The sequence below is a fragment of the Stenotrophomonas sp. STEN022 genome, assembly GCF_056760155.1.
Genome location: NZ_JBRREG010000013.1, coordinates 1 through 57,359, shown reverse-complemented (window position 1 = coordinate 57,359; position 57,359 = coordinate 1). Strand labels below are relative to the sequence as shown.

General features: G+C 60.4%; 46 protein-coding genes and 3 pseudogenes. 31 read left to right on the top strand and 18 right to left on the bottom strand.

All coding sequences use genetic code 11. The features are described from left to right. Positions 1–18: 18 nt before the first annotated feature. On the top strand, positions 19–804 hold the full coding sequence (locus ACVOMF_RS04810) for a rhomboid family intramembrane serine protease (RefSeq protein WP_481508247.1): 786 nt from the start codon (positions 19–21) through the stop codon (positions 802–804). Positions 805–1,134: 330 nt separating this feature from the next. Here ACVOMF_RS04810 and ACVOMF_RS04805 read toward each other — a convergent pair whose 3' ends face one another. From ACVOMF_RS04805 to rpmH, 8 genes are all read right to left on the bottom strand, one after another. Then, positions 1,135–2,169 carry a glycerophosphodiester phosphodiesterase gene (locus ACVOMF_RS04805; protein ID WP_481508246.1) on the bottom strand — a complete coding sequence of 345 codons (1,035 nt, stop codon included), beginning with the start codon at positions 2,167–2,169 and terminating at the stop codon, positions 1,135–1,137. A gap of 127 nt (positions 2,170–2,296) precedes the next feature. Continuing rightward, positions 2,297–3,913, bottom strand: coding sequence for an ATP-binding cassette domain-containing protein (locus ACVOMF_RS04800; RefSeq protein ID WP_481508245.1), 1,617 nt, complete (start codon positions 3,911–3,913; stop codon positions 2,297–2,299). A gap of 213 nt (positions 3,914–4,126) precedes the next feature. After that, complete coding sequence (locus ACVOMF_RS04795) at positions 4,127–4,513, bottom strand: VOC family protein (protein WP_481508244.1); 387 nt, start codon at positions 4,511–4,513, stop codon at positions 4,127–4,129. Positions 4,514–4,573: 60 nt separating this feature from the next. After that, complete coding sequence (gene mnmE / locus ACVOMF_RS04790) at positions 4,574–5,923, bottom strand: tRNA uridine-5-carboxymethylaminomethyl(34) synthesis GTPase MnmE (protein WP_481508243.1); 1,350 nt, start codon at positions 5,921–5,923, stop codon at positions 4,574–4,576. Between the two features lie 3 nt (positions 5,924–5,926). Further along, on the bottom strand, positions 5,927–8,608 hold the full coding sequence (locus ACVOMF_RS04785; protein ID WP_481508242.1) for a polysaccharide deacetylase family protein: 2,682 nt from the start codon (positions 8,606–8,608) through the stop codon (positions 5,927–5,929). Positions 8,609–8,866: 258 nt separating this feature from the next. After that, positions 8,867–10,576 carry a membrane protein insertase YidC gene (gene yidC / locus ACVOMF_RS04780; RefSeq protein WP_481508241.1) on the bottom strand — a complete coding sequence of 570 codons (1,710 nt, stop codon included), beginning with the start codon at positions 10,574–10,576 and terminating at the stop codon, positions 8,867–8,869. Next, positions 10,576–11,079, bottom strand: coding sequence for a ribonuclease P protein component (gene rnpA / locus ACVOMF_RS04775; RefSeq protein WP_481508240.1), 504 nt, complete (start codon positions 11,077–11,079; stop codon positions 10,576–10,578). Before rnpA ends, yidC begins: the two co-directional genes overlap by 1 nt. Then, positions 11,076–11,216: a 50S ribosomal protein L34 gene (gene rpmH, locus ACVOMF_RS04770; RefSeq protein WP_006404565.1), complete on the bottom strand. Its 141-nt coding sequence runs from the start codon at positions 11,214–11,216 to the stop codon at positions 11,076–11,078. The genes rnpA and rpmH overlap by 4 nt, the downstream gene beginning before the upstream one ends. Before the next feature lie 252 nt (positions 11,217–11,468). Between rpmH and dnaA the strand changes: the two genes are divergently transcribed. From dnaA to ACVOMF_RS04715, 11 genes are all read left to right on the top strand, one after another. Then, positions 11,469–12,797: a chromosomal replication initiator protein DnaA gene (dnaA, locus tag ACVOMF_RS04765; protein ID WP_481508239.1), complete on the top strand. Its 1,329-nt coding sequence runs from the start codon at positions 11,469–11,471 to the stop codon at positions 12,795–12,797. A 367-nt stretch (positions 12,798–13,164) separates the two neighbouring features. Continuing rightward, the gene (dnaN, locus tag ACVOMF_RS04760; protein ID WP_057629944.1) at positions 13,165–14,265 is read left to right on the top strand and encodes a DNA polymerase III subunit beta; all 1,101 of its coding nucleotides are present in this window, start codon (positions 13,165–13,167) and stop codon (positions 14,263–14,265) included. Between the two features lie 1,230 nt (positions 14,266–15,495). Next, on the top strand, positions 15,496–16,596 hold the full coding sequence (gene recF / locus ACVOMF_RS04755) for a DNA replication/repair protein RecF (protein ID WP_481508238.1): 1,101 nt from the start codon (positions 15,496–15,498) through the stop codon (positions 16,594–16,596). A gap of 109 nt (positions 16,597–16,705) precedes the next feature. Continuing rightward, positions 16,706–19,165 (top strand): DNA topoisomerase (ATP-hydrolyzing) subunit B, encoded by a 2,460-nt coding sequence (gene gyrB / locus ACVOMF_RS04750; protein ID WP_481508237.1) that lies wholly within the window; start codon positions 16,706–16,708, stop codon positions 19,163–19,165. 71 nt (positions 19,166–19,236) lie between these two features. Beyond that, on the top strand, positions 19,237–20,070 hold the full coding sequence (locus ACVOMF_RS04745) for a CPBP family intramembrane glutamic endopeptidase (RefSeq protein ID WP_481508236.1): 834 nt from the start codon (positions 19,237–19,239) through the stop codon (positions 20,068–20,070). A gap of 71 nt (positions 20,071–20,141) precedes the next feature. After that, positions 20,142–20,948, top strand: coding sequence for a M48 family metallopeptidase (locus ACVOMF_RS04740; protein ID WP_481508249.1), 807 nt, complete (start codon positions 20,142–20,144; stop codon positions 20,946–20,948). A 131-nt stretch (positions 20,949–21,079) separates the two neighbouring features. Then, the gene (locus ACVOMF_RS04735) at positions 21,080–22,264 is read left to right on the top strand and encodes a tetratricopeptide repeat protein (RefSeq protein ID WP_481508235.1); all 1,185 of its coding nucleotides are present in this window, start codon (positions 21,080–21,082) and stop codon (positions 22,262–22,264) included. Between the two features lie 146 nt (positions 22,265–22,410). Beyond that, the gene (locus ACVOMF_RS04730) at positions 22,411–23,082 is read left to right on the top strand and encodes an energy transducer TonB (RefSeq protein ID WP_481508234.1); all 672 of its coding nucleotides are present in this window, start codon (positions 22,411–22,413) and stop codon (positions 23,080–23,082) included. An 86-nt stretch (positions 23,083–23,168) separates the two neighbouring features. Next, positions 23,169–23,912 carry a TonB-system energizer ExbB gene (exbB, locus tag ACVOMF_RS04725; RefSeq protein WP_057629874.1) on the top strand — a complete coding sequence of 248 codons (744 nt, stop codon included), beginning with the start codon at positions 23,169–23,171 and terminating at the stop codon, positions 23,910–23,912. Between the two features lie 47 nt (positions 23,913–23,959). Then, a complete protein-coding gene (locus ACVOMF_RS04720; protein ID WP_057629873.1) occupies positions 23,960–24,388 on the top strand; it encodes an ExbD/TolR family protein in 429 nt (142 codons plus the stop codon). Between the two features lie 3 nt (positions 24,389–24,391). Then, on the top strand, positions 24,392–24,802 hold the full coding sequence (locus ACVOMF_RS04715; protein WP_303748133.1) for an ExbD/TolR family protein: 411 nt from the start codon (positions 24,392–24,394) through the stop codon (positions 24,800–24,802). 1,150 nt (positions 24,803–25,952) lie between these two features. On the opposite strand, the gene ACVOMF_RS04710 is transcribed toward ACVOMF_RS04715, so the two are convergent. From ACVOMF_RS04710 to cls, 3 genes are all read right to left on the bottom strand, one after another. Continuing rightward, entirely contained in the window at positions 25,953–26,720 is a 768-nt protein-coding gene (locus ACVOMF_RS04710; RefSeq protein WP_481508233.1) for a pyridoxine 5'-phosphate synthase, read from the bottom strand. Next, positions 26,717–27,031 carry a hypothetical protein gene (locus tag ACVOMF_RS04705; protein ID WP_481508232.1) on the bottom strand — a complete coding sequence of 105 codons (315 nt, stop codon included), beginning with the start codon at positions 27,029–27,031 and terminating at the stop codon, positions 26,717–26,719. The genes ACVOMF_RS04710 and ACVOMF_RS04705 overlap by 4 nt, the downstream gene beginning before the upstream one ends. A 178-nt stretch (positions 27,032–27,209) precedes the next feature. Then, positions 27,210–28,670 (bottom strand): cardiolipin synthase, encoded by a 1,461-nt coding sequence (gene cls / locus ACVOMF_RS04700; RefSeq protein WP_481508231.1) that lies wholly within the window; start codon positions 28,668–28,670, stop codon positions 27,210–27,212. A gap of 257 nt (positions 28,671–28,927) precedes the next feature. Between cls and ACVOMF_RS04695 the strand changes: the two genes are divergently transcribed. From ACVOMF_RS04695 to ACVOMF_RS04675, 5 genes and pseudogenes are all read left to right on the top strand, one after another. Then, the gene (locus ACVOMF_RS04695) at positions 28,928–29,443 is read left to right on the top strand and encodes a MarR family winged helix-turn-helix transcriptional regulator (RefSeq protein WP_481508230.1); all 516 of its coding nucleotides are present in this window, start codon (positions 28,928–28,930) and stop codon (positions 29,441–29,443) included. Beyond that, positions 29,440–31,608, top strand: coding sequence for an FUSC family protein (locus ACVOMF_RS04690; RefSeq protein WP_481508229.1), 2,169 nt, complete (start codon positions 29,440–29,442; stop codon positions 31,606–31,608). Before ACVOMF_RS04695 ends, ACVOMF_RS04690 begins: the two co-directional genes overlap by 4 nt. Continuing rightward, complete coding sequence (locus tag ACVOMF_RS04685; RefSeq protein ID WP_481508228.1) at positions 31,598–31,807, top strand: DUF1656 domain-containing protein; 210 nt, start codon at positions 31,598–31,600, stop codon at positions 31,805–31,807. The genes ACVOMF_RS04690 and ACVOMF_RS04685 overlap by 11 nt, the downstream gene beginning before the upstream one ends. A gap of 14 nt (positions 31,808–31,821) precedes the next feature. Beyond that, a complete protein-coding gene (locus ACVOMF_RS04680) occupies positions 31,822–32,820 on the top strand; it encodes an HlyD family secretion protein (protein ID WP_481508227.1) in 999 nt (332 codons plus the stop codon). A 64-nt stretch (positions 32,821–32,884) separates the two neighbouring features. Further along, positions 32,885–33,121, top strand: a pseudogene (locus tag ACVOMF_RS04675) (PA0069 family radical SAM protein); the annotation flags it as partial. 157 nt (positions 33,122–33,278) lie between these two features. Here the strand turns inward: ACVOMF_RS04675 and ACVOMF_RS04670 are convergent. Continuing rightward, the gene (locus tag ACVOMF_RS04670; protein ID WP_481508226.1) at positions 33,279–33,503 is read right to left on the bottom strand and encodes a helix-turn-helix domain-containing protein; all 225 of its coding nucleotides are present in this window, start codon (positions 33,501–33,503) and stop codon (positions 33,279–33,281) included. Positions 33,504–33,583: 80 nt separating this feature from the next. Between ACVOMF_RS04670 and ACVOMF_RS04665 the strand changes: the two genes are divergently transcribed. Both ACVOMF_RS04665 and ACVOMF_RS04660 read left to right on the top strand, forming a co-directional pair. Beyond that, entirely contained in the window at positions 33,584–33,922 is a 339-nt protein-coding gene (locus ACVOMF_RS04665; RefSeq protein ID WP_350463322.1) for a hypothetical protein, read from the top strand. Between the two features lie 149 nt (positions 33,923–34,071). Next, complete coding sequence (locus ACVOMF_RS04660) at positions 34,072–35,163, top strand: PA0069 family radical SAM protein (RefSeq protein WP_481508225.1); 1,092 nt, start codon at positions 34,072–34,074, stop codon at positions 35,161–35,163. Between the two features lie 25 nt (positions 35,164–35,188). On the opposite strand, the gene ACVOMF_RS04655 is transcribed toward ACVOMF_RS04660, so the two are convergent. Further along, the gene (locus ACVOMF_RS04655) at positions 35,189–37,063 is read right to left on the bottom strand and encodes a DUF7380 domain-containing protein (protein ID WP_481508224.1); all 1,875 of its coding nucleotides are present in this window, start codon (positions 37,061–37,063) and stop codon (positions 35,189–35,191) included. Positions 37,064–37,192: 129 nt separating this feature from the next. Then, positions 37,193–37,936: a hypothetical protein gene (locus ACVOMF_RS04650; protein ID WP_481508223.1), complete on the bottom strand. Its 744-nt coding sequence runs from the start codon at positions 37,934–37,936 to the stop codon at positions 37,193–37,195. Between the two features lie 248 nt (positions 37,937–38,184). On the opposite strand from ACVOMF_RS04650, the gene ACVOMF_RS04645 reads away from it, so the two are divergent. The 5 genes from ACVOMF_RS04645 to ACVOMF_RS04625 all read left to right on the top strand — a co-directional run bounded on the left by ACVOMF_RS04645 (position 38,185) and on the right by ACVOMF_RS04625 (position 45,628). Next, the gene (locus ACVOMF_RS04645) at positions 38,185–39,075 is read left to right on the top strand and encodes a hypothetical protein (RefSeq protein WP_481508222.1); all 891 of its coding nucleotides are present in this window, start codon (positions 38,185–38,187) and stop codon (positions 39,073–39,075) included. 122 nt (positions 39,076–39,197) lie between these two features. Then, a complete protein-coding gene (locus ACVOMF_RS04640) occupies positions 39,198–39,674 on the top strand; it encodes an NIF family HAD-type phosphatase (protein WP_481508221.1) in 477 nt (158 codons plus the stop codon). A gap of 611 nt (positions 39,675–40,285) precedes the next feature. Then, on the top strand, positions 40,286–41,587 hold the full coding sequence (locus ACVOMF_RS04635; RefSeq protein ID WP_481508220.1) for a tyrosine-type recombinase/integrase: 1,302 nt from the start codon (positions 40,286–40,288) through the stop codon (positions 41,585–41,587). 99 nt (positions 41,588–41,686) lie between these two features. Further along, positions 41,687–43,516 carry a hypothetical protein gene (locus ACVOMF_RS04630; protein WP_481508219.1) on the top strand — a complete coding sequence of 610 codons (1,830 nt, stop codon included), beginning with the start codon at positions 41,687–41,689 and terminating at the stop codon, positions 43,514–43,516. 45 nt (positions 43,517–43,561) lie between these two features. Continuing rightward, positions 43,562–45,628: an integrase gene (locus ACVOMF_RS04625; protein ID WP_481508218.1), complete on the top strand. Its 2,067-nt coding sequence runs from the start codon at positions 43,562–43,564 to the stop codon at positions 45,626–45,628. Here ACVOMF_RS04625 and ACVOMF_RS04620 read toward each other — a convergent pair. Both ACVOMF_RS04620 and ACVOMF_RS04615 read right to left on the bottom strand, forming a co-directional pair. Beyond that, positions 45,591–46,016 carry a hypothetical protein gene (locus tag ACVOMF_RS04620; protein WP_481508217.1) on the bottom strand — a complete coding sequence of 142 codons (426 nt, stop codon included), beginning with the start codon at positions 46,014–46,016 and terminating at the stop codon, positions 45,591–45,593. The two genes, ACVOMF_RS04625 and ACVOMF_RS04620, sit on opposite strands and share 38 nt — an antisense overlap. Before the next feature lie 546 nt (positions 46,017–46,562). Further along, positions 46,563–47,312, bottom strand: a complete 750-nt coding sequence (locus ACVOMF_RS04615; RefSeq protein WP_481508216.1) for a cyclin-dependent kinase inhibitor 3 family protein — start codon at positions 47,310–47,312, stop codon at positions 46,563–46,565. 448 nt (positions 47,313–47,760) lie between these two features. On the opposite strand from ACVOMF_RS04615, the gene ACVOMF_RS04610 reads away from it, so the two are divergent. Continuing rightward, positions 47,761–48,342: an NIF family HAD-type phosphatase gene (locus ACVOMF_RS04610; RefSeq protein WP_481508215.1), complete on the top strand. Its 582-nt coding sequence runs from the start codon at positions 47,761–47,763 to the stop codon at positions 48,340–48,342. 66 nt (positions 48,343–48,408) lie between these two features. Here the strand turns inward: ACVOMF_RS04610 and ACVOMF_RS04605 are convergent. Then, positions 48,409–49,047 (bottom strand): annotated as a pseudogene (locus ACVOMF_RS04605) (IS3 family transposase); the annotation flags it as partial. A gap of 215 nt (positions 49,048–49,262) precedes the next feature. Further along, on the bottom strand, positions 49,263–50,393 hold the full coding sequence (locus ACVOMF_RS04600; protein ID WP_481508214.1) for a HEPN-associated N-terminal domain-containing protein: 1,131 nt from the start codon (positions 50,391–50,393) through the stop codon (positions 49,263–49,265). Positions 50,394–51,554: 1,161 nt separating this feature from the next. On the opposite strand from ACVOMF_RS04600, the gene ACVOMF_RS04595 reads away from it, so the two are divergent. The 6 genes and pseudogenes from ACVOMF_RS04595 to ACVOMF_RS04570 all read left to right on the top strand — a co-directional run. Beyond that, the gene (locus tag ACVOMF_RS04595; protein ID WP_481508213.1) at positions 51,555–51,773 is read left to right on the top strand and encodes a ribbon-helix-helix domain-containing protein; all 219 of its coding nucleotides are present in this window, start codon (positions 51,555–51,557) and stop codon (positions 51,771–51,773) included. A 23-nt stretch (positions 51,774–51,796) separates the two neighbouring features. Continuing rightward, on the top strand, positions 51,797–52,171 hold the full coding sequence (locus ACVOMF_RS04590; RefSeq protein WP_481508212.1) for a hypothetical protein: 375 nt from the start codon (positions 51,797–51,799) through the stop codon (positions 52,169–52,171). Then, positions 52,168–53,217, top strand: a complete 1,050-nt coding sequence (locus ACVOMF_RS04585) for a protein kinase domain-containing protein (RefSeq protein WP_481508211.1) — start codon at positions 52,168–52,170, stop codon at positions 53,215–53,217. The genes ACVOMF_RS04590 and ACVOMF_RS04585 overlap by 4 nt, the downstream gene beginning before the upstream one ends. After that, complete coding sequence (locus ACVOMF_RS04580) at positions 53,210–54,838, top strand: tetratricopeptide repeat protein (RefSeq protein ID WP_481508210.1); 1,629 nt, start codon at positions 53,210–53,212, stop codon at positions 54,836–54,838. Before ACVOMF_RS04585 ends, ACVOMF_RS04580 begins: the two co-directional genes overlap by 8 nt. Before the next feature lie 159 nt (positions 54,839–54,997). Then, positions 54,998–55,921 (top strand): HEPN domain-containing protein, encoded by a 924-nt coding sequence (locus ACVOMF_RS04575; protein WP_481508209.1) that lies wholly within the window; start codon positions 54,998–55,000, stop codon positions 55,919–55,921. Positions 55,922–56,361: 440 nt separating this feature from the next. Then, positions 56,362–57,216, top strand: a pseudogene (locus tag ACVOMF_RS04570) (PA0069 family radical SAM protein); the annotation flags it as partial. Between the last annotated feature and the right edge of the window lie 143 nt (positions 57,217–57,359).

Below are 57,359 nucleotides of genomic sequence, written 5' to 3'. Positions count from 1 at the left end.
CGCCGCAATCCCTTGATCATGGACACGCCAACCCTGCCTGACACCGGCGATACGCCGGCCACCACCGCCCGCAACGACCGCAGCCGCGTGCTGCGCGCGTTCAACATCAGCCTGGGCTTTGTCCTGCTGCTGGTGGCGATGTTCGCCCTGCAAAGCAGCGGCTGGGATTGGCGGCCCTGGGCGGTAGCGCCGCTTGAAGCCAGCGGTCTGGCCGGCCTGCTTGGCGCGCCCTTGCTGCATGGTTCGATTGAACACCTGGGCGCCAATGCGGTCGCCCTGCTTATTCTCGGCACGCTGGCCGGCAGTGTTTATCCCAAAGCCACCCTGCGTGCCCTGCCCCTGCTGTGGTTGGGTTCCGGTCTGGGCGCCTGGATGCTGGGCGAGGCCGGCAGCCGCCATCTCGGTGCCAGTGGCCTGACCCACGGCCTGATGTTCCTGGTCTTCGTGCTCGGCCTGCTGCGCCGCGACCGGCCGGCAATCGCCGCCAGCCTGATCGGCTTCCTGTTCTACGGCAGCATGCTGATCACCATCCTGCCGCACGAGCCGGGCGTTTCCTGGCAATCGCATATGGGCGGTGCCGCCGCCGGCGTGATCGCCGCGCTGCTGTTCCGCAACGTCGACCCGCGCGCTGCACGCAAACGCTATAGCTGGGAAGACGAAGAAGAAGAACAACTGGCCCAGGCCGACAACGAACTGGAACCGCCCGCACCGGGCCAGGTGCCGGTGCTGTGGCAGCCGCGCGAAGGACGTGACTATGAGGTGGTGGTGCCGTTGCGCAGGCGGGATTCAGACGAGCGGCCCTAAGCGCCGCACGGTAGCTCGGCAGAGGCTCTACCAGCGAACCAGCAACCTGCAGGAGCGGCATAAGCCGCGAAGCTGCCGATGCTTGAAAGGCCTAAAAGCTAACCCCTCCCCAGCCCTCCCCTTGGCTACGCCAAAGGGAGGGAGCCAAGCGGCTGCGCTGCGGGCTGTCAGATTGCCAAGAACTGCTCCCTTCCTTTGGCGCAGCCAAGGGGGTGAAGAAGGCCTGCTTGCGCGCCATTGGCGCGCGGCCTGATGAACGACCGAAGGCTGTGCCTTCGGGCCGGACGGGTTGGGGAAGGGTCGCTCTTCAGCTCTTCAGCTCTTCAGCACTTAAGAACCACCATCCACCGCCCGTCGCCCCAGCGCCGGATCATCGGTGAAGAACGCATCGATGCCTGCCTGCAGATAGGCGCGGATCTCGGCCACCGAGGCGTCCGGGTTGCGTGCATTCTCCGCGCCCTGGCGCAGTGCCGGCGGCAGGAACGGGTTTTCCGGGCGGAAGCTGTAGGCCACGACCTGCAGGCCGGCCGCATGCGCGTCGCCGATCAAGGCAGTGGGCGCAGCCAATTTGCCCTGCGCGTCCAGCGGCACCAGCGCGCGCCGTTCCACACCGATCGCATCGGCATAGCTGGCGATATCACGCAGGCCTGCTGGCGTCATCATCTGTGCATACGTCAGGCTGCCACCGGCCAGCGCTACGTCGGCCGGCTTTTCATCACCACTGCTCAACAGCTGCAGCAGGCGGATATTGCTGTCCTTGCCGAGCTTGCCGCGGATCTGCCGCAGGTTGGCGGTCTCGAAGGACTGCAGCAGGATCGGCGCGACCTTGGTGTAGCTGTTGCCCTGCAGGCTGGCGAGCAGCTTGTCCTCCATTGGCAGGCCGATGCTCTTGAAGTAGCTGCCGTGCTTGATCTCCGGCGCCAGGCCGATACCGCGGTTGGCGCGCCCAGCCTGCTGCACCAGGAAGCTGATGATCTCGTCCAGCGTAGCGATGCGGAACTGGCCATCAAAGGCGGTGCCGCGGATCTGCGGCAGGCGCTCGCGCGCGTACAGCGTCTTCAGCTCGGCGACGGTGAAGTCTTCGGTGAACCAACCTTCGACCTGCTGGCCGTCGATCAGCTTGCGGGTGCGGCGGCTGGCGAACTCGGGATGGCTGGCGATATCGGTGGTCGAGCCGATCTCGTTCTCGTGGCGGGCCAGCATCACCCCGTCCTTGCTCATCACCAGGTCCGGCTCGATGTAATCGGCGCCGTCGCTGATGGCCTGTGCATAAGCGGCCAGGGTGTGCTCGGGCAGCAGTGCGCTGGCACCGCGGTGCGCGTACACCGAAACCTGGGGATAAGTCTGCGCGGCTGAGCTGTCCATTGCCCAACAGCATGCCACGCCAACCCCCACCGCCATCAACCAGGCCCAGCTTCGCACCGTCACTACTCCAATCGAAAACAAGGTGCGCAGCATGACGGCCGCATGTGACGTGCGGAAGAACATCACGTCACTGATTGCGTTGCCACTCCCAGCCACCGGCACTGGCATGCAGGCGGGCGCTGATGCCGATGGCCTGCAGCAGCGCCTCGTCATGCGAAACCAGCAACAGACTGCCCTGGTATTGGCGCAACAGGTCTTCCAGAGCCGCCAGCGCATCCAGGTCCAGATGATTGCCGGGCTCGTCCAGCAACAGCAGCTGTGCCGGTGGATCGGCGTACAGCGCGCAGGCCAGGCCGGCTTTCAGCCGCTGCCCGCCACTGAGCAGGCCAGAAGGCATCTGTACCTGGTTTGCATCCAGACCAAGCAAGGCCAACCGGCTACGCAACTCGCTCTCGGCCATGGCCGGATTACGCAGGCGCAGGGCCTCCAGCACGCTGCTCTGCGCGGGTAGCAGCTGCAGCTGCTGATCCAGCAAAGCCGCTGGCACCTGCACGCTCACCTCGCCAGCCAGCGCTGGCAGCTGTCCGGCCAACACCTTCAACAACGTCGACTTACCCACACCGTTGGCACCGGTGATGGCAACGCGTTCGCCCCGGCGCAGATTGAAGTCCAGCGCGCGCAGCGCCGGTGCTACGTGTGGCAGCTGCAGCTCGGTGGAACGCACCACCCACTCCGGTCCGCTGGTTTGCACGTTTGGGAGCAGCAATACCGGGGCGGCAGCCTCGCTATCGGCCTGTGCCTCGCGCACCGCGTCGTGCAGCTGTGTCTGGCGCTGATCAAGCTGCGCGCGTGCTTTGCCGAGGCTGGCTTCGGCACGCTGCCGCTGCAGGCCAAGCAGGATCGGCGCTTGATTGGCGTTGGCGGCCTCGCGGTTGCCGCGCGCGCTGCGTTGTTCGAGCCGCTGACGTTGTTCCCGCAGTGCCTGCTCGCCCTTGCGGCGTTCGTGCCGACGTTGCTGCAGCAAGGCCTCGGCTGCAGCGCGTTCGCCAGCACGCGCCTGTGCATAAAACGCATGGTTGCCGCCGTAGCTGCGCAGCCCCTGCGGTGACAGTTCGACGATGCGTTCCACCTGTTGCAGCAACAGGCGATCGTGACTGACCAGGATCAGGCCCTGTTTCCTCGCCTGCAGTTGCTCGGCCAACCAGTGCCGGCCGGCGTGATCGAGATGATTGCTGGGTTCATCGAGGATCAGCCACTCCACCGGCTGCAGCAATGCACCCACCAAGGCGACCCGCATGCATTGCCCGCCACTGAGTTTATCCACAGGTGTATCGGCATCAACGCCGTGCAGGCCTGCATCAGCCAAGGCCTGCTGCAGGGTTTCACACAGGCTCCATTGCTCGCCAATCGTGTCGAAATCCGCTTGCAGCGTGCTTCCTGCTTCAATCCTGCGCAATGCATCCACACGCTTATCCACAGCTGCGAGTTCGGCTACGCGCTGTCCTGTTTGTGGCCGTACCTGTTGTGCAAGGTAGTAGGCCTCACCGATGCGACGGCAGTGCCCGGCACTGGGTTGGCGCAACCCGGCCACTATCTGCGCGAGCACGGATTTGCCCACGCCGTTGCGGCCGACCAGCCCGGTGGGCCGGTCATCGAACTGTGCGTTGAGGTTGGAGAACAGGCGGCGCCCATCGGGCGTGTGCCACGCGACGCCATCCAGCGTCACGGAATTTGAGTTTGTCATGCGGTATTCCATCGATGCCCGAAGCACCCGGCCGCCAGCGGCAGCAGGGACTGGTAGGGACCGTCATCAAGACGGTGGCATCAATGGCGCATTGGACTGACTCCGTTGGCGGGGGAATCCCGTAACAGGGCCTAGCCTAACGGTGGCAAACAGAACTGTCAGTAACTGGCGGCGCGCTCTTGGCCACGCCGCCGTAGTCGGGAAAGCCGATGCTCAGGCCTGCGCCGCACGGTGCGTGGCACACAGCTTGTTGCCGGCCGGATCACGCAGATACGCCAGATAGAGCGGACCGAACGGGCTTTGCCGCGGTCCCGGTGGGTCTTCCACGCTCATGCCGCCGTGGCCAACACCTGCCGCGTGCCAGGCTTCGACCACTTCAGGAGAGGCGCAACTGAAGCCGATGGTGCCGCCATTGGCATGGGTGGCCGGCTCGCCGTTGCGCGGATGGCCGACGATCAGCAAGGCACCGGCGTGGAGATACACCACATTGCCCTTGGGATCGACGAAGCCCGGCTTTGCGCCGAGCGTGGACAGCAGCGCGTCATAGAACGCCTTGGATGCCTCAATGTCATTTGCGCCAACCACGATGTGCGAAAACATCACCTACCTCCTGACTTTTGGGTTGTCTGGCCGCTGCCGGCCGGTGGCTCAACGCCGGCACTATTTGCCGATGCAGAAGCTCGAGAAAATCCTGCCGAGCAGGTCATCGGCGGTCATGCGGCCGGTGATTTCGCCGAGTGCGTCATGCGCGAGGCGCAGTTCCTCGGCGGCCAGTTCCAGCTGGTCGTAGTGCAGCTGGCCATCGGCGGCATCGAGGTGTTCGCTGGCCAGGGCAAGCGCTTCGACGTGGCGCAGGCGCGCGGAGAACTCACCCTGCATGCCCTCGCCGGCACCGTGGCTGGCGATCTCGCGCAGGCGTGCGTGCAGCAGTTCCAGGCCTTCGCCGTTAGCGGCAGACAGGGCAATGCTGTCTTCGCCCAACTCCTGCGGCCACTGCGGCAGCAGATCGGACTTGTTGTGTATCCAAAGTTGGCGGGCGGCCTGTGCGGCGGCATCGCCAATGGCTGCCCTGCCCGCTTCCGGGTCACGCGCGTCAAGCACGACGATGGCCAGGTCGGCCCGCTGCATCTCGGCGCGGGCGCGGCGCATGCCTTCGCGTTCGATGGCGTCGCCACCTTCGCGCAGGCCGGCGGTGTCGACCAGCTCCAGCTCCAGGCCGTCGATGCGGATGGTCTCGCGCAAGGTGTCGCGGGTGGTGCCGGCAATGTCGGTGACGATGGCCCGCTCGCTGCCGGCCAATGCATTGAGCAGCGAGCTCTTGCCGGCGTTCGGCGGCCCGATCAGCACCGCATGCAGGCCATCGCGCAGCTTGCGGCCGCGCTCGGCATCGATACGCAGCTGCGCAAGCAAGGCCTTGGTCTGCTCGATGCCTGCGCGCACCTGCGCGCCACCCAGCGTATCCAGCGGCTCGTCGGCGAAGTCGATGGCGGCTTCAACATGGATGCGCAGCCGCACCAGTTGCTCGCCCACCTCTTCCACGCGGCGTGAGAACACGCCGTCCAGCGAACGCCGCGCGGCACGCGCGGCGCGCACGTCGCCGGCGGCAATCAGGTCGGCGATGGCTTCGGCCTGGGCCAGGTCGAGCTTGCCGTTGAGGAAGGCCCGCTCGCTGAACTCACCGGCGCGGGCCTGGCGCGCACCCAGTTCGATGCAACGGGCCAGCAGCTGGCGCAGCACAACCGGGCTGCCGTGGCCCTGCAGTTCCACTACATCCTCGCCGGTAAAGCTGCGCGGACCGGGGAAGTACAGGGCGATGCCGTCGTCGATGACCTCGCCTGCGTCATCGCGGAACTTGGCGTAGTGGGCGTGACGCGGCTTGAGCTGTGGACAACCCAATGCAAGCGCAATCCGCAGTGACTGCGGACCGGAGACACGCAGCATGCCAACGCCGCCGGCAGCAGCGCCGCTGGCGATGGCAACAATGGTCTGGCCTGTGGACACGTCGCTCATGGCTTACAGCCTCTGCAGTTGTGCGCGGGCCTGGGCGGCGCCGCTGCCTTGCGGCTGCAGCTCCAGGTAGGTGCTGTAGGCCTGCTTGGCCTTCACCTTGTCACCGGCATTGAAGTAGGCATCACCTAGATTGAGATAGGCCACCGCGCGCGAAGGATCGATCTTCAAGGTGTTCTCCAACCAGCGCGCAGCTTCGGCATAGCGCTGCTGGCGGTAGTAGACGAAGCCGAGGTTGTTGGCTGCCTGGGCGAAGTCCGGACGCAGCTTCAGTGCTTCGGTGAACTGCGCCACCGCTTCGTCGTAGCGTTTCTCGCGGTAGAGCTGCAGGCCGCGGTCGTTGGCCTGCTGCGCGCGCTGACGGTCCGAAGTCGGTACGGCGGCCGGCACCACCAGGGTGCTCTTGCCGCCTTGCAGATCGGCGACCGTTACCGGCGCTTCGGTCTTGTCCGCAGGCTTGGCGTCCTGCGCGGCATCGACACGGCTGTTGAGGGCAATGGCGTCGGCCGAGAGCTGGCGGGTATCGGCGTTGAGGAATTCCTGGCTGTCCGGCACCTGGAACACGAACTCGCCGCCCTGCGAACCGGGCAGGCTGCCAAAGGCCGGGGTCTGCCGCGATACCGCCGACACCGCAGGCGCCACATACGCGGCCAACTCGGTGCCGGTGATCAGGCCATCGCCATTGAGGTCGCCCTTGCCGGCCAGCGCCTGCAACAGCACCCAGGTGAATACCGAATGCCCGTTCGGGCCGCTGTCGGCAACCTGCTGGTCGGCGCCGCCGGCAGTCAACATCTGCCGCGCGCTGCGGCGGGCGTTCTCACGCAGGAAGGACGACGAACTGCCGCCGCCGCGGGTCAACCCAAGTCCGCTGTAGCAGGCATCCATCACGAATAGCACGTGCTTGGCCTGCATGCTCTCGGCGATGTTCTGGATGTCGGTCATCGCGATGGCATCGGTGGCGAATTCGTTCGGGTCCGAGTCCACCGGAATGATGTAGCCGAGGTCACGGCCGGAGGCGAGCTGGCGGGTCGCACCATGACCGGCGAAGAACACGAACACGCGGTCGTTCTTGCCGGTGCGCTCATCGGCCAGGCGGTCGTGGAAGGCAGCGAGGATGTTGTTGCGGGTGGCCTGCTGGTTTTTCAGCACGATCACCTGCGAGGACGGGAAGCTGAACTGGCCGGTGAGCGTATCGGCGATGGACTGGGCGTCGCGGCCAGCGTATTCGAGCTTGGGCCACTTGGCGTAGTCATCGATGCCAATGACGATCGCCCAGGATTTTTCGTAGCCGGTGGTGACCGTGGTATCGGCGACCGCGCCCTTGCGCGCGCGGCTGACGCTGAAATCACGACCATTCCAACCGGCGAACTGGTAGCCATCGGCGATCAGCTTGTCGAGGATCTGCGGCAGTGCCTTCACCGCGCGGTCGTGGATGTCATGGAACAGGATGATGCCGCGCTGTTCCTTCTGCACCTGGTCGACCACGCGCTGCACGATGGACTCTGGCACCGGGTCAGCCCAGTCCATCGAGTCGATGTTCCACATGATGGATTTCAGGCCGGCTTCGTTGAGCAGCTGCAGGCCTTCGGCATTGCGCGCGCCATACGGGAAGCGGAACAGCGGTGCGCGCTTGGCATCCACACCCTTGAGCAAGGTATCGGTATCGAGCACCTGCTGGCGCAGCGCATCGCCAGTGGTGCGCGAAAGCTGCGCGTGGGTCAGGCTGTGGTTGCCGACCGCATAGCCGTGTTCCATCAAGCTCCGGCTGATGCCAGCCATCGGCCCGAGCTTGACCTTGCCATCGGCCTCGACCGCCCCGAGGTTGCGGCCCACTTCAAAGAACACACCCGGCACATCGTAGCGCTGCAGGATGGCGACGACTTCATCGGTGTACGCCTTGTGCGGGCCATCGTCGAAGGTCAGCACCACGGTTTTGGCCGGCAGGTCACGGCCGAAGATTTCGCGGTCGCTGTCCTGCATCGACATCGGGTAGGGCTCGATCACACCGAAGTCGCGCAGGATGGCGTCGCGCTTGTACAGCGTGTTGAGGTGGGCGACGTAGTCGTCCCATTTCTCGCGCTTGAGCTCGATGGCGCGGGTGCGCTCGAAGCGGCTGAAGATGCGGGTCAGTTCCTGGTTGTAGTTGCGCTCGATCTCGTCGAGTGCGTCCAGGTCTTCGCCGATGCGCTGGTGCAGCTTCACCGCCGGCAACGAGGAGTCCGCGCCGACGCGCTGATGCAGTTCGCGCAGTATTTCGCGGAAGGCCAGGCGATCGGCGTCGTAGAGCTCGGGCGAGGATTCGATGTAATCCAGCACCGTGCCCAGGGTAGCGAAGCGCTGCGGGTTGGGGTCACGCAGCAAGGCGTCGAACTGCGCGGCAATGGCCTGGCGTTGTTCCAGGCCGTCATGGAACAGCTGTTGGCCGATGCGACTGGAGGTCTGGCGGTCGGCTGGCGATTGCTGCGCTTCGTCGGCCAGCAATACGACGATGCGGCGGTGCCCGTCCAACTGTTTCTGCAATGCGGTCAACAGCGGTGCGGCCGCTGGATTGGCTGCGGCGGCAGCCTGCGCGCTGGCCTGGGTTGGCGTCGCGGTGCCGGTCTCGTCCTGCTTGGAACAGCCGGCAAGCGTCAAAGCGGCAAGCAACACGGCAGGCAGGATCAGGCGGCGCAACGACGAACGGGGCATAGCGGGCTCAGGGAAAGGGTGCAACAGATGTGGTGATTCTAACGCCACAGGCAAAAGCCAAGCTTGTGACGCCGGCTGGCTGTTTGTGGGAGCGGTGTAAGCCGCGAAGCAAGCACAGCATCAGATCGCATAGGTCCCGAAGGTTTCAGCAGAACCGGCTTCGCGGCTTACACCGCTCCCACAAACAGCCGATCAACCGAAGGCTCTGTCTTCGCCTGCCCCCACATGCGAAAAGCCCGCCTTGCGGCGGGCTTTTGCTTACTTGGCTTCGATCACCTTGCTCGGCGCGTCTTCGCCGTGCTTCTTGATCATCCACCACTGCTGCAGCAGGCTCAGGCCGCCGTTGACCACCCAGTACAGGACCAGGCCGGACGGCATGAAGGCCATCATCACGCCGAATACCAGCGGCATGAACTGCATCATCTTCTGCTGCATCGGGTCCATGCCCACAGCCGGGGTCAGCTTCTGGGTGAACCACATCACCGCGATGTTGATGATCGGCAGGATGAAGTACGGGTCACGTGCGGTCAGATCCTGGATCCAGCCCAGCCACGGTGCCTGACGCAGTTCCACCGATTCCACCAGCACCCAGTACAGGGCGAAGAAGATCGGCATCTGGATCAGCAGCGGCAGGCAGCCACCCAGCGGATTGATCTTCTCCTTCTTGTACAGCTCCATCATTGCGGTCTGGAACTTCTGCTTGTCGTCGCCGTAGCGCTCTTTCAGCTGCGCGATGCGCGGCTGGAACTTGCGCATCTTGGCCTGCGACTTGAACTGCGCATTGGCCAGCGGGAACAACGCCATCTTCAACAGGATCACCAGGCCGATGATGGCCCAGCCCCAGTTGCCGACCAGCTTGTGCACCTGGTTCATCACCCAGAACAAGCCCTGGCCGATGATGGCCATGATCGAGAAGCGGCTGTAATCGACCACGCGGTCCAGGCCCTTCACGTCTTCCTTGGCGATCTGGTTGACCAGCTTCGGGCCCACCCACAGGCGGGCCTCGGTGCTGACCTTCTGGCCCGGTGCCACGGTGAAGCCGGGGCCGCGGGTTTCGATCACGTTGCGCGGGCCGTTCTGTGACAGCAGGTACAGCGCGGACTGGTCAGCCTGCGGAATCCAGGCAGTGAAGAAATGGTGCTGCAGCATCGCCACCCAGCCACCACTGATGGTCTGGTTGATCGGGCCGTCTTCCATGTAGTCCTTGAACGCACGACGCTGGTAGCCATCAGCCGGGCTGAACCAGGTGGCGCCATTGAAGCTGAAGGAATCCGGATTGGTCATGCCCTTGCTGATCACCGGCGGCACGCGATCCAGCTTGCGGAACACATAGCCCTGCCACGGCGCGGTGCCGGTATTGACCACTTCGTCCTTCACGCTGATGGCGTAATCGCCGCGCTTGAAGGTGTAGGTGCGGTGGATGCTGACGCCATTCGGGCCATTCCACACGAACGGCACCTGCACTTCGTTTTGGCCGTCAGCCAGCGCCACGGTGGTGACACCCTGCACCGGCTGGAAGCCGTTGGCGCCGGGCACCGGCGAGTTGTTCTGGCTGGCCCAACCGGCGGTGGCGCTGTACGGGTGCGCCTTGTCTTCGGTCAGCAGCTGCACCGGCGGGCTGCCGGCAGCCTTGGTCTGCGGGAAGTGCAGCAGATCGGCGTCGAGCACGCTGCGGCCGTCGAGCACCAGCTTCAGAACGTCGGTGGTGACGGTCACGCGCTGGGCGCTGGCAGCAGCTTCCATGCCTTGAGCGGCGGCAGCAACCGGCGGTTGGCCCGGAACAGTGGCCTGCGGCACGTCGGCGGTGGCCGGCGCATGCAGATCGACGTCATTGGCGCTCGGCACAGCCGGTTGGGTGGCGGCCACGGTTGCCGGATCCGGTGCGGCCTTTTCGCGACCCCATTCCATCCACAGCAGCACGGCTACCATCAGCCAGGCAAAAATCAGGAATACACGGGTCTGGTTCATCAGCAGGCAGGCTCGGCTCGACCGGAGGAAGTGTCCGGTACGTTCAAAGGAAGAGGGGCGGGTGCGCCCTCGTGCGGCGGCATTGTGCCGCCCGCAGCCACAACGGGCAATGCGCCGGCACGGCGCAGCAGGCGCTCGAACGCCTCACGGATCTGTTGATTACTGGCTGTCTTGGCCGCGGATCGGGCGACGATGACGTAATCGCCACCGCTCAGGCACGACCGTAGATGGCGTGTTGCATCCCGCAACACACGCTTGATACGGTTACGACCGACCGCACGCGTATCCACCTTGCGTGACACAGCCAAGCCGAGTCGAGCAGGGGAATCCCCTTTCAACCAGTGGAGTGTCATCAAGGGTTCGGATACACGGCGGGCGCCGTTGAAGACCGTTGTATATTCGGCACGCGTACGAACCCGCGCAGAGCGAGGGAATCGCTTGCGCGGGCAAGTACTGATCACGATCGGTGTTGCGATTGCCGCTTCACGCGGCAACGCAATCAAGCGCTGAGGACTTTGCGGCCCTTGGCGCGGCGACGCGACAGGATCTTGCGGCCGTCGGCGGTCTTCATACGAGCACGGAAACCGTGATCGCGCTTGCGCTTGAGGTTGCTGGGCTGGAACGTGCGCTTGGTGGCCATTGGGGCACCTGTATGAAGTGGACGGAAAGAACCGGAAATTCTATAGACCCTACCGGGGTCGCGTCAAGTCTCGCTTGACAAAGCTATCCACAGCCCGGTGTACATCTTGTGGATGAGCCTGTGAATAAAACCGGGACAAGCATTCCCGCATCGGGCCTGCGGTGGTAGTCTGAGCCATCCACTTTCCCCCTTCCGGCCTGTGGCCCGGCGGCTTTCTGCGCCCGGCTGGCAAGCCTTTGACGACTATTGCTGATGGATGCCTGGACACGTTGTCTCGAACGTCTGGAGGCGGAATTTCCGCCCGAAGATGTCCACACCTGGTTGAAGCCGCTGCAGGCCGACCAACGCGCTGACAGCCTTGTGCTGTACGCGCCCAATGCCTTTATCGTCGACCAGGTGCGCGAACGCTACCTGCCGCGCATCGGCGAACTGCTGACCCATTTCGCCGGTTTCGGCGAGGTGATCCTGGAAATCGGCTCGCGTCCGCGGGCGCCGGAACCGGCCCCGCTGGTCACCCCGAGCGCCAGCCATGTGCCGGCCGCACCGGTAGTGCCGTTCAACGGCAACCTCGACGCCCACTACACCTTCACCAATTTCGTCGAAGGCCGCAGCAACCAGCTCGGTTTGGCGGCGGCATTCCAGGCGGCGCAAAAGCCGGGTGATCGTGCACATAACCCGCTGTTGCTGTACGGCGGCACCGGTCTGGGTAAAACCCACCTGATGCTGGCCGCTGGCAATGCCATGCGCCAGGCAAATCCGGCTGCAAAAGTGCTGTATCTGCGTTCGGAACAGTTCTTCAGCGCGATGATCCGTGCGCTGCAGGAAAAGTCCATGGACCAGTTCAAGCGCCAGTTCCAGCAAGTGGACGCGCTGCTGATCGATGACATCCAGTTCTTCGCCGGCAAAGACCGCACCCAGGAAGAGTTCTTCCACACCTTCAACGCCTTGTTTGACGGAAAGCAGCAGATCATCCTGACCTGCGACCGCTACCCGCGCGAAGTGGAAGGCCTGGAAGCCCGCCTGAAATCACGTCTGGCCTGGGGTTTGTCGGTGGCCATCGAGCCGCCGGACTTTGAAACCCGTGCTGCCATCGTGTTGGCCAAGGCCCGCGAACGCGGCGCCGAGATTCCGGACGACGTGGCGTTCCTGATTGCCAAGAAGATGCGCTCCAACGTGCGCGATCTGGAAGGTGCACTCAATACGTTGACCGCCCGCGCCAATTTCACCGGCCGCGCGATCACCACCGAGTTTGCCCAGGAAACCCTGCGCGATCTTCTGCGTGCCCAGCAACAAGCCATCAGCATCCCCAATATCCAGAAAACGGTTGCCGACTACTACGGCCTGCAGATCAAGGATCTGTTGTCCAAGCGGCGCACCCGTTCACTGGCCCGTCCGCGTCAGGTCGCCATGGCGCTGACCAAGGAACTGACCGAACACAGCCTGCCGGAAATCGGCGATGCGTTTGCCGGCCGCGACCACACCACGGTGCTGCACGCCTGCCGCCAGATCCGCACGTTGATGGAAACCGACGGCAAGCTGCGCGAAGACTGGGAAAAGCTGATCCGCAAGCTCAGCGAGTAAGCCCCGGCGCTGCCCTGTTGGAACGCTCATCGATGAAACAGATGGAAAAACCATTGGGGCAGCGAGGTCTGGGCTGGAAGTGGAGCGAATGATGCACCGACGCCACTGCGGCGTCATCGCACAAAACGGTGCATGATTCGGGGGCAGGTTTTGGAGAAGTTGTGGATAAAATTGGTCGGCAAAACCGCGTCAAAATTATCCACAGGTTCACCCACCTGCTCAGCGGTAGTAATACATGGGTTTCAGCTTCAATAAAACATTTAAAAACAAACACTTAGGTGTGTTTTAAGCCAAATCTGGCTCTACCAGCACCACCAAGCTTTTGATTTAATCCACATCTTTTAAAAGCATAGGGGCACGAAACCACATGCGTTTCACACTGCAGCGCGAAGCCTTTCTCAAGCCGTTGGCCCAGGTCGTCAACGTGGTTGAACGCCGTCAGACCCTGCCGGTTCTGGCCAATTTCCTCGTCCAGGTTCAGGGCGGCCAGCTTTCGCTGACCGGTACCGACCTGGAAGTCGAAATGGTCTCCCGCATCGCGGTCGAAGATGCCCAGGACGGCGAAACCACGATCCCGGCGCGTAAATTGTTCGAGATCATCCGTGCCCTGCCCGACGGCAGCCGCATCACGGTTTCGCAGACGGGCGACAAGATCACCGTCCAGGCTGGACGCAGCCGCTTCACCCTGGCAACTCTGCCGGCCAACGACTTCCCGTCGGTTGACGAAGTTGAAGCTACCGAGCGCGTCGTTGTACCGGAAGCAGCTTTGAAGGAACTGATCGAGCGCACTGCGTTCGCAATGGCGCAGCAAGACGTGCGCTATTACCTCAACGGCCTGCTGTTCGACCTGCGCGACAGCATCCTGCGCTGCGTCGCAACCGACGGCCACCGCCTGGCGCTGTGCGAAACCGCGCTGGAAAACGATAACGGCGCCAAGCGCCAGATCATCGTGCCGCGCAAGGGCGTGACCGAATTGCAACGTCTGCTGGAAGGCGGCGAGCGCGAGGTCGAGCTGGAAGTCGGTCGCAGCCATGTGCGCATGAAGCGCGACGATGTCACCTTCACCTCGAAGCTGATCGATGGCCGTTTCCCGGATTACGAGGCAGTGATTCCGATCGGCGCAGACCGTGAAGTAAAGGTCGAGCGCGAAACCCTGCGTGCTTCGCTGCAGCGTGCGGCGATTCTCTCCAACGAGAAGTACCGCGGCGTTCGCGTCGAAGTAACCCCGGGCCAGCTGAAAATCAGCGCGCATAACCCGGAGCAGGAAGAGGCCCAGGAAGAAATCGAAGCCGATACCGTAGTCAGCGATCTGGCCATCGGCTTCAACGTGAACTACCTGCTCGATGCCCTGTCGGCACTGCGCGATGAGCACGTTGTCATCCAGCTGCGCGATTCCAACTCTTCGGCACTAGTGCGTGAAGCCAGCAGTGAGAAGTCGCGTCACGTGGTGATGCCGCTGCGTCTCTAACCCGTAGGTTCCACGTGGAACACGAAGAAGCCCGGCTCAGTGCCGGGCTTTTTTGTGGGCTTTGGTTCTGCCTGAGGTTCCACGTGGAACACCAAGGAAGTCCCCGAAGTCATCGGTTTCAGGGCTACTGGCTGTCCCTTTCGACCTGCTTCCACAGCGAAACAGCGGAATTGCCGCAAATCACCGGCCCACATGCCCCCACCCGATGTCTTCCAGCTTCCTTCGCAGGCAACAAGTCAGGCACTGATACCGGATGCTGGGGTCCAATCCATGCCGATAGGCGTTGCCACTGCCTTCGAAGTACATGGGAATCGCAGCGCTGGAATTCTTGCCTGGTCCGTTCGCTTCGGCGTTCACCGGGAGTCTTTGTTCCACAGAGCCTCATCCCTCTCCGGCTGCACCGGCAGCTCTGAACGAACATGGTCCGGTTGAACCTTCGAGGCTGTCGCCGAGATCAAAGATCATCGGCTCAACGTCTTCGATGTTTCAGGGGTTCATACCCGATCCGAACATAGAGCCGGATCGGCGGAGCAAGGCGAACAACGAAATCCGTGAAATCCGGAAGCCGGGGCCCAGACCAGTCGATCAGAATTCAAGAAATCAGACCCGATTCCAGGACCGCTGCAAAGGGCTGGCATGGCGGACGGGGCTGTTGGCTTAGATCGACATCAGATTTCTTGAAATCTGAAAGCAAGAGCTGGATCCCAGGAGCCAGAATTCAAAGATTCACAGCTCTGGCTTTTCGCCCTTTCTGGCGGCCTGTTTTGTCAGCTTTATGCTTTAAATCTGAGAATAAATCAAAAGCTTGGTGGTGATGGTAGGAGCAGATTTTATGTAAAACTACCTTAAGTGTTTGTTTTACATCGTCTTATTGGCGTTGAAACCCCCTGTAAAACAGGGCTTCTAGCCTGTGGATATCTGTGGATAAGGTCGAAGAGGTCTCTCAAGGGCACTTTTATCCACAGATTGCCCAACTTATACACAGGGCTTGTACCCGGACCTATACAAGCCCAAAAAAACATCGTGTTTCCGCGAAATCTGCAGTGCTGGTGCCCACAGCTCTGTCCAGATTTGAAGAAATCCGGCGATGTTCCACGTGGCACTCATAGACGCTGGATCACCGATCGCACTTGACCTGCATATCGGGCTGCTCGAACTTGGTGGATGCTTTAAGCTGCGCATGGCCAGCCACGGCCCCCGTGCTGGCGTCGTGCTTTCTTTCGAGCGTCAATGCATATCGTCCGTGTTGCCTTGAACCGCGTGCGTCGGTTCGATTCGGTGGAACTGGCTCCCCGCCCCGGCATAAACCTGATTACCGGCGCCAATGGCGCCGGCAAGACCAGCGTGCTCGAAGCCTTGCACTTGATGGCCTATGGCCGCAGCTTCCGAGGCCGCGTTCGTGATGGGCTGGTGCAGAAAGGCGCCGAGAATCTGGACGTTTTTGTTGAATGGCAGGAACGCAGCAACGCAGAACTGGGCGTTTCATCGCGCCGGGCAGGGCTGCGGCACAGCGGACAGGCCTGGAAAGGCCGTTTGGATGGCGAAGACGTGGCGCAATTGGGCAATCTTTGCGCTGCGCTGGCTGTTGTTACCTTCGAACCAGGCAGCCATGCCCTGGTCAGTGGCGGCAGCGAGCCCCGTCGGCGCTTCATCGATTGGGGATTGTTCCACGTGGAACCTGACTTTCTTCCCCTGTGGCGCCGTTATACGCGGGCCTTGAAGCAGCGCAATGCGCTGTTGAAGATGGGCGCGCCGGGCAAACAGCTGGATGCCTGGGATTGGGAGCTGGCCGAAGCTGGCACTCCCCTCACCTCTCGCCGCCAGCATTATCTGGAGCGGTTGCAGGATCGGGCGGTCGGGATCGCTGCGGATCTGGCCCCAGGCCTGCAATTGAGTGCTTTGGAACTGCAACCGGGCTGGCGCCGGCACGAGATGTCGTTGGGCGATGCCCTGTTGCTGGCCCGCGAGCGCGACCGAAGCGCAGGCTATACCTCGGTGGGACCGCATCGGGCTGATTGGAGCGTTGGTTTCACGCAGATTCCCGGCCGTGACGCGCTATCGCGAGGGCAAGCCAAGCTCACCGCCTTGGCCTGTTTGTTGGGGCAGGCCGATGATTACGCCAGCCAACGCGGCGAATGGCCGGTAATCGCCCTGGATGACCTGGGCTCGGAGCTGGACCGCAATCACCAGCAACGTGTGCTGCAGTACCTGGCGGCAACGCCTGCACAGATATTCATCACTGCAACTGAAACACCGGCTGCGCTGGAAGCAGAACTGCAGCCGGCAGCTGTGTTCCACGTGGAACATGGCACCATCACTGCAGTAAGTTGAGCCTTCAGGGCGGAAATTCCCCCGGCAGGTATAATCGGAACGTCATCCCCTATCTCTCATGCCCGCTCCACGGAACGGCGCATGACCTGCGGAGCCTACGGCAAGCGCAATGAGCGAAGAACAGAACACCCCGGTCAACAACGGCAATTACGACGCCAACAGCATCACCGCATTGGAAGGCTTGGAGGCTGTTCGCAAGCGTCCCGGTATGTACATCGGCGACGTCCATGACGGCACTGGCCTGCACCACATGGTGTTCGAGGTTGTCGACAACTCCATCGACGAAGCCCTCGCTGGTCACGCCGACAATGTGCTGGTAACCATCCATGCCGATGGCTCGGTGTCGGTGGCCGATAACGGCCGCGGTATCCCGGTCGGCAAGCATGCGCAGATGAGCCAGAAGCTCGATCGCGAAGTCTCCGCTGCCGAAGTGGTGATGACCGTCCTGCACGCAGGCGGCAAGTTCGACGACAACAGCTACAAGGTTTCCGGTGGTTTGCACGGCGTTGGCGTCAGCGTGGTCAATGCGCTGTCGCAGAAGCTGTTGCTGGATATCTTCCAGGGGGGCTTCCACTACCAGCAGGAATACGCCGACGGCGCCGCGGTCACCCCGCTCAAGCAGCTTGAAACCAGTGATCGCCGCGGCACCATGCTGCGCTTCTGGCCGTCGGTGACGGCATTCCACGGTAACGTCGAATTCCACTACGAGATTCTGGCCCGCCGCCTGCGCGAACTGTCGTTCCTGAATTCCGGCGTCAACATCACCCTTGTGGACGAGCGCGGCGAAGGCCGTCGCGACGATTACCACTACGAAGGCGGCATCAAGAGCTTCGTGGAACATCTGGCGCAGGTGAAGACCCCGCTGCACCCGAATGTGATCGCCGTAACCGGCGAAGCCAATGGCATCGTCGTCGAAGTTGCGCTGCAGTGGACCGATTCCTATCAGGAAACGATGTATTGCTTCACCAACAACATCCCGCAGAAGGACGGCGGTACCCACCTTGCCGGTTTCCGTGCCGCGCTGACCCGCACGCTCAACAACTACATCGAGCAGAGTGGCATCGCCAAGCAGGCCAAGATCAGCTTCACCGGCGATGACATGCGCGAAGGCATGATCGCGGTGTTGTCAGTGAAGGTGCCGGACCCGAGCTTCTCCAGCCAGACCAAGGAAAAGCTGGTCAGCTCCGACGTCAAGCCGGCGGTGGAAAGCACCTTCGGCGCCAAGCTCGAAGAGTTCCTGCAGGAAAACCCGAACGAAGCCAAGGCCATTGCCGGCAAGATCGTCGACGCAGCGCGTGCCCGTGAAGCCGCGCGCAAGGCACGCGATCTGACCCGCCGCAAGGGCGCACTGGATATTGCTGGCCTGCCGGGCAAGCTGGCCGATTGCCAGGAAAAGGATCCTGCGCTGTCCGAACTGTTCATCGTCGAGGGTGACTCGGCAGGTGGCTCGGCCAAGCAGGGCCGTAATCGCAAGAACCAGGCGGTACTGCCGCTGCGTGGCAAGATCCTCAACGTGGAACGTGCCCGCTTCGACCGCATGTTGGCCTCGGATCAGGTCGGTACGCTGATCACCGCACTGGGCACCGGCATTGGCCGTGACGAGTACAACCCGGACAAGCTGCGTTACCACAAGATCATCATCATGACCGACGCCGACGTCGACGGCGCGCACATCCGTACGCTGCTGTTGACGTTCTTCTACCGGCAGATGCCGGAGCTGATCGAGCGTGGTTTTGTGTATATCGGCCTGCCGCCGCTGTACAAGATCAAGCAGGGCAAGACCGAGTTGTACCTGAAGGACGACCCGGCGCTGGATGCCTACCTGGCCAACAACGCTGTGGAGAACGCAGCGCTGATTCCCGCTGTCGGCGAGCCGCCGATTGAAGGCGTCGCGCTGGAAAAGCTGTTGATGACCTACGCAGCCGCGCAGGAAACCATCAACCGCAACGCGCATCGCTACGACCGCAGCCTGCTGGAAGCGTTGGTCGATTTCACCCCGATGGACCTGGAGCACCTGCGCACCGCCCCCGAAGGCGAAGGTCTGGATGCACTGGCAAAGCGTCTGAACCAGGGCAGCCTGGGCACGCCGCGTTTCACCCTGGTGCTGCAGGAACCGAACGAGCAGCGCCCGGCTGCGTTGCTGGTTACCCGCCGTCACATGGGGGAGGAACACACCCAGGTGCTGCCGCTAGCTGCATTTGAATCCGGCGAACTGCGCCAACTGCACCAGGCTTCGCAGCTGTTGCATGGCCTGGTGCGCGAAGGCGCCACCATCAACCGCGGCAACAAGTCCTCGGAGATCACCGGTTTCGCGCAGGCACAGGCCTGGTTGATGGAAGAGGCCAAGCGCGGCCGCATGATCCAGCGCTTCAAGGGCCTGGGTGAAATGAACCCGGAACAGTTGTGGGATACCACGGTCAATCCGGACACCCGCCGTTTGTTGCAGGTCCGCATCGAAGACGCGGTGGAAGCCGATCAGATCTTCAGCACCTTGATGGGCGACGTGGTGGAGCCGCGCCGTGACTTCATCGAGAGCAATGCGCTGAAGGTAACCAATCTGGATATCTGATCCAGCGCAACCGCCAGTGTGGGCGCCGGCAACGGCGCCCACTTTCCATTGAGCCACGGCCCAGGTCCGCGATGTCCACTCTTCCCGACGTACCGCTCTCCTCGTCTTCCCCTGCCCTCTCCAAACCTGGTTCGCCAGTGCTCGGCTTTGCCCTGGATCTGCTGATCGGCATTGCCACGCTGCTGTTCCTGAGTGTGCTGGGCGGCTTGGTTTGGGCGTTATGGCGCGGCGTCGAGGTTGGCATGCAGGCTGCGCGCGATGGCGCCGCCCCGGCAGCAGCAGAGTTGGCAAGCACATTGGGCGCGCCCGGTGCCTTGCCGCAGATGCTGATTGCACTGGTGTCCACCGGTGGCGCGGCGCTGCTGCTGTACTTCCTGCGCCGTCGCGCCAGTCCGGCCGAGCGTGCGCAATCGCATCAGGCCATACGGCGTGCATCGACCTGGGGTTGGATCGCAGTTGTCGCTACCGGTGTTTTTCTGGGTAGCAGCGGGATAGGCTGGATCGCCAAGCAGATGGGCGTGGAGCCGGTGCCAACCAACCTGTTGCTGATGCAGCAGGCGTGGGCGCAATACCCATTGTTTCTGATCGTGTTCGCGGTAGTACTGGCGCCGGCCTACGAAGAGTTGCTGTTCCGTCGCGTGTTGTTCGGGCGCCTGTGGGCCGCCAATCGCCCTTTGCTGGGCATCGTTCTCAGCAGCATGGCGTTTGCCTTGGTGCATGAAATTCCTGGAACCAGTCCCAACAGCTTCCCGGCGATGTTGCAGCTGTGGTTGATTTACGGCGGCATGGGCGCCGCTTTTGCATGGGTTTATCGCAAGACAGGAACGTTATGGGCGGCGGTAATTGCGCATGCTATGAACAATGCGGTTGCTTTGGCCGCCATGGTGCTGTTCGGCGCGCAATAAAGCTGCCAACGGTTGACGAAAAATTAAGCAAGACACTCGCACACTGCAGAGGTGAACGAGGGGGACCACGGATGAAAGTTGTCGGACTAGCTGTTGTTGTCGCGCTGCTGCTAAGCGCATGCGCAACTACTACCTCGCCCACCGGGCGGCGTCAGGTCATTGGTGGGATTTCGCAGCAGCAGTTGGATCAACTTGGCGCCCAGGCCTTTGCTGAAACCAAGGCCAAACAAACCCTCAACCGCGACGCCAAACAGAATGCCTACGTGCAATGCGTGGTCAACGCCCTGGTGGCACAGCTGCCGCAGCAATACCATGGCGTACGGTGGGAAACTGCGGTATTCGTCGACAAGGAACCCAATGCCTTCGCCCTGCCCGGCGGCAAGGTTGGCGTAAATACCGGCATCTTCACGGTGGCAAAGAACCAGGACCAGCTGGCGGCGGTGATCGGCCATGAAATCGGCCACGTGATCTCACGCCATCACGAGGAGCGGCTGACCCGGCAGCAGGGCACGCAGGTGGGGTTGGGAATTCTGGGCGCGCTGGCTGGCGCAGCCTATGGCGATACCGCTGCCAGCGCGGTCAATCAGTTCGGCGGAATGGGCGCTCAAGGCCTGATTTTGTTGCCCGGTTCGCGCACTCAGGAAAGTGAGGCTGATGTGGTGGGGCAACGTCTGATGGCACAGGCCGGGTTTGACCCCTCACAAGCTGTGAATCTTTGGCAGAACATGATGGCAGCCAGCGGAAATCGCTCTCCGCAATGGCTTTCCACCCATCCAGACCCGGCCAACCGTATCCGTGAGTTGCAACGTGACATACCTGCGTTGGAGCCTGTATTTCAGCAGGCTAGGCGTTCTGGTGTAGTCCCGCGCTGTGGTTGATTGTAGGAAAATGCTGCAGTACACCATCAGAAGTGATTTCTCCGTCAAATAATTTCTGATACGTTTGCGTGCTCGGTCCCGTTCCGAAAGTTTGAATTTCTACCGCCACGGCGGCCCCTTCGAGGTGAAACATGATCTTCCGCAGCCAAAAGCACGCCGTGCTCTCCATCCTCATCGCCACTGCATTGGGCGGTGTTGTCGTCGCTGACGCTGCGGCACAGTCGCGCTCGTCCGAGCGTCGTGGCAACAAGGAAAGTGCCAAGGCTGAAGTGCTGTACCCGGAAGCTACCCGCGTGGACCCCAAGGGCAAGGCCTCCTCGAAGATGGGCAGCAAGCTCAACAAGCTGTTCGCGGCCTATAACAAGCAGGAATACGCGGAAACCCGCACCCTGGCCGACGAAATCCTCGCCTCGCCAGACGCCAACGATTACGACAAGGCCGTCGCCAACCAGCTGGCCTCGCAGGGTGCTTATAACCTCGATGACAACGCCGCTGCCAAGCATTACCTGCAGCAGGCCATCGCGCTGAACCAGCTGGACAACAACGGCCACTTCCAGGCGATGTTGATGCTGGCCCAGCTGCAGCTGCAGGATGATCAGCTCGCGGAAGGCCTGGCCAACCTGGACAAGTACTTCGCCGAGTCGAAGTCGAACAAGCCGGAAGAACTGATCATCAAGGGTCAGGCGCTGTACCAGAGCGAAAAGTACGCCGAGGCTATCCCGGTGCTGAAGGCGGCCATCGCCGCCTCGCCCGAGCCGAAGGACACCTGGAACCAGTTGCTGATGGCGTCCTACGCAGAAGCCGGCCAGACCGGTGAAGCGGTGAAGGAAGCCGAAGCGTTGGCGGCCAAGAACCCGGCCGACAAGAAGGCCCAGCTCAACCTGGCCAGCATGTACATGCAGGCCGACCAGATGGACAAGGCTGCCGCAGTGATGGACAAGCTGCGCGCCGCCGGACAGCTCACCGAAGAGCGCGAATACAAGCAGTTGTATTCGATCTACGCCAACACCGACAACAAGGAACGGGACGTCATTGCGGTGATCAACGAGGGTATCTCCAAGGGCATCCTCAAGCCGGACTACCAGACCTATCTGGCGCTGGCGCAGTCGTACTACTACACCGAGCAGGTGCCGCAGGCGATCGAAGCCTGGAGGAACGCGGCCCCGCTGTCCAAGGACGGTGAGACGTACCTGAATCTGGCCCGTGTTTTGCATGCGGAAGGCCGTATCCCCGAAGCAAAGCAGGCCGCGCGTGACGCATTGGCAAAGGGCATCAAAAACCCTGCCGATGCAAATAAAATCATCAACCTGAAGTAAGCAGGAATAACGCCTGAACAGCTGCATTTTTGATGCGCAGCCGGTCAGGATTGGTATAAGCTTGGAGGTTCCTGCGGTGTCATGCACCGCTGAATCAGGGGTGGCTTCACACCACCGCCCCGACCCCACTAAAGAGTTCTTGGCGCATGACGGAACAACTGGTCTTCCACCACAGGTATGACACCCAGAAAGAAACGGGCCTGAGCTGGCCGCGTATCGCGGGTATCGCATTTGTAATCGCACTGCATCTCGCAGCCCTGATGATGCTCCTGATTCCTGCCGTTGCCCCCAAGGCAGCTGCGGAGAAGGAACGCAACGTCATGGTGACGTTGGTCGACGCTCCGCCGCCGCCACCGCCGCCGCCGCCGCCGCCGCCGCCGCAGGACACCCCGCCGCCGCCGGTCAAGAACCTGGCGCCGCCGAAGCAATCGCCGCTGCCGCCGCCGCCGGAAGCCCCGGTGATCGATGTGCCGGAACCGCGTCCGAACGACGTAGTCACGCCGCCGTCTCCGCCGACGCCGCCGTCTCCGCCGGTTGATATCCAGGCCAGCGTCGACATCTCGTCCAAGGCCATGAACCCGCCGCGTTACCCGCCGGCTGCATTCCGTGCCGGTATCCAGGGCGAGGTCATCCTGATCATTGATGTCGATGCCAGCGGCAACGTCACCAATGTGTCTGTCGAGAAGTCCAGCCGCAACCGCGACCTCGACCGAGCTGCAATGGAAGCGGCGCGTAAGTGGAAGTTCAACCCCGCCCAGAGCGGTGGATCGAAGGCAGCTGGTCGCGTCCGCGTCCCGGTCAACTTTGCGCTGAGCTGATCCATGGGGCGGCTTTGATAGCCGCCACCAGGTCAGATCAACTTTAGCTACACCCTTTAACACCACACACAACAAAGGTAAGCGTCATGCTGCAGGAAATTTTCATCGCCGCTGCTGCCGGGGGCAACGCAAACAACGCTCTCTCGCAGATGGGCTTCGAGCATCTGATCCACGAAATGACCACCAAGCCGGGCGACTTCGCCGTTTCCTGGGTTGTTCTGTTGACCCTGGTGATCATGTCGGCCATGTCCTGGTACTGGACCGTCATCAACATCTTCCGCACCGCTCGCCTGAAGTCGGCTGCTGATCGCGTGCCGTCGCAGTTCTGGGATGCCCCGAACGCACAGGACGCCATCCGCGCCATGGAAGAGCAGCCGGCTTCGGAGCCGTTCTCCAAGATCGCTCTGGACGCAGCCCAGGCTGCTGCCCACCACCAGCAGGCTGGTGCTTCGGAAACCCTGAGCCGTTCGGAATTCGTTGACCGCGCCCTGCGTCAGGCCGTGACCCGCGAATCCAACAAGCTGCAGGGCGGCATGATCCTGCTGGCCACCGTCGGTGCAACCGCTCCGTTCGTGGGTCTGCTGGGTACCGTGTGGGGCATCTACGGCGCGCTGATCAAGATCGGTGCAACCGGTTCGGCCTCGATCGACGCCGTTGCCGGCCCGGTGGGTGAAGCACTGATCATGACCGCTATCGGTCTGTTCGTGGCTATCCCGGCCGTGTTCGCCTTCAACTTCTTCAGCAAGATCAACAGCGCGACTGTCAGCAAGTTCGACACCTTCGCTCACGATCTGCACGACTTCTTCGCCACCGGTTCGCGCGTTCGCTAATCCGGCAGCTTTAGTAAGTCTTCGCAACGATATAGACGGAGCCCGTTATGGCTTTCAGTAGTGGTAACAGCAGCGGCCCAATGGCCGACATCAACGTCACTCCCCTGGTGGACGTGATGTTGGTGCTGCTGATCATCTTCATCATCACGGCTCCCCTGATGTCCCACAAGGTCAAGGTGGAGTTGCCGGAAGCCAACCTGATCCAGAATCCGGATACTGCGCCAGATCGCAAGAATCCGATTACGGTGGCGGTCAAGGAAGACGGCAAGCTCTACTGGAACGACGAAGAGGTCTCCAAGGAGACCTTGGAGTCACGTTTCGCGACCGCTGCACAGCAGACGCCGCAGCCGCCGTTGAATCTGCGTGGTGACAAGACCACCAAGATGAAGGTGATCAACGAGGTCACCAAGATCGCGCAGGGTCAGGGCATGCTGGATGTCGGTTTCGTTGCCACCAAAGACAAGCAGGGGCAATAAGACATGGCATTCAGTAGTGGTGGAAACAGGGGCCCAATGGCCGACATCAACGTTACGCCCCTCGTGGACGTGATGCTGGTGCTGCTGATCATCTTCATCGTTACCGCGCCGATCATGACGTACCCGATCGCCGTGGATCTGCCGCAGCGGGTCATCAATCCGCCGCCGCAGCTGCGCGAGCCGCCGCCGCCGATCGACCTTCGCGTCGATTCAAGCAACCAGGTTTTCTGGAACAACAGTCCAGTCAACGTGGGTGACCTGCAGCAGAAGATGGAAGAAGAAGTACAGAAGGATCCGACCAACCAGCCGGAACTTCGCATCGAAGCAAGCCCGGATTCGGAGTACGACGTCATGGCCAAGATCCTGGCCCAGGCGAAGAACGCTCAGATGAAGAAGATTGGCTTCGTGCAGTAAGCAATACTGCAATACCAAGTCATGACGCGACTGGAAAACGCCCTCCTTGTGGGGGCGTTTTTTTTGCTCTTCAAGCCCACTCCGTCTACGGAGTGAGAGGCAGCTCGCGAACCATCGCTTCGCTGCCCGTCGTACGCTCGTGCCCTGTCAGGGTGAGGTCCAACGGGAACAGGTCCAGCAGCGCCTTTAGCCACCTTTGTCCATGTTTGAGGAGATTGTGATTCCACTCCCCAAGGCTGGGTGCTGCGAGGAGCAGAATTTATAGATGAGCCCGCCATCGCAGCGATTTATCCACAGTCGCCTGTGGATAGGGAGCCGCTGTACCGCAGAACTTGAAGAAGCCACGAATCGGGCCTGTGGATTACTCTGCGATGATCCACGTGGAAGCCGATCGACATTGCTTCCATGGGCAAAGCGAACGCCTGTCTGGACTGTGTATATCTTTGATCGGAGAGGCATCGTTGCCCATCGACTTCACCGCCCTGCCCCTCTGATAGCGCTCTGTGGATAAGTATTGCCACAGTCGCAGTGCTGGCGATCAATGACCTGGCTGCGGCAAGTTGCGCAGGTGCAGCCATCGCTGAGACTCATCCTCTGAATCTGCAGAGCGATGCACAGCGGGCTGGGTAAAAGCGCCGTTTGGAGAATGCGAATCTTCGGTCATTTGTCGCTTTAGTGACGGAGAGCCCTCACAAAATCCCATAAAAGATGAGTACTGATGACTTATCCGAGCGCAATGGATGCATTCTGGAATCAGCTGTGATCACGGGTGGCTTGTCCAGCCAGCAATCACTATAGGAACGCTCCCGCCGAGACCAGCGGCTACAACAAACCAAGTGCAGAGCCTTCCAGTCGATCAGCAGCCTGTGGATAAACCATCAGCCGCATGCGCCGTGAGTCAGCGCGGATCGGGCCATGGAGTGCTTCCAGACCCCGCTTTTCGGCTTATCCACAACGCTGAGTGGTTCAGGGAAAGCCCTACGAATCGCTGTGGAAACGTATGTGGATAAGTGTGTGGATGTAATTTCACCTGGCACTGCAAGCGGGGCCCCGATATGGGGGAGGTGCTTTCGTGCAGCGCAGCGATCCAGCCAACAGCCAGCGCGCGGCGGTCAGCTGTCGCTGCTTTCTCAATCAAACCGTCGCTGGCTCAGCTGCCCAGGTTCTCAGCTTCGGCAATGGCTGCCAGATAGCCTGCCACGCTTGCTTCCAGCCCGGTATACAGGGCCTCGCTGATCAAGGCGTGGCCGATGGAGACCTCCAACACGTTGGGGACGTGGGCCAGGAACGCCGCCAGATTGGACTGCGACAGGTCATGACCGGCGTTGACGCCAAGGCCTGCAGCCTGCGCGCGGCGAGCCGCATCGGCGAATACCGCCAGTGATTGCCAGGGATCGCCTGCGGCATATGCTTCGGCGTAAGGGCCTGTGTATAACTCGACGCGGTCGGCACCAAGTACAGCGGCTTGGGCAATGTCCGGATTGCCGCCGTCGACAAACAGACTGACCCGGCAACCATAGGATTTCAGTGTGGCAATCAACGGCCGAAGGCGCTCGCCATCACGGCGGAAGTCGAATCCGTGATCGGAGGTAAGCTGGCCGTCGCTATCGGGTACAAGCGTCGCCTGGGCCGGGCGGGTCTGTTCGCAAAGCTCTAGCAGGCCCGGATAGCCCTCGCGCGCCGGTGCGAATGGATTGCCTTCGATATTGAATTCCACCCCGTGCTGCTGGGTGAGTGCAGACAGCATCAACACGTCGGTAGCGCGGATGTGGCGCTGGTCGGGACGCGGATGCACGGTGATGCCATGGGCGCCTGCGCGCAGGCAGGTCATCGCCGCCCGCACCACATCGGGATCATTACCGCCGCGCGAATTACGCAGCACCGCAATCTTGTTGACGTTGACGCTGAGTACGGTCATGACTGTGGCAGCTCGCGGTCGTCGGCAGCGGTCGTGGGATTTGCGGGCGGCTGCGCAATCGGGGCAACCGGTGCTGCAGCAGCGGGATCGGCCTTGGGTTGCAGTTGCGCGCGCAGCGCCTGTAGTTCAGCGGCATGCAGGGGGCGCGGCACCGAGCTCACGCTGCCAAAGCGGGCCACGTACAGGCCCTTTGCCCAAAGCAGCAGAAACACCAATGCAGCCAGCAGGGCAAGCACCAGCAGCCAGCTGTGGGTGGTGGAAAAGGCAAACAGGAACGCGCCAAGCGCGAGCAATAGAAACAGCCAGTACATGACGATCTCCCTACCAGAGGCGTGCAGTGTAACGGCGCTGGCAGCGCCGGTTCCATGCATGGGCAGGGGTTTGCCCGCTGTACCGGACAGCCGGTAGGTTCAGCGAAACAAGCGGACTTCGTTCAGGGGATTTCGACCCGAATCCAGCCATTGCAGAACCTTGCCGGCGGTCCCGGTCCTATAGCAACGGCGACGCCAAGCGCGCGAAGGCTTCCGGCAGGCGCTTGCGCCACAGCGAGCGATCACGGATCAACTGCACTTCCTCGGCACTGTCGAGTTCGGCCCGCAGGATGGCTTCCAGTTCGCCGGTGAGCTTGAGGTCGGTGTACATCATCGACAGCTCGAAATTGAGCCGGAAGCTGCGGTGATCAAAGTTGGCGGTGCCGACGATGCAGGTGTCGTCATCGGCGATGAAGGCCTTGCTGTGCAGCATGCGCGGGCCGTACTCGAAGATGCGCACGCCGGCTTCCAGCAATTCATCGAAATAGGAGCGCGCAGCCAGGGTGACGAACCTGGAATCGCTTTGTTTCGGAACCATCAGGCGCACGTCCAGGCCACCGAGTGCAGCCGAGGTCAGCGCCATGCGCGCCGCTTCGCCGGGGACGAAGTACGGCGTCACCAGCCAGACACGGCGCTTGGCCTCCTGGATGGCCGCCACATGCAGGCGATGGATGGGCTCCCAGGCCGAATCCGGGCCGGACACCAGCACCTGCGCATCGATGCTGCCCTGCGCGCGGCTGGGCACATCGGCCGGGAACAGGTCGCCGCGCTCGAACAGCTCCGGGCCCTGCTCGGTGGCGTAGATCCAGTCTTCGAGGAATACCAGCTGCAGGCTGTGGACAACCTGCCCGCGGATGCGCATATGCAGGTCGCGATAGGCATTCGGGTTGCGGCTGTCGTCCTCCTCGTCAGTGACGTTGATGCCGCCGGTGAAGGCGACCTCGCCATCCACCACCACCAGCTTGCGGTGGGTGCGCATGTTCAGCCATGGCCGCTTCAGTGGCTTGAGCAGCTGGCGTGGATGGAACCAGGCAACCTCGGTGCCGGCATCGAGCAGTGGTCGCAGGAATTTCCGGCCGACTTTTGACGAACCCACCGCATCCAGCAGCAAGCGCACCTTGATGCCGGCGCGTGCGCGTTCCACCAGCGCGTCACGCATGGCGGTGCCGGCGTGGTCCGGCTCGAAGATGTAGTACTCCAGATTGACGTGGCGGCGGGCTTTGCCGATGGCGTCGATGATGGCGGCATAGGTCGCCGCACCATCCAGCAGCCAGTCGACATCGGTGGCGGTACTGGGTGACAGCCCTGTGGTGGCCTGCCCTACCCGCGCCAGTTCGGTGCAGCTGGCGTCGGGCGGACACACTGCGTCATAGGTGCTCATGCCCTCGCGCGAACGACCACGGCGCAGGCGCTGGCGCACGATCTTCTGTGGCCCAAACAGGTAGAACACGAACAGGCCGATATACGGCAGCGCCGCCAGCGACAGGATCCAGCTCAGCGTCGCCACCGGTTCGCGCTTCTGCAGCACGATGTAGCAGGCCAGTACCAGCAGATAACTAAGGTAGGCGACGGCCAGGATCTGGGCGGCGTGGGGAATGCTGGACAGACTTGTCCACAGGGCTAGGAGGGCTTCGCGCATCCGCCGATTCTAGCCATGGCTGATGACGGCAGGGGCCGCTGCGCACCTTCCGGGCGGCGGCACCCCGCGCCTCATTGTTGCGGGAACGGCGTCAGCCGCGAAGCCGCTGCGGGATCCGGCGCCGAAAGCGCTCGGCGGCCATGGAGGGGGAACGCACTTTGCGCGGCGGGAATGTCAGCTTCGCGGCTGACGCCGCTCCCACAGAGGTGGGTCATTTGTGCATTGCATCATTTAATACATAAATGTAATATACCAGGATGGACAAACCCACTCCCGCCGCCGGCGGCTACGCCAGCATCGACCAGAAGCTGGCGATCAGCAGTGCCCGCCACCCCGGTTTCCCGCGCGACCAGGCCATGCTGGCGCGGTTGATCAAGCTGGTGCACAAGTTGTTCTGCGACCACGGCAACCAGCTGATGCGCGAGTACGGCATCTCCCATCCGGAATACAACGTACTGATGATGCTCGACGGCTCCGAGCACGGCCTGAGCCCGTCGGAGATCAGCGAGGCCGCCAGCGAGAAGTCTTCCAACGTCACCCGCCTGATCGACCAGCTGCTGGCCAAGGGCCTGGTCAGCCGTGAGCCCAGCGACGAGGACCGGCGCAAGCTGGTGGTGCGTTTGAGCCCGGCTGGCGAGCAGCTGATCGAGCAGGTAATGCCGGCGGTGATCCAGCAGCTGCAGCGCTTCTTCAGCGGCGTCGAGCCGGCCGAACTGCGCCACACCGAAACCGTGCTGACCCGCATCCTGATGGGCCTGGAACAACAACCATGAGCACCCGACCGGCTGAGTACACGCCGGGCGCGCCGAGCTCCCACGGCAACACCTGGCTGCATGCCTTCGCCCAGGCCATGAGCGGCGAACGCGCGGTGTGGGCCTACATCGGCAAGGTGCTGGTGGCCTTGTACCTGTCCGGCTGGATCGCGATGCGGCTGGGCATGAGTTCGCCTGGCACAGCGATGATCACCGTGCTGGTGGTGATGAACCGCAATACCGGCATGGTGCTGGCCAAGGCCTTCTATCGCGGCGTTGGTACCGTGGTGGGCTGTGCGATGGCGGTGCTGATGGTGTCGCTGTTCCCGCAAAGCCCGGTTGCCCTGGTGACGGTGATGGCCCTGTGGGCCGGCTTCTGTGCCGGCGGCTCGGTGTGGAGCCGCGGCATGGCTTCCTATGGCTTCGTGCTGTCCGGCTACACCGTGGCGATGATCGTGTTCCCGGTGCTCAACCACCCGCAGAACATCCTCAACAGCGCGCTGGAGCGCACCGGCGAGGTGCTGCTCGGCATGGCGGTAAGCAGTGTGGTGTTCGACGTGCTGTGGCCCAACCGCCTGCGTGCCGGCCTGCGCGCGGCCGATGACGGCAACCTCAGCGACTTCCTTGGCTTCGTCGCCGATGCGATCGGCGGCCGCCTGCACGGCTTTGAAGTGATCGAGCGCACCCAGAGCCGGGTGGTGCAAGGCGCGATCAACTTCGAAGACCTGCGTGCCATGGCCTGGTTCGACGACCCGATCCTGCGCAGCAACAACGGCCAGCTGAAGCTGATCAACCAGCACTTCATGGCGGCCACGTCGCGCTTCCAGGCGCTGCACCACCACATCGACCGTCTGCGCCGCAGCAAGGACGAGGCGTTGCTCGCGGCAATACGGGCAAGCCTGAAGCCGTTGTCGCAGCTGCTGGACGACAGCGCGCTCCGCGATGACGTCCCTGCCCTGGCCAAGGCACTGCAGCATTGGTGTGGACAACTCGACGGCGTGTTTGCCCGCGAAAGGCGCGCATTGCCGATGGACCTGCAACCTGGCTTCGATGCCAGCACCTTGCTGGTGCGTCGCTTCGCCGAAGAGCTGCAGGCCTATCTGGGCGCCAAGGCACGGATGGAAACCGGCAACGGCCGCCTGCGCGTACGCGCGCCGCGCTTGAGCAAAGTGCGCTTCACCCGCGCCAACGACTGGTATGCGATTGCCCTGGCTGGCGTGCGTTGCTTCGTGGTGATGCTGGCCTTGTCGCTGCTGTGGTTGAGCAGCAGCTGGAACCAGGGCGGCCTGGCGGTGTTCGGCATGGCGGCGCTGGTGGCGATGTCTTCGGCTGCACCAGACCCGTTGTGGGTGGTGCGGCGCGCCACCATCGGCCATGTGATCGCCCCGTTCTTCGCGGTGCCTGGCTTCATCGCGATGGCGCTGGCATCGAACTTCCCGATGCTGGTGCTGTTGACCCTGCCGACGATGATCGCCTCGCTGTACATCTCGACCCGGCCGCGCTTCGCGGTGACCGGCATGGCCTTGAACGTCGGCATCCTGGTCTCGTGGAACATGGGCCCGCATTTCCATCCCAGCGCACAGACCTATCTGGACAATTCGCTGACGCTGGCAGTTGGCGCCTTCATCGCCACCGGTGTGTTCATGCTGGTGCCGGGCCTGCCTGGCAGCAAACAACGCCAGCGACGCCTGCTGGAACGTCTGCGTGCGCAGGTGCAGTTGGCGGTAAGCGCGCCCTTGCCCGGCCTGCTGCCGAAGTTCGAAAGCGTCAGCCGCGAGCTGTTCCAGCAGGTGGCCAGCCGCACCACGCCGGGCAGCCGGCCGTCACGGCAGTTGTTCGAGTGGGCCTTGCTGGTGCACGAAGCCGGCCACTGCGCGATCGACCTGCGCCACGACCTGGCCGAGCAGGCTTTGCCCCCCACGCTGCGTGTGCGGATCGAACAGGCGTTGGCACAACTCGGCCAGCTCTACCGCCAACCACAAGCGCGCACCCTGCGTGATGCCAAGGCCAGCGTGCATGCCGCACTGGATGAACTGGCCGGCCCACAACCGCAGGCACTGCGCGCAGTGCGCGATCACCTGTACCTGCTGCGGATGAGCCTGGACGACAGCGCCTCGGTGCTGGCCGCCTATGTGCAGCGCTCGCGCCGCCAGCAACGCCTGAAGGAGGCCCGCCATGCCGTTTGAAGTATCCATCGGCGACATCTATTTCCCCGGCGCACTGGTGCTGGTGGTGCTGTTGCTGCCGGTGTTCGGCCTGCTGGATTACGGCCTGGGCCGGGTTGGCCTGTACCGCCGCGCGCTGCACCCCTCGCTGGTGCGCGTTGCCTTGTTTGCCAGCATTTACTGCATGGCCCTGTTGTTGTTCCTGCCGCATTTTTCCTGATCGAGGATGTACCGATGAAAACCGCCAGCCTGATACGAGGCGGTGTCACCATGGTGGTGGTACTGCTGGCTGCAGTGCTTGCCTACGTGGTCTGGCACCAATACATGCTTACGCCGTGGACGCGCGACGCGCGGCTGCGCGCGGAGGTGGTGCGCATAGCGCCGGATGTATCCGGCCTGGTCACCGAAGTCGCTGTGCACGACAACCAGCTGGTCAAGCAAGGCCAGCTGCTGTTCGTCATCGACCGCGACCGCTATGCACTGGCGGTCGCCAAGGCCGAAGCCGATCTGCAGGCGGCCGAAGCCGCTGCGCGCGCTGCCGGTGCCTCGATCTCGGCGGCAAGCGCCGGTGCCAGCGCCAGCCAGGCCGAGTTCCGGATGCGCCAGGAACAGGCACAGCGTCGCGCCCAGCTCGACGGCATCGTTTCACGCGAATCGCAGGCCGATGCCCGTGCCGTGGCGCAGGCTGCTCAGGCCAGCTGGAAGCAGGCACAGGCCAGCGCGCATGCCGCCAGCGCCAGCAGCCAACAGGCCAGTGCCGCCCTGCAACAGGCGCGGGTGACGTTGCAGCAGGCGCAGCTTGAACTGGCACGCACCGAAGTGCGCGCAAGCGCCGACGGCACCATCACCAACCTCGACGTACGCGTGGGCGACTACGCCGCCGCCGGTCAGGCGCGGATGGCACTGGTCGCCAGCGAAGGCATGTGGGTCTACGGCTACTTCGAGGAAACCAAGCTCCCCAATATCCATCGCGGCGACCTTGTGGATATCCGCCTGATGGCCGGTGGCGTGCACCTGCAGGGCAAGGTCGAAGGCATTGCCACCGGCATCGCCGATGCGGCAGGCCCCACCAGCAGCAACCTGCTGGCCGAGGTCGAACCGACCTTCAACTGGGTGCGGCTGGCGCAGCGCGTGCCGGTGCGGGTCAGCATCGATCCGCAGTCGGTACCGGCCGATGCTGTGCTCAGCGCCGGCATGAGCGCTACTTTGGTGATCAAGCCCAAGGCTGGCTGAAGCAGGCGTCAGGTGAATACGGCTTGTCGCACATCCTGCGACAAGCCGGCGTTAGGGTAGGCGCATGCCTACCCCGATCAAGGGCCGCGGTGCCAGCACCTATCTGCCCGGCCGTTTCGAAACCCAGACCAGCGAAGCCGTCGATGACGGCTGGGCGGTCGATGAGAGCGAGGAATTCGCCGCCGCGAGGCTGCGTACCGACGTGCGCCCGGAAACCGCGCGCAGCATCATCAGCCGTAACAACTCGCCGGACGTGGGCTTCAGCCAATCGGTCAATCCGTATCGCGGCTGTGAGCACGGTATCAATACCCCCTGATTGTTCAATGAGCAAATGCCTATAGATCAATCAGTTAAGGCGGAAATAGTGAACACATCAGCTGGACAGAAATGCGTGCAAAGCGCCGGCCAAGTCGTCGTTCCCGGACGAGTTAGTCAACGCTCGTGTATTGCAAAGTGACTTAGAGCCCTGCGGCGAGTAACAAGGCAGACATCGACGTGCCCAACCCATCGGCCACGCGCTCCAACGTGGCGAGAGTGACGTTCTTCTCGCCGCGTTCGATCTTGCTGTAGTAGGCGCGATGCATCTCGATGTGGTCCGCAAAGGCTTCTTGACTGAGCCCAAGAGCAACGCGATGCGCACGGATCACATCTGCAAGTTTTGCTTGATTCGTATGCTCGACCATACGAAGAAGCTTGTGGTTCCAGTACTTTAAAGACTACGCCTCTAAAGGTAGTCTATTTATAAGTACTGGACGTCTCTCTCATGAACTTTTACCTCGTATGTCCGGAACTGGAGTTCACTCTTGAACTTCCCTTCTCTCCCCTGGGCAGGGAGCAAGTCGTCAGGCAAGTGCGTCGAATGCAGGAAGAGGAGGGGCAGGCCAGAAGCTTCGAGTACCGCCTAGCAGAAGAGCTGTCAAAGCTCATCCCTCAACTCACCGATTGGGATATCAAGCCGCCCACCGGTGCACAGATGGCGTACGCGACTTCGCTATGCGCACAGCTGGGCATTCCCCTGCCCGCAGCAACACGCCGATCGCGTGCATTGATGCAAACCTTCCTGGCCGAAGCGAAGGCACTCGCCGGCGAACGCTCCCAATGAAGGTCTACCGCAAATCATAGCTGTGGATAAGCCTGGGTAGAACGTTCTATATAGATGCCCGGACGGCCTACAGCTAACTGAATCTCTGGGTATTGCGGTGGCTGTGGTTAGCAATAATACTAACCGCCTGTCCTTCCCGGGTTGGCGCTATGGAACAGGATGCCCGAAAGGCACAAGTTCCCATCAAAGGCAGAGGTGCCGCATCGCGCGTCCCAAGCCGCTTCGATACCACAGCAACCGTGGGGGTCGATGATGGGTGGGAGTCCGTCTATCAGGGGATGGAAGACGAGGCGCGATTGCGCACTCAGGTACAGGAAGAGCGAGCGCGGACGGTCATCAGCCGCAACTCGTCACCTGACGTCGGCTTCAGCGCATCGGTCAATCCGTACCGCGGGTGCGAGCATGGGTGCGTCTATTGCTTTGCACGCCCTTCTCATTCCTATCTCAGCCTCTCACCTGGCTTGGACTTCGAGACTCGCCTCTTTGCAAAGACGAACGCGCCTGAACGACTCAGTGCAGAGATCAGCAAGTCGAACTATAAGTGCGCCCCGATTGCGTTGGGGATCAACACCGACGGCTATCAGCCGATTGAAAGGAACTACCAAATTACACGCCAATGCCTAGAGGTGCTTGCTGAGGCAAAGCATCCGGTGAGCTTCGTCACCAAGAGCGCCTTGATCACCAAGGACATCGACTTGCTGGCCTCGATGGCCAAAGATCGGCTGGTAACGGTCTACTTCTCAGTCACCACGCTCGATAGGAAGCTATCGGCAAAACTCGAGCCGCGAGCCGCCGCTCCCCACGCCAGGCTGCGAGCAATGAAGCAGCTGCAGGAGGCAGGAGTGCCGGTAGGCGTCCTTATCGCGCCCGTCATCCCCATGATCACCGACCAGGATCTGGAAGCTATCCTTCAGGCCGCCTACGAGCACGGCGCGAGGGCTGCAGGCTACGTGCTTCTCAGGCTGCCCAACGAGATCAAGGACATCTGGAGAGAGTGGCTCGAGCTGCACTACCCGGATCGAGCCCAGCACGTGCTTAGCCTGATGCGGCAGATGCATGGTGGAAAGGAGTACGACGCCAGCTTCGGCACCAGGATGTCCGGGACGGGCCCGGTGGCCGACCTGATCCGCAAACGGTTTGAGAAGAAGCATCGTGAGCTCGGATTCACCAGGCTGCCGGCGCTGGCCACCCATCTCTTCCAACCCCCTCAGGAAAAGTCTCCCCAGGGGCAGCTCTTCTAGATCTGAGACATTCGGTATGAAGCCCTCAATCTGTAGCATCCGGCTCAGAGCCGCTGCCGCGAGCTTCAAAGCGGTCTTTGAATAATGGGACCAGGCAAAGATGCCACATCAGCCAGCAAGCATAGATGGAATCGCCGGAGTAGGCTTGGCCATCGCTTGTCGTTCCGTGCGCGATGGCGTGACGAAGCCCCGGGCCGGAGCGAGTAAGGAACACTCGCTCAATGTCATCAATCACGGACGCGCTGAAGATGGCCTCCAGCTCACCGCGATGATTCTTGTACAACTGCGTAATGCTCATGTCCTCTTGGGTTCCAGAATCCTCATCGTGACGAACAACATCGACGTCATGTCCTTTCAGGACATAGATCAGCGAGGCCTCCAGCAACGGAGTCAGGATGAATAAGGCCGACGTCATATCACCATGCAGAAACGCCAGAATGCCCTTGGAAAAGGTCTCCGTGAGATCAGGAGGAACGAATGGGCTTTTCCGGCAGAGAGGGAAGACCTCGTCCAGTGATACTGAGTGCTTGCTGGCCAACTGGTATACAACGACAGCGATCCGGCCCCGCACTACGGTCTCTCGATAGATCCCCTCCTGCCTCGCGATAGCATGCTCCAAAGCGGCAGGATCAATGTTTCGCATGTCCGTTCCCGGAGAACGGAATCGAACATGGCCATCGGAATCGTGCTGCTGAACACCGAACAATGAACCTAGTGGATGCTTGCGCATCCCCTCTATTGCCTCTTCCTCAATGACCGAAGTTGGCCGGGGCCGGTGGATAGCAGCAAGCAAGAAGAGAGCCTCCTCAATCGAGAGTCCCTGAGTCCGATCTTTCACAGCATTGACCAACTCGCTCAGATCAAACGAGTACTCGAATGTACCGAACTCATCCTCGGCAGCGGACTGAAGCCGAATCAACTCTATGCGAAGCTCGCGCTTGGAGGCCTTGGCATCAGGCGAGGACAGACCCCGAAGCAAGTCAATGGCCTGCTGTACGAAGTGTGACCCACTCAAATTTCCGCCCAGTGCCTTTCCATGCTCTGCCATACGGCAGCTTGCTTCAATCATGCATCTCTCGTAGTTGACATTGTCCTGTGCACGGCGCCACGCGCGACCCGCACCGACAAGCGCGTCGCAAAAAAAATGAGGGTCAGTTCCAGAAGTAAACCCGCGTGCGGCTACCTCCATACGAGGTGCACAACGCTCCGGCAGATCCAACTGATAGTCCAAGGCCAGATTCATCATGGCCAGCAGTCCTTGGCTATCGCCCTCAGTCTCAAACTGATCGGCGGACGCCAAGCACAAAGCCTTCAGCGCCATGAGATCGGAGTCGTCCTCGCGCAGGCGCAGCAGGTCACAGATCTGGAGCCCTCTGCGAAGCGCCCTCGTGAGCTCGCTAATGGGACGATGATCGGAATCGTAATCCCGATGCCTAAGCTCTCGCGTAAGCATCCCATCTGCTACCCGAGCATAGGCAAGCACGGCTCCTCTACCAGCATCAACACGGCTCCGCTCAACCAGCCAGGCAAGATCGAAAAGCCGAGCGCAAATAACAGGATTGGGCGAACGTCTCCCCAACTCGTCCAGCACTGCGCCACAGCCTCTCCAATCCGATCCAACAGCTGTCCGCCGATCACCGAACTCCATCATTGCGCTGTAAGGCGCCTTGGGTAGGTCCAACCTTTGGTGGAGCTGCAAAGCTGAAGCCACCATCCGAAGTACCCGACTTCGCGAAGACGTGTCCTGCTCGTCGGCACTCCTATCCTCCGCTATAAAAAGATCGCCGAGACGATGCGCGGAAGCCTCGCTGGCGAGAAGCTCAGGATCACCGACATTGAAATCAAACGCGTTTGCATCCGAAAGCGAAGCTTCCGTCCAGGGGTAATTGACACGGTTCATCAGGCGCATTCCCACCAAGTCAGTATGTAGCGATGACGACACGAAGTCGGCGCTGCGAAGACAAGACAGAACCAACTAACCATAGTTGCTGAACGCGTAGACATGGCCAACCGGAAAACTACATCTACGCTAGTGAACCAGAGGATCTATCCCATCCAAGGAGGGTGGATCCACCAATCCTCCCTCATCGACGTAAGGCAGTCCTTCAGCCTTACAGATCAGGGCCAGCTCTCTTAGAAGCGCGTAGACGGTGGAAAACCTCTCCTCGATGGCAGCAGATTCTCTGGTAAGAGATCTTCCTTCATGCACGATGGAATTGCGAAGCAATACGATCTCAGAGATTGGGACCGCGACGCTGATCGGGACACAGTGTCCGGTTAGCCTGAAGACTCGATCAAGTGTCTTCCTGATTGAGCCATCTGACGCATTGCGCGCAGCTCGGCGAGCCAGCTGGCGATGAAGCTCGGACAACGATGAGGCACCCAGCACCTCACGAAGAGGGACGTATGCCTCCTCCCGCTTTGACGAGCCCGGCATCAGATGGGCGTGAATCGATTGCGGCTTAGCCGTGAAGTAAACAACCAGGAACTCAAGGATGATGTTCTCTATGTATGTTGCGGCCGTGACGACCATCAGTGAAGAATAGTGGTCAATGGCGGAAAGCGCGTCACCGTAGATGGCCTCTCGAATCTGTTCGTCGAGACGATCAGCGTCCAGCGCCACTAGCGAGCCCTTCTTATCTAACGTCTGGACGGAAAAAGACCGCTTGTACTCGGCAACGACTGGCGGATGCTCAGCCAAGTCAACAAGCCTTGAGTACGTGGCTGGGGTGGAAAGGACTCGCCCGTGCCACTTCCCAACGTCAAATGTCATTCAAGATTCCCCAGGTTCCCGGCAATGAGCGTGATTGTGTGCCGCGGCCGAATGGGTTGTCCACCAACCACACCCAAAACAAGCCAAAGCTAGAAATACATGGCGACGCCTAGTAAAGACGATCCTCATGAAAGGGCCTGCTGTTTGCATTATCTCGCGATACACTCTGACGTAGTCGCCCGCTGAACGAACAAGGTTCTCGCTCGACGGATTTGGCTATCCCGCTTCCTCATGACAAGGAGTAGCGCATGCCCAAGCAAGTGAGAGGACTATCAGTCTACAGAAGCACGATTGAGCGGCTGCCGAAGTTTCGGCTGCTCAGTGGACCCCTGACGGATGACCAAGCAGCGACGTTGGGATTCGACCATGTTCCAGTCGCGGGCGTTTCCATCGTCCCTAGCGCCGAGGGTCCCGCAACGTTCTTCAATGCCCGCGGTAAAGTAATCATCAGGAATGACCTTCCGATGATCACTAAGTCTCGATCAATCAACACCTCATGGAAGGACTGGCACGGGCACACCCACCACGGCACTCAGACGAGATCCTATGAAGCCTATCCCCGGGAACACATCCCTCCACCCGGAGAGTTCCTGACCGCTGTCGAGACAAACAGCGGCATCGCGATGGCAACAAGGGTCATTAGCCACACGGAGCCAGAAGAGACCATTGCTAATCTCCTAAACATCTATCTGGAGTGCTTCCCGCGCTTTGAAATCGTTGATCCGAATCTGGCGGTGCCGGTCAGGGTCCAGAAGATGAACTGGCGCATTCTTCCTCCAGGGAAATTCCCGTTTGAAAGAGCGATGCAGGTATTGGACAGCTACCTGGAGCAGTTAACGGACAGCGACCGCGCAGTCGCCAAGAGTCGCATCCGGACCATCACTCGGCAGGAGCCGGACTTCATGGCAATCGGGCTGGGCGGTTTCAGTGAATATATCGTCTTCGGATTCACGCGCCGGCGTAGGTACGTGTTCGAGAGTCCTGAAACAGGCAACGCGACCTACATCTTCAGAAACGAATGGGAGTCGGTGTCTCAACTGACCAAGCGCGAAATTCTTCAGGAGAAGCTGCAGGAGGCGCGGATCATCCACACCTCACGTTGGGCCATCGAGGTGTCGGAAGCAATCCAACGGCAGTAAAGTCGCCGGGGTGGGTAGCTCCAGTCCACGGATGCCAAGCCCATCACCGGTAGGCTCACGCGATAGACAGCTACCCGCCGAAGCGGCAATGTAGGCTTAGGAAGCTTAGATAGGGACCCCCCGTGAAGCCAACCATCCTGGCGCTGGACCTGGAAGGGACGCTCATCTCCAATGCCGTCAGTCAGATTCCGAGGCCTGGTCTATATCAGTTCCTCGAGCACCTCCGATCGCAGTTCGAAGAGCTCGTCCTGTTCACCACGGTTACAGAGAGTCGCACTCGTACCATTGCGGAACTGCTAGTTAGAGAAGGCTTTGCGCCGGCATGGTTCGCCGAACTCCGGTATATCCATTGGTCTGGAAAGACAAAGGATCTCGCCTACGTCTGCCCTCGCTTGGGAGATGCGCTTCTCCTGGATGACCATGGTGCCTATGTGCATGATGGGCAGGAGAGCCTGTGGGTCGAGATACCGCTGTTTGGTTCCCCGTACTCGTCAGAGGACGACGGGCTGCATATTGCGTCTGCACGGCTGACCGAGCGCTTCATCGAACTGCAGAATGCACATTTCTCTGACGACATGGCCAACAAGCACCCCTCATGAGATGGATGGCTGTGCCATGATCAATCGCGGTGTTCGCCCAGCTGGCCAACTGGCCAGCCACTTGGTTCAGGAGATTGTTCGACTGAACTCATCTAACCGCGCGTGTTCGACTGAGCGGCCGCTCCTGGAATGTGGACGCCATTGAGGAACAGGTCTAGGCGACCACTTCAGACCGGTAGGCTTAAAAGATGTTCGCGGCGCATCCGGCCCCGCTAAGCGTTCAGCCAACGCCCTTGGCCTGGAAGGTGCACAGGAACTGTGGCGCCTCTCCGAGCAGCACGTTTCAACTTACTGAGAGCTACCTCTCGCCGAGCGCGACTGGTACACCCCGGGGCCGCGTGCGGTGGAAGCCTGAATCTGGCAGCTACTCTTGCCGAACGTGGCGGCGCATCTCGCTCGGGGAAATGACGTTACCGGTCGGATCTGCGCACTTCACCCATCATGTCGATCGGTTGATCCTTCACGCGTAGCGTACCAGTAGGCTCACGATCACGCGCAAACCACTGAATTAAAGAGAGTAAAAATCAGATCTGATTCTCATTCCATTTGTTAATGTACCGTAAGGCTCACGGCCAAAAAGATCTTTCGCATACCTGATAGCTTTCGGCGCCATGGCCTACGACGTCGAGATATGCACTGCGAATGCGATCGCTCCAGAAGCGACAGTGACAACGCATGCGCAAGGCGTACCCTTGCCCAAGGGCTTCTGCTTTCTGATCAGTAGGTCGGATGGAACACTAGTTCAGCCCGCTTTTGAGTTCTTTGCAGATTCCCATCTAACCATCGGCCCAACGCCAAAGCTTGCCTGCAGCAAGAACACGACAGCAGCAATCGCGGCTGACCTCACCGACTTTCACCACTTTCTCGACGCAAGAAAAAAGCGCGTCTCGGACGTAGATGAGGATCTCCTCAACGCTTACGCGGACACCTTGATGGACCTGGACTCCGCGGTGACCCTTAAAAAGTTTGCCGCCGCGACTATCCATCGAAGATGGTCGACCGTGACCAAGCTAGTCGCCTTCTGCGTGAAACGAGGCTACCTGAGGAAGCCGCCAGCGCTGCTGAGCAAGCAGACAAAGCGAGGAACTGTTCAAGTTCTCGACGTGGGCGTACATCTGCCCGGGCTGAACGACGCTGACGCACTCATTACTGCGCTCAATCCCCAGACCGTCGTGGGCATTCTTGACGAACTAGGTCCCAACCCCGTGGTCGAACGACACGGTCTCATTGAACTAGCGCTCGTAACCACTGCGCAGCGATTGATGGCTGAGCTGTGCTACCACGCTGGACTGAGGAGGACGGAAGTGTGCGATCTGCAAGCGTCCACAATCCTTATAACCCGTACGGAAGGACGCGATCCCCTCACTGCAGTGGCTGTCCCCGTTGTCGGGAAAGGCAACAAGAAGCGCAATGTTCCCGTTCCAGTATGGCTACTAGAGGCGCTAAAGCGCTACGCCAAAGGTACTCGGCAGCACCTCATTGACCTTCGACTGTTGCACCACAATTCCAAGGATCATGGCGTCCTATTCGTCCTCAACACAAACAACCGCAAGCATGCGGGAAACCCGATAACGCCACAGACGTTCGACCGCCATTTCGCCATCGCCAAGGACAGGCTGCTCAAACGGCTTTCCAAAGAGCCCGATTTGGCTCGCTACGAATCAGCGCAGCGGGAGCGGATAACCATTCACGCCCTTCGACACACCTTCGCTTTGTACACGTACATGGAGAAGCGCGCAAACGGTGACATGGATGCGATCAAGTATGTTCAGTCTGTACTGGGACACACTCTCAGGGATACGACCGAGTCAATCTACTTGAGAAGCGCGAACGCCTTCGAGAGCGAAACCAGAGAGTCCATCAGGCTGCATATTGAAGGTCAACCCTTTATGCGAGTTGGCGTATCGGCCTAACGAGCTGGAGCGAGCAGCTTCAACGTTAAGGCATATGCATGACGTCGCATGTGCCCGACCCGCCTCCCAAACCAGACTTAACATGGAGTGGAGCATAACGTGGCAGGAACAAGGACCGCCCAACTGCGGCACGCCGCGGGAGTTGAGGACAAGGCAACCTCAAAGAAGAAGTGGGATGTCCACGAAAGGGCTGATCGCCTGGAAGTGGCGTTCAGGCGCGTCGGAGGCCAACGCGACAACATCGTTAACCTCAGCCGGTGGAAGAGCATTGGTGCAGCGGCACCGGTCTTTGCCGAGGCATTCTGCCGGGCCAACAGAAATAGCAGGGAGACGAGTAGATGCGCTTCAGCTAACAACATCCTGAGTGGCCTGGTGCGGTACCTAGCCGCTAAAGGGGTGGAGATAAACGGCCCAGACGACGTTCCGATGGACCTTGGCGAATCATTTCTAACGTATCTAAAAGGAAGGGATGCCACGAACCCGATCGTGCTTTCGGTGCAGACCCAGCGGCACTACTACGGGAACTTCAAAAAGGTGGTCCTTGCGCTGCACGAGATGGATCCACGGTGGCGGGTGATCCGCATTCCCCCAAAGCCATTCGCAGGCCTACCACGGAAGAGCAAGCCGAAAGAGCTGAACCGTGCGGCTTGGGCCAACGTCATGCGAGCGGCAGTCGAGGAATGCATGTCGACAATGGACGAAGTGTGGCCGCTTCTAGATAGGCTCCATTGTGCTATTGCTCAGAAGAAAAAGGGCGACGCTGTATCGCTAAGCGACCCGGCAGACGCGATCGCCCAGATCTTGGCAAACTTTGACGGTCACTTTCCTCGCCAAGCGGAGGTTCGCAAGCTTCCAGGCGTAGGGAAGATTCGCGAAATCGAGTACTTCCGTCTGAGGAGATTAGCGCACCCCATAGGTGGGGATCTGATTCCATTCTTCCTCGTACTGGCCTTGCACTCGGGGTTCAACGAGCAGCCACTTCGAACACTCACTCTGGATGGCATATCAGAGCACTACCCGCTTGGACGGAAAAGAATCGTAATCAAGTCCTCCAAGCACAGGGCTGGCAGGTCCGATCAGGGCGCGCCACAGCGAGCAGCCTTCCCCGCCAGCGATCACCCGCTAGCGCCGGAAAGATTGATCAGTTTCGTCATTGCTTGGACCAGGCGAATCAGAGACTACGCTGATGGCGAGCTTGCCAATGACTTCTTCCTACACGCCGTATCCGAAGGTGGGCGGAACAAGCGCCGAGGAATGCATATCGACTCCTACTCAGCCAGAACCGACGACGTGAACACGCGCGTCACCGGCTATATCACGTTGTTCTGCAAACGTCGGGGGCTTAAGTACTCCGGCTCCCGCGCAAACAGGCTTGCATTCTCCGAAGCTGTTGACTGGTTGACAGACGGTGACGTTTTCGAGCTTCGGGCAATGCTCGGCCATCGGTTGCTTTCAACGGCTCAAGACAGCTATCAGACCACCACGATGCAACATCGACAGAAGGAACAGCTCGCAGGTGCCATGACGGCGCAGGAGCGCTGGGTGACTTCAAATGGAAAGATCGATACGCGCTCCACCCGAAGTGACCGCGAGCGAACGGCGGCCACGCCGGGCTTCTCCTGTGCTGACCCGTATCAGAGTCCCCAACCGGGGCAGCGCCACGGAAAGCTCTGCAATAGCTATGGGGTCTGTCCTGCCTGCCCGCTCGCAGCGGCAGACTCAAACGAAGCCTACGCACTCGTCCGCTTCCTTCAGCTGCAGGAGCTATACGAAGAAGCTAGGGCAGAGCTCGGCATCGAGATCTGGAGGCGCAAGTTCGAGGACGCATACCTGACTCTCCGCGACTCATGGATTCCCGCAGTGAGCACGGCTGCGAACAGAGCCTCAGCAACGATGATCATGCTGACGCGCTTGCCCGGACTTGAATAGTTCCTCCAGCACCCTCAGCAGAACCCCAATACTGGAGATAGCTCCATGCCTGCAACAAGAAAGCTCGAAGCAGCACTGACCGCGAACCTGCATCCCGCGTTCCAAGTCGACTACGACAGCAATGTATGGACCTTCATACAGACCACGGTCGGCCAACAGAAGGAGTTCATCACAGTTGATTGGGCAATCCCGGTTGCGCGGGGAGAACTGCTCACAGACTACAAACACAGAGGGCTGCTCGCTGAACTGAAGTGCTACCTCATGACCGCCATCATCGAGGACACGGTGCGCATGATGGCGGGGTCTATCCCAGCTACTTACATGGGCTTGAGGGAACTGGTGAAGTTCATGGGAGAGCGGCGCATCATCTCCCTCTTCGATATCTCCACGGAAGTGAGTTGGGAGTACGTCGAAAATCTCGAAGAGCAGTACACGACGGCGGGAGGGGATGTTGGTCGAGACAGAGCGTGGACACATGCCACCGCTTACAAGCTGATCCACCCACTTACACAAATCTACGAGATCGCCGGTAGCCTGCGCGCGCGGGGCGGGCAAGCGCCACGCGAAGCGCCATTTGATGGAAGAAGGACGTATGACGTCGTGACCGGGCCGCTCGGGCTCGCTCGAGCGGGTGGATTGATGCCTGTGCCGGACGAGGTTTCAGTACCGACCCTCTCTTACGCATATGAATGGATCGACCACGGCTCGGAGGATGTGATCAGACTTCAGGCTCAAGTCATCCCGATGCTCATCAGCGCAAGAAGCGTCACGGGAGCGAGACGATTAGGGCATCTTCGTGAGATCAAACGGCACATCGAGGAGTTCCGAATGAGTCCGATCCCAGGAACCGAAACGCCTTGGCATGAGCCATTGATCGCCACGGATCGGACTGATGAGGCTGGGGATGAGCGTGAGATCAGCGGACTTCAGAGCCTCAGACGCCTGATTCTGATGACCCAGAGCGCGTGCAGTGCGTTGTTGCAAGGGTGCACTGGGATTAGAGCTCATGAACTGATAGGTCTCTCTCTTGACCATGATCCGACCCTACAGCATGGTGTGGTCAGGTCCGTGGCTTCTCTAGACGGACTGATGGAGATCTTCTCCATCTGTGGCATCTCCGCCAAGAGAGAAGCCACCCGCCATGAGTGGACTGCTGGGTTGCGTCCGTTGGGCACCAATCACCAGCCGCTTGCGTTGAAAGCCATCGATGTGTTGGTGCGGTTGATGGAGCCTTGGCGAGCGCTCTCGGGCACTAGGACTCTGATGCTCAGCTTCTCGCACGCCAAGTCTCTCCCAGTGACTGCCGATGGAGTTGGGCGGATGACGGCTTCCAGGAACTCGATACTCCAGCGAGAGTTCGCAGTCGAAGCTCTCATGAACAAGCGTGGAATCGACGTGGAACAGGCGAGGTACGAGGTAAGGTCCCTACGTCCGCAGCGATGGCGGATAACGTTCGCGCACTACGTCTTCCGATCCAAGCCGGAACTGATGCCCGCGCTGCGGACGCACTTTCGCCACATGAGCGAGCAGATCACTGATCAGGGCTACATTGGAAACGATGCAGCGCTGCTCGAGAATCTGGAAGGAGAGAGAGTCATGGAGACCTCTCGGTTCCTCGTTCAAATCACGCTTGGCAAGCCGATCGGAGGCGGACCGGCACAGAGACTTCTCATGCAGCATGCCAAATCAATGGCCAAGGCACTGTCCGGGATGGACGGAGAGACGCTGATCGATAAGGCCGTAACATACGTGAAGCTCACCGACCTACGGATATGGACCGGGACTTACGCGAGTTGCCTCATTGATATGTTGCCTGACAGTTCTAGCTGCAATCCAGAGGCAAGTCTGCTCACCATTCGCGCTGCCCCGAACTTCGGGGTACGGTCGCCCGGGCTGTGCGCGGGATGCAAGTGCTGCATCATCCTGCCAGAGCACAGGGATTTTTGGGAGGACCGCCTCCTGAGGAATCAGGCCATTGTCCAGGAAGAGCGGAATAACTCCATAGATCAGCCTTCCAAAATTGCTATGAGCCGTGTCTCTCAAAGTCGAGCAGTTCTGAAGATGATATCTAACGCTATCGAGGACGCTTCCGATCGTTCCGGCGGAAGTTGACGACGTTGGCTCCATCGTCCCTGTTGGCACTTCGCTTCTGAAGCCGGGACACTGCAAGCTGAAGAGAGGCGTTGTGGATGTTTGTCTTGTACAGAAGGGCCTTCAACCTCGCATTCTCAGCCCTTAGCTTGGCGAGCTCTTCAGTCACTGAGCCTCGCTTCTCCTCCTCAGCTAGCTCCTGAATTTTGAGCCAGACATGCCCCAGTCGAGCGTGTCTTGACCCAAAGCTTCCTCTATTCACCCCTGCCTCGGCCGCGACTGAGGTGGGTGTGATGATCCGATGACCAGCAGCCATCTTTGCTTTCAGCAGTTCATTGGTAGGGCGTCGCTTCACTAGGCGGTCAAGAGCGGCCAATGCCTTGTCCTCTACGGAGTTGGGTCTGCTCATGCTGCCTTCCGCTGATGAGTCGTTAGTCATTAGATGGCTTACGTGGTAAGGGCCGCAAGCTCGGTAAGTGGCTCCGAAGTATCGCATTCCCAGCGGGGAAACCTGGACAGGCCGCAACTTCGCCTCAAGGCCTTCACGTTATGGGCCAAGTCAGTCGAGCGCAAGGCATACGATAAGGCCAACCCCAGTACGAAGGAATGGCCGCCAGAAGCGGCGAACTGAGCCATCGAGCTGAGATACAACGATTGGTATCGGGAGCTGGCGGGGTGGTGCCACGTCGGCCTCCACTCCGTTCGTTGGGTGGGTCCAGCAGAACGCGGTCCTTCGCTAAGGTCCGCTCTTGGCCGCAGGGCGTCATGCGACCCCAAGTGGACATTCGCAAGTTGCTTACCGGGGTCCGGCATTTCACTGCTTGTTGATCTAGCCCCGGACCCCTAAGGTCGAGCCGAAACGGTGGGCTGCTGCTCCGACCGGCCGCTGTGCATAAGGTGCGTAACCGGACGCTAGGGTCGTCGCTTACCAGGAGGGAACCTTCAACTGGTCTGATCACTTCCCGTAGTTCTGGATCAAGGTTGGCCACCCGCGAACGAAGTTCTCTTGCGCGGGCGTCTCGATTGCCCCTGGACGCACTTGCCGGGTCATCTCCATAGCATCGTCTCCATCCTGCGCTGTTCCGGTATCCAGGAGAAGCATTGAGGCGACCGTTCCAGCGCGCCCCAGTCCCCCCTTGCAATGGACAACGACCCTCTTCCCTGCAAGTAGTTCCCGGGACAGAAAATTCCCAAGCGTTTTCCATTCGTCAAGTAGGCGTGCGTCGGGGGCAGCACCATCTACTATCGGCAAGCCGCGCCAAACCAGTCCGTGGGCTGCTGCACGCTCTGGCAGCGGCTGGATTCGAAGCTCCTCATACTCCCACGGTTCGATCAGCGTGATGACGTAGTCCGCGCCCCATGCGCGGATCGCGGCGAGGTCTGTGTCGATATCCCGGGCCCAGCTACCGGTCAGCGCAACTTCCTGAAACTTGCCGGGTGCGAACGTAATTCCGATCGCACCGCCCTGTGTGCCTACGGCCAACTCCGCAATGCGGATCGGGTGCGACAAACTTGTCCTGACCATATATGTCTCCTGCATCTGGAGGAGAGGTAATTCTAGTTCGAACGAGCCCTCAAGACTCGAAGATGGCCTCTCATGAAGAGCTTTGGCCCACGTGTCACCGAAGGTGCTCAGCATAATCCGCAGGCTGGCTACATCGTGGAAATCAGGATCCGCGATATCACTGCGTACCAGCAGGCTCACACCCCCGCATGTCGCTGGGCGTACCAGTAGGCTCACGATGTAGACACGAGGAATTTTTAGGAGCAATGTCAGCACCCGACACAGCTTGCTGAGGCAACTATTTAGGTGCTTGTAACGACGCTTCGAGCTTGGAATCTCAGGTGACGCAAGCAGACCTCTGGATTCACGGACATGTTCAAGACTCGGTCGATTACCAGATAGGGCGCGGAAGGATTGTCTGCGATCCCCGAGCCTACCTGGTGCGACAAGGGGAACAAGGCTTTAGGCCCGAAAAGCCGAGTTTCGACCCCAACTTTTATCATTGAGGTTTAGCCTCAAATTGTTCTCGGTCATCCAGCCGCCGCGCAGGGCGGAGGAAAGCTCCCCCCAAGGTGCTCATGCGCACTTGCCCTGCGGAACAAGATCAGACCACTGCCAAACGCCTGCATCAGAACTGATAAGAACGCCCATGGCACTCAAAGATAGGAAGCTTCTGGTACTTGACCTTGATGAAACGCTCGTCTACTCGACTGAGCGATCGTTGGATCGTCCTGCGGATCTGAGCGTTGTTGGGTATCACGTCTACAAACGCCCCCATCTCGACGCATTTTTGGACTTCGCCTTCTCAAGGTTCAGGGTCGGCGTCTGGACATCATCTGGGCAGCTCTACGCCGAACCACTGGTTGCACAGCTGATGCCGAACCGTCCTGTCGAGTTCGTCTGGTCGTCCGGCAGGTGCAGCTTGGTGAGGGATTGGGAAGAAGGCGGTTACTCAACCCAGAAGCGGCTCGCGAAGCTGAAGAAGCATGGATTCCAGCTGGAACAGATCATCGGAATTGATGACACAGCCAGCAAGTACGCTCGGAACTACGGAAACTTGGTTCTGGCTCAGGAGTTCACCGGCGATTTGTCAGACGATGAGTTGCTACATCTAATCCAGTATTTGGACATGCTCGAAGCAGAACCAAACATCCGCGCAGTCGAGAAGCGCAGATGGCGGGATCGACTGTACCAGCAGGAGGATCAGCAGCCTGGGTCGTTCAAGGCGTGAGATCTGTGAAGTTTTGGTCACAGCCACTGGTAATCCCCCCGCTTTTAGCGGTCGCCAAAAGTGGAACTACGCTGCCAGCGCAAGCTTCTGCATTGGCGTGATGCCGCCGAGCGCCATGTTTGGGCGCTCGTGGTTGTAAGTCAATAGCCAACGAGTGGCGATGTCCTGGCCCTGTTCGATGTCATTGAACAGATTGCTGGCAAGCCAAGCGTAACGCACGGTCCGGTTGTAGCGCTCGATGTAGGCGTTCTGCTGAGGATTGCCTGGCGGGATGTAGAGCAGTGCAATGTCTTGCCGCTCGGCCCATGCTTGCAGCGCTCCGCTGATGTACTCGGGCCCGTTGTCGCAGCGTATGGCGCGGGGCTTTCCGCGCCATTGAATGACCTGTTCCAAGCTGCGGATGACGCGCGCCGCAGGCAAGGAGATGTCGACCTCCATCGCCAGTCCCTGACGGTTGAAGTCATCCAGTACGTTGAGCATCCGGAAGCTGCGTCCATCAGCCAACCGGTCGTGCATGAAATCCATCGACCATGTCTGGTTGACCGCCTCAGGCACCGCCAAAGGCTCCGGCACTTCCCGGACGATGCGCTTGCGCGGCTTGATGCGCAGATTCAGCTCCAAATCGCGATAGATCCGATACACGCGCTTGTGGTTCCAAGCGAAGCCCTTCACGTTGCGTAGGTGCAGCAAGCACATGTAATGACCGGGCCGGTCGGGTGCTATCCAGGTTCAGCCACTTGAGCGCAGTGGCTTGAGTCACGGGGATGGCGTACTCCAGCATGTTGCCGCCCGCGGCAACCTTGGCGCGATAGAAGCCGATCAACCGAGATCGTCGCCAGAAAGTCTAAGCCCGCAGAAAGAAGGCCATGGCCAACCAGGGCTAGTGGATCCCACGCAAGCGGTGGGTTGGAACAGCGCCTTCACATCGAGACGGCACTACTGAAAGAGATTGCCTTGAATCGATTGTGGTGGAAGGGGCTCCCTGACGGGAAAATTACCAGATTCACTCCGCCTGGGTGGGCCGCACTTGGGAAGATTAGTCCGTCGATGGAAACGCCATCGCCTCGGGAAAAAGACTGAGCCACGTACTCACAAACAATCTGCGAGGGGACGTAGTCAATATGTTCTCTGCCATCCTTATCGACAGGCTGTGTGATTGCCGTCACGAAGCCGGCCAAGAACAGCGCCCTGATGCGCTCAGACCTTAGGTCAGTTGCAAAGACAGAGGGCGCTCGGGGAAGCTCCACTAGGTCCACAACGTTAAGCAATCGATCGGTACGGAAGACCGCGGCCGCGGGCAACGTGCCTTCGGGAGCCGTGCCGATCTCCGCAAGGGCGGTTTTCGCATCGAACGCGGCATAGAAGTATGGGATCCCTGCAGGGTTCATACGGCCGGCCGTGGCCCGCTCTTTCGGAGGCGGCCCTAGGGTCGACCCTGATACCTCAATGGATCCGTCAGCCGGGAGATACCTTGCCCTGTAGAGTTCCGTCCCGGTATCGAGCGTCCTGATCAAGGAGCTTATTTCCACACCGACGACGTCCAGCATGTCGGCGACGGGTATCTCCTGCAAGTCCGTATCCGTACGAACGTTTCGGAAGTTGAATCGAGTCTGATGCTTCACCGCATAGGAGAAGCTCTTCCAAGAGTGGAGCATGAGCTCCTCGTCCTGGACATCCGCCCAATGCCCGCGCGCAGCTTCAACCCAGTATCCAGTGACATCAGCCTCGACAATATCCTCACGCAGCGCGTCGGCCGGGTAGAAGCCGAGCACGTCCAGAACATCGTCCGTGTCTAGGGTGGGAACGATCCACCCTCCGTCCATCCAGGGGGTACCCGCATTTGCAGGCTCGGCGTAGTACTTTCCCACCACTTCGTAGAGATGTTCTTGAACGTGTTCGACAGGAAGAACAGGGATGCTGCACTTGTCACAGTAGTCGCACTCGCCTTGGCCAATGTTGGCCTTCGACAGTCGCCAGATATCTGCCTGATTCAGGCAATCCTCGCAGGTGCTCCCCTCGATGGAGCTCCAGCCTCTCTCCTGATCCTCCATCCATTCGTGCTTTGCCCGTCCCATTGTCACGCCCCCGAGCAACCCATGCTGGCGCAAGTATAGCTACGGAGAGCGATGTCTTTGGTCGAGCGCGCTTCCCGAACATCACTTCTCCGCGGCCGGTCCTTGGGGCGGCTTCCAAAAGGGCCGCCAGATCCAACGCCGGTCCCAGGCACTGGGTAGCCGCTACTCATATCGGAGGCAATTCAGTTCTGGAGGGCAAGCCCAGGGCGCCTAAGTGCTTAAAACACAGAGGGGGCAGCTAGGGGCTTGGTATGCGCAATCTAACTGCCAGTCGCGCAATTTATGAACCAGTCGCGTTAAATGTGACTCGTGACAGCATTCGAGCGCATCCTGGCCACGGCGGCACGGAGCGTTGCAGGCAGGTTCGGCTGCTCCTGACTAATCTCAAACAGCCCCCGCACAAAGGCATCGTATCGCTCGAATGGGATTTGCTCGCGCCCAGGGGTCGCACAGAGTTCCACCAATTACGCCAACCTATGCTCGGCCCATGCCAGATAGGTCGGTCTCGTACCGGCACGTCCGTTCCCCCCTAAGGCCGCCGCGCAGCGATAACATTGTCGTCGCTTTCGGTAGTCCCGACCGCTCGGCTGTGCGTACCCGAGACGCGCTGCGTTTCGTGCTCGCCAATGCCCCTGCATAGGAACAGGAGGAGTCATTGGCTGCTTAGCTTTGCCAAGCGATCGCACAGCTTCGGTCGACCCCTGAGCTTGCCGGTATTGCCTCAGCTTGAACCATGAGCTCACCCGCCTCATCAGGTGAGCACGGCCGTCATTTCGAGTAACGACCACAGGTTGCCCAGCTCTACCTAGCGGAGTGTCATCGGCGAGTTCGTTGGAAGTAGTCGCCAGCTATCTGAGCCTTGGCTGAGGCCGAAAAGGATCGTGATCATGGGTGCCCAGTCGGTCGGGGGGTCGGCGGGTCAGGACGCCGCAAAGCGCTGCCAAGACTAGTCCAACCGTCTTCAGAACCTATCTCAAAGGGGGCATCATAGGCAGGACCGGCCAGACAATCTAATAAAAACAATAAGTTACGCGACTTCTCGTGAAATCATGCCCGTGGTCGACTGTTCAGAATATTTCTATGTAGGAATGGCATAATTTCCACATAGATCTCCATGGGGAGGTCAGGAGTAGGGCAATGTCATCGCCAACCACCTTCAAATTTGATGAAAAGCTGACCGCCACGCTAGAAGAGCTGAAGACCGCAACTGGTGCCTCAACTAAGGCGGAAATTGTTCGCCGCGCAATCGCTCTCTTGAAGGTCGTACAAGACGCCAAAGAATCCGGCGGAGAAGTCGTTATCCGCACCGATGATGGATCGAATGGAAAGACAGAGCGGCTTATCGTAATGCCGTAATTGGCTGACCCGGGGGGGGCGGAATGAATACTGAAGCACGCGAAGGATTAGCCAACGATGCGGTTTCGATTGCAGAGATGGCGGGCGCGTTGGGAGGTGTCGAGGAGGCACCTCCTATTGAGGAAGGACCGCTCTATCTGACGACCGAGATGGCTCGGGTAGGTGGGGCACAAGAGTTGCATCCCAAAGATCGGGCGCGCCTGGTGATGGCCTACTGGGTACTCGGCGCTGTTTTGTTCCTTATGGTTCTTTCTGCAGTCGCGTATGTAGGCGTCTCATGCAGTCCTTCTGAGGCGGCCAAGGAGGTCTTTGAGTTCGTAAAGGGCTTCGGACCTCCATTGGTGACCCTGGTGCTTGGCTTCTACTTCAGAGACGCATTCTCAGGGTCGGAATCATGACCGCGAGAGTCGACGGACCGGCAGACAAGCTACTTGGGATGACCCTGCTAGGCGAGTGGCTTGTCGTTGAGCGTGTAGTCCGAAACAGCACCCGTAGTGGGGAGCCACGCTCTAGCTGTTACCGAGCAACTAACGCCGAGGGCGCTCAGGCGTTCGTCAAAGCGTTCGACTTCTGGTACGAAGACGTTGCCGGCGACCCGCTGAGCTTGGAGCGCATGGTGCGAGAGTTCAATCACGAACACACGGTCCATAAGATCTGTCGCGACAAGAAGCTGTCACGGGTAACCAGGATCTTCGACGCGTCCAAAGTCATCGTCGAAGGGTTCGCGGTGCACTTTCTAGTGTGCGAATACGCACCAAAGTCCTTCGCGGACGCGCTGCCGCCAGGTGACAGCACTGTACCGGCGTGGGAAAGGCTATCTGCCTTGCATAAGGTTGCGGCCGGCCTGGCCCAGCTCCACGGCCTGGACGTTGCGCACCAGGACATCAAACCGACGAACGCGGTTAGTTTTGCATGTGGAAGCGTCAAGGTCACTGACTTGGGCAGTAGTTCCTGCCGCTCAATTCCGCCCGCCCCACATGATGATTTCAGTTTCTGCGGTCAGCCGAACTATGCCCCGTATGAGCTCCTGTACGACCAGGTCGGACCTTGGGTCCAACGCAGATTCGGTTGCGACATGTTCTTACTCGGAAATCTCGCGTACACATCCTTTACAGGATATTCGCTGACAGCAATGCTGACCGGTAGTCTTCAGGAGTCGCTGCGGCACACTTCTCCGACGGCCGAGTATCAGTTGGCGCTTCCCTACCTTGTCGAGAAGCACCATGAGTGGGCTCCACTATTCCTCGCTCAGGCAGATACCGTGCCCGAGATCATATTGGAAGAACTTACGAGTCTAATCCTTACGACATGCCACCCTGACCCCGCAGAGCGCGGCGTAGCACTGAATGGCAGAAATCCAAAGGTTCAGTACAGCGTCCAGCGCTGCGTCTCGGCGTTCGATCTGATGTCCAGGAAGTGTCGAGTCAGGGCAAGCCATGTCTGAGAATGCAATTGAAGGGGCTCTCCACCAGCGCTTCATGCTGCCACGCTGGCGTTCACCAGAAGAGTCTACTGAGGAGACAAAAGCCTTAAGACCTCGCACGGAGCTACCCAAGCGACAAGGCTGGGTAGATCAGTTGCTTGGCGATTTCGATCGCAATCCTAGTGCGTTCTCAGGCAGGGAGCTCATTGAGACCGCCGAAATAGTCGGTCACCAGCTACCTGAAGATGTGCTTGTAAGAGTTCACGAAGCTGGGGTTCGGCCAGTCAAGACAAGCATGGATGCCGCTACCGGAAATCTTCTAGAAGACATTCCTGCGGATCAAGCCCGCATTGGAGCCTTGCGTGCGACGCTGGCGAAGCAACCGCGACAGGCGCTTGCGTGGACTGAGCTGTCGAGGCACTACCTTGCACAAGGCTCGACCGAAAAGTCTGAGAAGGCAATGCTATGTGCCCTGGACATCGCACCCAGTCACCGCTATGTCCTAAGGTCAGCCGCTCGGTTATTTGCTCATATGGGCGAGCCAGATCATGCGGTCTATGCTCTCAAGAAGAGCGGAAGGGTGCTGCGTGATCCTTGGTTGCTCTCCGCGGAAATCGCACTTCACAGTGTGATGCAGAAGTCGTCATCCAGCATCAAATCCGCCCAGAGCATGCTTGAAGCAAGGGCAGAGGCACCGCGGCATCTGGCAGAACTTGCTGCAGCGATGGGCTCGCTCGAGCACAAGAACGGAAGAAGCAAGCACGCTAAGCGCTTGTTCTCTCAATCGCTTGAGGATCCAAACGAGAACTCGGTAGCACAGGTGCTGCACGTCGCACAAAACGATGTAAGCATCAAAGTACCGGAGCAGCTTCTTAATAGGCCCCACACATTTGAGGCAATGGCTAGGTTCGCGTTTGCCAACGGCCAATACGAGAAATCCCTCCATCAATTCACGCGCTGGCTCATCGATGAACCATTCGACGTAAGGCCTGCAGTCGCGGGTTCGTGCCTGAGCTTTGATATGAACCTCGCGCAGAAGACCATCGACATTGCTGGATTGGGCCTCAGGTGCGATCCGCACAACTCGAATCTGTTCAACAACAGGGCCGTGGCGTACGCTTACTGTGGCCAACTGGACAAGTCTTTTGCGGACATCCAGAATGCGTTGCGCCTAGATAGAAGTAGTCCTCAGCTGCTCGCGACCATCGGCCTCCTCGCGTACAGATCAGGTGCAGACGATCTCGGACTGAGAATGTATAGCACCGCGATTGGGTGGCTGGTGCAGCTGAAAGAGAGAACAGCGGCCATGCGCGCCTACCTTTACTGGCTCCGCGAGAGCGTCCGCACTGGCGCGACAAGTGGCGAGGCTGAGCTCGAATCTGTTCGTACTGCGGTGCTCTCATGGACAAAGCGCGAGCAGGAGTCAGAGGTGCAGGGTCTGATCAAGGCGGTCGAGGACACCATTGAGGGTCGCTGGAAGGGATTGGAACTCATTGATCCTATCGAGACCGGCTACTGCGCATCAGACCTAGAGCAGCTTGAGAGTCGATGCGCAGTTCCAGAAGAGGCACATGCGATCTGCGCTAGGATCTCTGAAAGCAGTGTGCCCAGTGCCGAAGCGGCAGATCGGCACTCCCGATAGCGAGGGACATTTCAGTGCTTTCCCACCGATAGCCCCGACCAGCGTCCGAGCCCATGAGGGTCCGTGGTACGGCCGCCCTGGTCAGCAAGACTCGTAGCCCTACCTAAGTACGAAGTGCCGGATGTTGAAGCGACGCGTAAAGGATAATGGAGCCAGGACATGACTGCGAGCTGGGATGCGCCCCCTAAGCCGACGTCTGAGGAAGCGTTCAACAGCATGATGCTGGGGATTGATCAGCACCTGAACGTACTGGACCTTCACGTCCATCAGCGGCCGTTTCATGCCGTAGCGCTGATCGCCAGGGCATACGGAACGGGTGAGCTGATAAATCTCTTCGATAGGGCGACTAAAGACGTAGACCCCTACTCCGTGTCTGGTCTCATGAACCAAGCTCGGGAATGGTATGACCTCCGCTTCGGAGACGACATCAAGATCCTACCCACCATTGGATACTTCCTGGTGCCGCTGGAGCATCGCGTCTGGAAGGTACGGGCACCTGGTGGATACGGCGATCTAATCCTTGTTTGCGATCGCCAGCTTCAAGCGGGACCGCCGCGAAACGTCATCAGCCGTGCGCCGATTCAGGTAAACATGCTCGACTGCTTTGAGGGAATGACGCAGGCATATGCCACATCGTTGACTGATGACGCCATCGAGAGGATCGAGGAGGCATTCATGATTGGGCTAGATGCACTTTCGCTGCTGGATGTGCTGGCTCATTACGATGAGCCGCTATTCGATCAAGCCAGAGCGGACTACATTCACAGCGTGGAAGCACTGGTGAGCCTCGAGCGAAGCTACGGAAAGTCCCGGCGCGACACGGCAACGAGCGCTGAGAAGGTGATGAAGGGTCTCCTTGCTGTCAGGAAGATACCCTTCAAGCTAAGCCATAACTTGAGCGCGTTGGCGGAGTCACTACGGAAGGAGGCTGGTCTCAACGTCAATGCATCGCTCGCTGCTAAGATCGGCACTGACGCAAGCGTGAGCTACGACAAGCCCGTGACCAAGAGCGAGGCGCTAGAGGCACACACCAATCTCCAGGGATTGCTATCGTCGCTCCTGCCCCAGATCGTACGCGGATAGGACGGGAACTCAGCCTGTCCGCGCCGTGAAGCATCCCGTCATCCGCGAGACGCGAAACATGTACTACTTGTACAAACGCAGCAAGTCCTCCGACAAGATCGAGCAAGGCGCGTTCAATTTCGACCATTATTGAGGCAGGCTAGAAGGAAAGGAGTCGGTGGGGGAGAGGAGTCTTTTCCACATGGCGATCTTCACGTTCAAAGTCAGCGCCTGGTCCCTCTCGGATGCATCGCGCCACCGGTGACCCTCTGTCCAGTGCGTCGGCCCTGTATAGATTCCGAGGCCAGGAGTGGCTGGCCACGGCCATGCTGACCCTAACCTGCCCTGGATTGCCCTGAGCTAGGAGGCGTTGAGCCGTCTCTCCGCGGTTAGTGTCTTTAGGAATTCAGCATTCGAGGGCACCGTAATGAACACATTTCCTCGAACACATATAGTGTTGGTGCTCCTACTGTTTCGCGCGGCCGACGCATGCCTATCTGAACCTGTCGCCGGGGCTGGATTTCGAAACCAAGATCTTCGCCAAGACCAATGCTGCCGACGTGTTGCGGCGCGAGCTGTCCAAGCCCGGCTATGTGCCGCAGCCGATTGCCTTGGGCATCAACACTGATGCGTATCAGCCAATCGAACGCAAGCTGGGCATAACCCGCCAGCTGATCGAGGTGATGCAGGAAACCCGGCATCCGTTCTCGCTGATCACCAAGAACGCGCTGGTCGAGCGCGACATGGATCTGCTCGCGCCCTTGGCCGAGCAGCAACTGGTCAGTGTGCATTTCTCGGTGACCTCACTGGACCCGCATCTGTCGGCCAAGCTCGAGCCGCGCGCATCGGCACCGCATGCACGGCTGCGTGCGATGCGCCGCTTGAGTGATGCCGGCATTCCGGTCGGGGTGATGGTGGCGCCAGTGATTCCGTGGATCAACGACGCCGAGCTGGAATCGGTGCTGGAAGCCTCACGCGATGCCGGCGCCAGCAGCGCCGGTTACGTACTGCTGCGCCTGCCCTACGAAGTTGCCCCGCTGTTCCGCGATTGGCTGGATGCGCATTACCCACAGCGCGCGGAACACGTGATGAGCACCATCAACCAGTTGCGCGGCGGCAAGGACTACGACAGTCAGTTCGGCAAGCGCATGCGTGGCGAGGGTGTGTATGCCGACCTGCTGGCAAACCGTTTCAAGCTGGCCAGCAAGCGACTGGGTTTCAACGCATCGCGCCAGCAGTGGCCGTGGCTGGACTGCAGCAAGTTCATCGCCCCGCTGCCGCCGAAGAAGCCCTCGCTGCAGGGCGAATTGTTCTGAGCCCAACCTGTAATGCCGAGCCATGCTCGGCAGCGCGTCGTATCGGTTGTGGGGGGGGGGGGGGGGGGGGGGGGGCCCCCGCGGGCCGCGCCCCCGCCACCGCACGCGGCCCGCGCACCGCCCCCCCGCACCCGGGGCGGGCC

What these genes read in the sequence shown, in the direction of transcription:
- ACVOMF_RS04810 (WP_481508247.1), top strand. Translation starts at nt 19, where the DNA reads ATGGACACGCCAACCCTGCCTGACACCGGCGATACGCCGGCCACCACC.
- ACVOMF_RS04805 (WP_481508246.1), bottom strand. Translation starts at nt 2,169, where the DNA reads ATGGACAGCTCAGCCGCGCAGACTTATCCCCAGGTTTCGGTGTACGCG.
- ACVOMF_RS04800 (WP_481508245.1), bottom strand. Translation starts at nt 3,913, where the DNA reads ATGACAAACTCAAATTCCGTGACGCTGGATGGCGTCGCGTGGCACACG.
- ACVOMF_RS04795 (WP_481508244.1), bottom strand. Translation starts at nt 4,513, where the DNA reads ATGTTTTCGCACATCGTGGTTGGCGCAAATGACATTGAGGCATCCAAG.
- mnmE (WP_481508243.1), bottom strand. Translation starts at nt 5,923, where the DNA reads ATGAGCGACGTGTCCACAGGCCAGACCATTGTTGCCATCGCCAGCGGC.
- ACVOMF_RS04785 (WP_481508242.1), bottom strand. Translation starts at nt 8,608, where the DNA reads ATGCCCCGTTCGTCGTTGCGCCGCCTGATCCTGCCTGCCGTGTTGCTT.
- yidC (WP_481508241.1), bottom strand. Translation starts at nt 10,576, where the DNA reads ATGAACCAGACCCGTGTATTCCTGATTTTTGCCTGGCTGATGGTAGCC.
- rpmH (WP_006404565.1), bottom strand. Translation starts at nt 11,216, where the DNA reads ATGGCCACCAAGCGCACGTTCCAGCCCAGCAACCTCAAGCGCAAGCGC.
- dnaA (WP_481508239.1), top strand. Translation starts at nt 11,469, where the DNA reads ATGGATGCCTGGACACGTTGTCTCGAACGTCTGGAGGCGGAATTTCCG.
- dnaN (WP_057629944.1), top strand. Translation starts at nt 13,165, where the DNA reads ATGCGTTTCACACTGCAGCGCGAAGCCTTTCTCAAGCCGTTGGCCCAG.
- recF (WP_481508238.1), top strand. Translation starts at nt 15,496, where the DNA reads ATGCATATCGTCCGTGTTGCCTTGAACCGCGTGCGTCGGTTCGATTCG.
- gyrB (WP_481508237.1), top strand. Translation starts at nt 16,706, where the DNA reads ATGAGCGAAGAACAGAACACCCCGGTCAACAACGGCAATTACGACGCC.
- ACVOMF_RS04745 (WP_481508236.1), top strand. Translation starts at nt 19,237, where the DNA reads ATGTCCACTCTTCCCGACGTACCGCTCTCCTCGTCTTCCCCTGCCCTC.
- ACVOMF_RS04740 (WP_481508249.1), top strand. Translation starts at nt 20,142, where the DNA reads ATGAAAGTTGTCGGACTAGCTGTTGTTGTCGCGCTGCTGCTAAGCGCA.
- ACVOMF_RS04735 (WP_481508235.1), top strand. Translation starts at nt 21,080, where the DNA reads ATGATCTTCCGCAGCCAAAAGCACGCCGTGCTCTCCATCCTCATCGCC.
- ACVOMF_RS04730 (WP_481508234.1), top strand. Translation starts at nt 22,411, where the DNA reads ATGACGGAACAACTGGTCTTCCACCACAGGTATGACACCCAGAAAGAA.
- exbB (WP_057629874.1), top strand. Translation starts at nt 23,169, where the DNA reads ATGCTGCAGGAAATTTTCATCGCCGCTGCTGCCGGGGGCAACGCAAAC.
- ACVOMF_RS04720 (WP_057629873.1), top strand. Translation starts at nt 23,960, where the DNA reads ATGGCTTTCAGTAGTGGTAACAGCAGCGGCCCAATGGCCGACATCAAC.
- ACVOMF_RS04715 (WP_303748133.1), top strand. Translation starts at nt 24,392, where the DNA reads ATGGCATTCAGTAGTGGTGGAAACAGGGGCCCAATGGCCGACATCAAC.
- ACVOMF_RS04710 (WP_481508233.1), bottom strand. Translation starts at nt 26,720, where the DNA reads ATGACCGTACTCAGCGTCAACGTCAACAAGATTGCGGTGCTGCGTAAT.
- ACVOMF_RS04705 (WP_481508232.1), bottom strand. Translation starts at nt 27,031, where the DNA reads ATGTACTGGCTGTTTCTATTGCTCGCGCTTGGCGCGTTCCTGTTTGCC.
- cls (WP_481508231.1), bottom strand. Translation starts at nt 28,670, where the DNA reads ATGCGCGAAGCCCTCCTAGCCCTGTGGACAAGTCTGTCCAGCATTCCC.
- ACVOMF_RS04695 (WP_481508230.1), top strand. Translation starts at nt 28,928, where the DNA reads ATGGACAAACCCACTCCCGCCGCCGGCGGCTACGCCAGCATCGACCAG.
- ACVOMF_RS04690 (WP_481508229.1), top strand. Translation starts at nt 29,440, where the DNA reads ATGAGCACCCGACCGGCTGAGTACACGCCGGGCGCGCCGAGCTCCCAC.
- ACVOMF_RS04685 (WP_481508228.1), top strand. Translation starts at nt 31,598, where the DNA reads ATGCCGTTTGAAGTATCCATCGGCGACATCTATTTCCCCGGCGCACTG.
- ACVOMF_RS04680 (WP_481508227.1), top strand. Translation starts at nt 31,822, where the DNA reads ATGAAAACCGCCAGCCTGATACGAGGCGGTGTCACCATGGTGGTGGTA.
- ACVOMF_RS04670 (WP_481508226.1), bottom strand. Translation starts at nt 33,503, where the DNA reads ATGGTCGAGCATACGAATCAAGCAAAACTTGCAGATGTGATCCGTGCG.
- ACVOMF_RS04665 (WP_350463322.1), top strand. Translation starts at nt 33,584, where the DNA reads ATGAACTTTTACCTCGTATGTCCGGAACTGGAGTTCACTCTTGAACTT.
- ACVOMF_RS04660 (WP_481508225.1), top strand. Translation starts at nt 34,072, where the DNA reads ATGGAACAGGATGCCCGAAAGGCACAAGTTCCCATCAAAGGCAGAGGT.
- ACVOMF_RS04655 (WP_481508224.1), bottom strand. Translation starts at nt 37,063, where the DNA reads ATGAACCGTGTCAATTACCCCTGGACGGAAGCTTCGCTTTCGGATGCA.
- ACVOMF_RS04650 (WP_481508223.1), bottom strand. Translation starts at nt 37,936, where the DNA reads ATGACATTTGACGTTGGGAAGTGGCACGGGCGAGTCCTTTCCACCCCA.
- ACVOMF_RS04645 (WP_481508222.1), top strand. Translation starts at nt 38,185, where the DNA reads ATGCCCAAGCAAGTGAGAGGACTATCAGTCTACAGAAGCACGATTGAG.
- ACVOMF_RS04635 (WP_481508220.1), top strand. Translation starts at nt 40,286, where the DNA reads ATGGCCTACGACGTCGAGATATGCACTGCGAATGCGATCGCTCCAGAA.
- ACVOMF_RS04625 (WP_481508218.1), top strand. Translation starts at nt 43,562, where the DNA reads ATGCCTGCAACAAGAAAGCTCGAAGCAGCACTGACCGCGAACCTGCAT.
- ACVOMF_RS04620 (WP_481508217.1), bottom strand. Translation starts at nt 46,016, where the DNA reads ATGAGCAGACCCAACTCCGTAGAGGACAAGGCATTGGCCGCTCTTGAC.
- ACVOMF_RS04610 (WP_481508215.1), top strand. Translation starts at nt 47,761, where the DNA reads ATGGCACTCAAAGATAGGAAGCTTCTGGTACTTGACCTTGATGAAACG.
- ACVOMF_RS04600 (WP_481508214.1), bottom strand. Translation starts at nt 50,393, where the DNA reads ATGGAGGATCAGGAGAGAGGCTGGAGCTCCATCGAGGGGAGCACCTGC.
- ACVOMF_RS04595 (WP_481508213.1), top strand. Translation starts at nt 51,555, where the DNA reads ATGTCATCGCCAACCACCTTCAAATTTGATGAAAAGCTGACCGCCACG.
- ACVOMF_RS04590 (WP_481508212.1), top strand. Translation starts at nt 51,797, where the DNA reads ATGAATACTGAAGCACGCGAAGGATTAGCCAACGATGCGGTTTCGATT.
- ACVOMF_RS04585 (WP_481508211.1), top strand. Translation starts at nt 52,168, where the DNA reads ATGACCGCGAGAGTCGACGGACCGGCAGACAAGCTACTTGGGATGACC.
- ACVOMF_RS04580 (WP_481508210.1), top strand. Translation starts at nt 53,210, where the DNA reads ATGTCTGAGAATGCAATTGAAGGGGCTCTCCACCAGCGCTTCATGCTG.
- ACVOMF_RS04575 (WP_481508209.1), top strand. Translation starts at nt 54,998, where the DNA reads ATGACTGCGAGCTGGGATGCGCCCCCTAAGCCGACGTCTGAGGAAGCG.